Source organism: Sphaerothrix gracilis Ecp01 (genome assembly GCF_030405905.1).
Classification (GTDB): Bacteria; Cyanobacteriota; Cyanobacteriia; order Phormidesmidales; family Phormidesmidaceae; genus Sphaerothrix; species Sphaerothrix gracilis.
Genome location: NZ_JASATW010000021.1, coordinates 1 through 57671, shown reverse-complemented (window position 1 = coordinate 57671; position 57671 = coordinate 1). Strand labels below are relative to the sequence as shown.

Annotated in this window: 45 protein-coding genes, 1 tRNA gene and 1 CRISPR repeat array (1 of these 47 running past the window's edge); of the genes, 26 read left to right on the top strand and 20 right to left on the bottom strand. The window is 52.9% G+C overall.

Annotated features, from left to right (window positions below):
* On the bottom strand, positions 1-1631 hold the 5' portion of the coding sequence (locus tag QJQ48_RS20475; protein WP_346293109.1) for an adenylate/guanylate cyclase domain-containing protein. Its footprint begins 571 nt before the window's first position; 1631 of the gene's 2202 nt are visible here — the first part of the coding sequence; the start codon lies at positions 1629-1631; its stop codon lies off the left edge, out of view.
* Positions 1632-1919: 288 nt separating this feature from the next.
* Here QJQ48_RS20475 and purD point away from each other — a divergent pair, with 288 nt between their 5' ends.
* Complete coding sequence (gene purD, locus QJQ48_RS20470; RefSeq protein WP_346293108.1) at positions 1920-3206, top strand: phosphoribosylamine--glycine ligase; 1287 nt, start codon at positions 1920-1922, stop codon at positions 3204-3206.
* 28 nt (positions 3207-3234) lie between these two features.
* Here the strand turns inward: purD and QJQ48_RS20465 are convergent, their stop codons facing one another.
* Positions 3235-3951 (bottom strand): hypothetical protein, encoded by a 717-nt coding sequence (locus tag QJQ48_RS20465; protein WP_346293107.1) that lies wholly within the window; start codon positions 3949-3951, stop codon positions 3235-3237.
* Positions 3952-3960: 9 nt separating this feature from the next.
* Positions 3961-4782 carry a carbohydrate ABC transporter permease gene (locus QJQ48_RS20460; protein ID WP_346293106.1) on the bottom strand — a complete coding sequence of 274 codons (822 nt, stop codon included), beginning with the start codon at positions 4780-4782 and terminating at the stop codon, positions 3961-3963.
* Positions 4783-5065: 283 nt separating this feature from the next.
* Between QJQ48_RS20460 and QJQ48_RS20455 the strand changes: the two genes are divergently transcribed.
* The 5 genes from QJQ48_RS20455 to folE all read left to right on the top strand — a co-directional run bounded on the left by QJQ48_RS20455 (position 5066) and on the right by folE (position 9974).
* On the top strand, positions 5066-5761 hold the full coding sequence (locus tag QJQ48_RS20455; RefSeq protein WP_346293105.1) for an aldehyde oxygenase (deformylating): 696 nt from the start codon (positions 5066-5068) through the stop codon (positions 5759-5761).
* A 204-nt stretch (positions 5762-5965) separates the two neighbouring features.
* A complete protein-coding gene (locus QJQ48_RS20450) occupies positions 5966-6991 on the top strand; it encodes a long-chain acyl-[acyl-carrier-protein] reductase (protein ID WP_346293104.1) in 1026 nt (341 codons plus the stop codon).
* A 125-nt stretch (positions 6992-7116) separates the two neighbouring features.
* Positions 7117-8118, top strand: coding sequence for an acetyl-CoA carboxylase carboxyl transferase subunit alpha (gene accA / locus QJQ48_RS20445; protein WP_346293103.1), 1002 nt, complete (start codon positions 7117-7119; stop codon positions 8116-8118).
* Positions 8119-8444: 326 nt separating this feature from the next.
* Positions 8445-9170 (top strand): SDR family oxidoreductase, encoded by a 726-nt coding sequence (locus QJQ48_RS20440; protein WP_346293102.1) that lies wholly within the window; start codon positions 8445-8447, stop codon positions 9168-9170.
* 66 nt (positions 9171-9236) lie between these two features.
* Entirely contained in the window at positions 9237-9974 is a 738-nt protein-coding gene (gene folE, locus QJQ48_RS20435) for a GTP cyclohydrolase I FolE (RefSeq protein ID WP_346293101.1), read from the top strand.
* 95 nt (positions 9975-10069) lie between these two features.
* Here the strand turns inward: folE and QJQ48_RS20430 are convergent, their stop codons facing one another.
* Complete coding sequence (locus QJQ48_RS20430; RefSeq protein WP_346293100.1) at positions 10070-10738, bottom strand: phosphoribosylanthranilate isomerase; 669 nt, start codon at positions 10736-10738, stop codon at positions 10070-10072.
* Positions 10739-10966: 228 nt separating this feature from the next.
* Here QJQ48_RS20430 and QJQ48_RS20425 point away from each other — a divergent pair, with 228 nt between their 5' ends.
* The gene (locus tag QJQ48_RS20425; RefSeq protein WP_346293099.1) at positions 10967-13078 is read left to right on the top strand and encodes a helix-hairpin-helix domain-containing protein; all 2112 of its coding nucleotides are present in this window, start codon (positions 10967-10969) and stop codon (positions 13076-13078) included.
* Between the two features lie 3 nt (positions 13079-13081).
* Positions 13082-13672 (top strand): 5-formyltetrahydrofolate cyclo-ligase, encoded by a 591-nt coding sequence (locus QJQ48_RS20420; protein ID WP_346293098.1) that lies wholly within the window; start codon positions 13082-13084, stop codon positions 13670-13672.
* On the opposite strand, the gene QJQ48_RS20415 is transcribed toward QJQ48_RS20420, so the two are convergent.
* Entirely contained in the window at positions 13669-13908 is a 240-nt protein-coding gene (locus QJQ48_RS20415) for a hypothetical protein (RefSeq protein WP_346293097.1), read from the bottom strand. The genes QJQ48_RS20420 and QJQ48_RS20415 overlap by 4 nt on opposite strands.
* Before the next feature lie 74 nt (positions 13909-13982).
* Entirely contained in the window at positions 13983-14324 is a 342-nt protein-coding gene (locus tag QJQ48_RS20410) for an NfeD family protein (protein WP_346293096.1), read from the bottom strand.
* Between the two features lie 277 nt (positions 14325-14601).
* On the opposite strand from QJQ48_RS20410, the gene QJQ48_RS20405 reads away from it, so the two are divergent.
* Positions 14602-18207, top strand: coding sequence for a helix-turn-helix domain-containing protein (locus QJQ48_RS20405; RefSeq protein WP_346293095.1), 3606 nt, complete (start codon positions 14602-14604; stop codon positions 18205-18207).
* Between the two features lie 273 nt (positions 18208-18480).
* On the top strand, positions 18481-19728 hold the full coding sequence (locus QJQ48_RS20400; RefSeq protein WP_346293094.1) for a hypothetical protein: 1248 nt from the start codon (positions 18481-18483) through the stop codon (positions 19726-19728).
* 129 nt (positions 19729-19857) lie between these two features.
* Here the strand turns inward: QJQ48_RS20400 and QJQ48_RS20395 are convergent, their stop codons facing one another.
* Positions 19858-20988, bottom strand: a complete 1131-nt coding sequence (locus QJQ48_RS20395) for a succinylglutamate desuccinylase/aspartoacylase family protein (protein ID WP_346293093.1) — start codon at positions 20986-20988, stop codon at positions 19858-19860.
* Between the two features lie 125 nt (positions 20989-21113).
* Here QJQ48_RS20395 and QJQ48_RS20390 point away from each other — a divergent pair, with 125 nt between their 5' ends.
* Positions 21114-22226, top strand: a complete 1113-nt coding sequence (locus QJQ48_RS20390; RefSeq protein WP_346293092.1) for an S-(hydroxymethyl)glutathione dehydrogenase/class III alcohol dehydrogenase — start codon at positions 21114-21116, stop codon at positions 22224-22226.
* Here QJQ48_RS20390 and QJQ48_RS20385 read toward each other — a convergent pair.
* Complete coding sequence (locus tag QJQ48_RS20385) at positions 22223-22966, bottom strand: metal ABC transporter ATP-binding protein (protein WP_346293091.1); 744 nt, start codon at positions 22964-22966, stop codon at positions 22223-22225. The genes QJQ48_RS20390 and QJQ48_RS20385 overlap by 4 nt on opposite strands.
* 230 nt (positions 22967-23196) lie before the next feature.
* On the bottom strand, positions 23197-23397 hold the full coding sequence (locus QJQ48_RS20380) for a hypothetical protein (protein ID WP_346293090.1): 201 nt from the start codon (positions 23395-23397) through the stop codon (positions 23197-23199).
* Positions 23398-23675: 278 nt separating this feature from the next.
* Between QJQ48_RS20380 and QJQ48_RS20375 the strand changes: the two genes are divergently transcribed.
* From QJQ48_RS20375 to QJQ48_RS20350, 6 genes are all read left to right on the top strand, one after another.
* Entirely contained in the window at positions 23676-24329 is a 654-nt protein-coding gene (locus QJQ48_RS20375; protein ID WP_346293089.1) for a Fe2+-dependent dioxygenase, read from the top strand.
* 98 nt (positions 24330-24427) lie between these two features.
* The gene (gene hpsL, locus QJQ48_RS20370) at positions 24428-26080 is read left to right on the top strand and encodes a hormogonium polysaccharide biosynthesis protein HpsL (protein ID WP_346293088.1); all 1653 of its coding nucleotides are present in this window, start codon (positions 24428-24430) and stop codon (positions 26078-26080) included.
* Positions 26081-26100: 20 nt separating this feature from the next.
* The gene (gene hpsN / locus QJQ48_RS20365; RefSeq protein ID WP_346293087.1) at positions 26101-27111 is read left to right on the top strand and encodes a hormogonium polysaccharide biosynthesis glycosyltransferase HpsN; all 1011 of its coding nucleotides are present in this window, start codon (positions 26101-26103) and stop codon (positions 27109-27111) included.
* Positions 27112-27143: 32 nt separating this feature from the next.
* A complete protein-coding gene (gene hpsO / locus QJQ48_RS20360; protein WP_346293086.1) occupies positions 27144-28316 on the top strand; it encodes a hormogonium polysaccharide biosynthesis glycosyltransferase HpsO in 1173 nt (390 codons plus the stop codon).
* Positions 28317-28424: 108 nt separating this feature from the next.
* Positions 28425-29618, top strand: coding sequence for a hormogonium polysaccharide biosynthesis glycosyltransferase HpsP (gene hpsP / locus QJQ48_RS20355; protein ID WP_346293085.1), 1194 nt, complete (start codon positions 28425-28427; stop codon positions 29616-29618).
* A 268-nt stretch (positions 29619-29886) separates the two neighbouring features.
* Positions 29887-32931 (top strand): CBS domain-containing protein, encoded by a 3045-nt coding sequence (locus tag QJQ48_RS20350; protein ID WP_346293084.1) that lies wholly within the window; start codon positions 29887-29889, stop codon positions 32929-32931.
* A 133-nt stretch (positions 32932-33064) separates the two neighbouring features.
* Here the strand turns inward: QJQ48_RS20350 and QJQ48_RS20345 are convergent, their stop codons facing one another.
* The 4 genes from QJQ48_RS20345 to QJQ48_RS20330 form a co-directional block, all read right to left on the bottom strand.
* A complete protein-coding gene (locus QJQ48_RS20345) occupies positions 33065-33529 on the bottom strand; it encodes a glutathione peroxidase (protein WP_346293083.1) in 465 nt (154 codons plus the stop codon).
* 101 nt (positions 33530-33630) lie between these two features.
* A complete protein-coding gene (locus QJQ48_RS20340; protein WP_346293082.1) occupies positions 33631-34770 on the bottom strand; it encodes an ABC transporter permease in 1140 nt (379 codons plus the stop codon).
* A 35-nt stretch (positions 34771-34805) separates the two neighbouring features.
* Positions 34806-35960 (bottom strand): AI-2E family transporter, encoded by a 1155-nt coding sequence (locus QJQ48_RS20335; RefSeq protein WP_346293081.1) that lies wholly within the window; start codon positions 35958-35960, stop codon positions 34806-34808.
* A 14-nt stretch (positions 35961-35974) separates the two neighbouring features.
* Entirely contained in the window at positions 35975-36823 is an 849-nt protein-coding gene (locus tag QJQ48_RS20330) for an Npun_R2479 family HD domain-containing metalloprotein (protein WP_346293080.1), read from the bottom strand.
* Positions 36824-36854: 31 nt separating this feature from the next.
* Between QJQ48_RS20330 and QJQ48_RS20325 the strand changes: the two genes are divergently transcribed.
* The 6 genes from QJQ48_RS20325 to QJQ48_RS20300 all read left to right on the top strand — a co-directional run bounded on the left by QJQ48_RS20325 (position 36855) and on the right by QJQ48_RS20300 (position 44970).
* Entirely contained in the window at positions 36855-36983 is a 129-nt protein-coding gene (locus QJQ48_RS20325; RefSeq protein ID WP_346293079.1) for a hypothetical protein, read from the top strand.
* A 117-nt stretch (positions 36984-37100) separates the two neighbouring features.
* Positions 37101-38387, top strand: coding sequence for an efflux RND transporter periplasmic adaptor subunit (locus tag QJQ48_RS20320; RefSeq protein WP_346293078.1), 1287 nt, complete (start codon positions 37101-37103; stop codon positions 38385-38387).
* Positions 38384-41587, top strand: a complete 3204-nt coding sequence (locus QJQ48_RS20315; RefSeq protein WP_346293077.1) for an efflux RND transporter permease subunit — start codon at positions 38384-38386, stop codon at positions 41585-41587. The genes QJQ48_RS20320 and QJQ48_RS20315 overlap by 4 nt, the downstream gene beginning before the upstream one ends.
* A gap of 68 nt (positions 41588-41655) precedes the next feature.
* Positions 41656-41727: transfer RNA gene (locus QJQ48_RS20310), tRNA-Gly, on the top strand.
* A gap of 339 nt (positions 41728-42066) precedes the next feature.
* Complete coding sequence (locus QJQ48_RS20305) at positions 42067-42543, top strand: hypothetical protein (protein ID WP_346293076.1); 477 nt, start codon at positions 42067-42069, stop codon at positions 42541-42543.
* Positions 42544-44970 carry a tetratricopeptide repeat protein gene (locus tag QJQ48_RS20300; protein ID WP_346293153.1) on the top strand — a complete coding sequence of 809 codons (2427 nt, stop codon included), beginning with the start codon at positions 42544-42546 and terminating at the stop codon, positions 44968-44970.
* A 340-nt stretch (positions 44971-45310) separates the two neighbouring features.
* Here the strand turns inward: QJQ48_RS20300 and QJQ48_RS20295 are convergent, their stop codons facing one another.
* The 5 genes from QJQ48_RS20295 to QJQ48_RS20275 are packed head-to-tail and all read right to left on the bottom strand — an operon-like array spanning position 45311 to position 51385.
* A complete protein-coding gene (locus QJQ48_RS20295) occupies positions 45311-47053 on the bottom strand; it encodes an RAMP superfamily CRISPR-associated protein (RefSeq protein ID WP_346293075.1) in 1743 nt (580 codons plus the stop codon).
* Positions 47054-47056: 3 nt separating this feature from the next.
* Positions 47057-47512, bottom strand: coding sequence for a hypothetical protein (locus QJQ48_RS20290; protein WP_346293074.1), 456 nt, complete (start codon positions 47510-47512; stop codon positions 47057-47059).
* A 37-nt stretch (positions 47513-47549) separates the two neighbouring features.
* Positions 47550-48386, bottom strand: coding sequence for an RAMP superfamily CRISPR-associated protein (locus tag QJQ48_RS20285; protein ID WP_346293073.1), 837 nt, complete (start codon positions 48384-48386; stop codon positions 47550-47552).
* Positions 48387-48437: 51 nt separating this feature from the next.
* Positions 48438-49544 carry a type III-B CRISPR module-associated Cmr3 family protein gene (locus tag QJQ48_RS20280; protein ID WP_346293072.1) on the bottom strand — a complete coding sequence of 369 codons (1107 nt, stop codon included), beginning with the start codon at positions 49542-49544 and terminating at the stop codon, positions 48438-48440.
* Positions 49520-51385: a Cas10/Cmr2 second palm domain-containing protein gene (locus tag QJQ48_RS20275; protein WP_346293071.1), complete on the bottom strand. Its 1866-nt coding sequence runs from the start codon at positions 51383-51385 to the stop codon at positions 49520-49522. Before QJQ48_RS20275 ends, QJQ48_RS20280 begins: the two co-directional genes overlap by 25 nt.
* Positions 51386-51608: 223 nt before the next feature.
* Between QJQ48_RS20275 and QJQ48_RS20270 the strand changes: the two genes are divergently transcribed.
* On the top strand, positions 51609-52466 hold the full coding sequence (locus QJQ48_RS20270) for a CRISPR-associated protein (protein WP_346293070.1): 858 nt from the start codon (positions 51609-51611) through the stop codon (positions 52464-52466).
* A gap of 53 nt (positions 52467-52519) precedes the next feature.
* Here the strand turns inward: QJQ48_RS20270 and QJQ48_RS28390 are convergent, their stop codons facing one another.
* Complete coding sequence (locus QJQ48_RS28390; protein ID WP_428843074.1) at positions 52520-52696, bottom strand: DUF559 domain-containing protein; 177 nt, start codon at positions 52694-52696, stop codon at positions 52520-52522.
* Positions 52697-52979: 283 nt separating this feature from the next.
* Here QJQ48_RS28390 and cas1 point away from each other — a divergent pair, with 283 nt between their 5' ends.
* Entirely contained in the window at positions 52980-53915 is a 936-nt protein-coding gene (gene cas1, locus QJQ48_RS20265; protein WP_346293069.1) for a CRISPR-associated endonuclease Cas1, read from the top strand.
* The gene (gene cas2 / locus QJQ48_RS20260) at positions 53915-54190 is read left to right on the top strand and encodes a CRISPR-associated endonuclease Cas2 (RefSeq protein WP_346293068.1); all 276 of its coding nucleotides are present in this window, start codon (positions 53915-53917) and stop codon (positions 54188-54190) included. Before cas1 ends, cas2 begins: the two co-directional genes overlap by 1 nt.
* A gap of 529 nt (positions 54191-54719) precedes the next feature.
* Here the strand turns inward: cas2 and QJQ48_RS20255 are convergent.
* A complete protein-coding gene (locus QJQ48_RS20255) occupies positions 54720-55781 on the bottom strand; it encodes an IS4 family transposase (protein WP_346293067.1) in 1062 nt (353 codons plus the stop codon).
* Between the two features lie 77 nt (positions 55782-55858).
* Positions 55859-57418: direct repeats of the CRISPR family, unit length 36 nt; unit sequence CTCAACCGAAGAGTCTAATTCGGAATAGTTGGAAAC.
* Positions 57419-57671: the final 253 nt, after the last annotated feature.

Below are 57671 nucleotides of genomic sequence, written 5' to 3'. Positions count from 1 at the left end.
TCCGCGATCGATCGCGGCAAAATATTGAGCAACAGTCGCTCTGATTTCTGCTGTTCTGCCTGCAAAGCCCAGTCGGTGCGCCGCCGCTCAGTGGTATCGCGGGCCACCCAAATTACTCGGTTGTCGGGCATGGGCGAAATGATGGCGGTATACCAGGCCGTATTTTCAAAGTCGTCTGGTGCGGCGTTACCCTGCCGCTGATCGCCTTGCTGCCAGTCACCCACCGGCAAATTGTATTCTAATCGGACGGGCTGCTTGGTATTGAGGGCGCGGTGAATGTTGCGCATAAACAAGTTGGCCTGATACGGCGGCAGCACTTCGTAGACAGTGCGCCCCACCCGCTCTTGATCAGGCCGGTAGAGCAGAGCCGAGTTGGTGGCTACCATGTTGAGGTAGCGCCCCTCCGAGTCAAAGACGGTGATCACATCTGTCATGGCGGCGAACAAAGCCCGCAGTTCCGCCTCCGAGTCCCGCAGAGCCTGCTCGATTCGATGCCGTTCTTGAATTTCCTCGGTAAGCTGCTGGTTGGACTGGGTCAAAGCGGCTGTACGCTGCAGGACACGGCGCTCTAACTCTTCATTGGCTCGCTGCAGGGCAATCTCAGCCTGCTTGCGGGCGGTAATATCCTGGACAGTGCCTTCGTAATAGACCACCTCATTGGTTTCATCTCTGACGGCCCGGGCGTTTTCCGAAATCCAGATGCGGGTGCCGTCCTTACGGTAAATCTCTGATTCAAAGCCAACAACAGCATCGTGCATCTGCATCATGCTGACGAACTCATCACGGCGACCCGGCTCTACATAGAGCTGATGCTGAATATTGGTAATATGGGCCATCATTTCTGCTGCCGAATCATAGCCGTAAATAGCGGCTAGAGACGGATTAGCGCCAATGTAGCGACCGTCAGACGTGCTTTGAAAGATACCTTCTACAATGTGCTCAAAAATATTGCGGTATCTGGCTTCTGCCTGACGCAGCCTCTCCTCGGCCTGATTGCGCTCTGTGATGTCAATGCCAACCGTAAAGGCGGCTTTGCCCTGATTGTACTTTTGAGCCACGATCAAAAAGCTGCGCTCTACGCCCCCTACAACGGCGTCAATTTCGCAGCCAGCTTCAACCTGCGGACTGGCAAAGAAGTCACGTACAAACCCAATAAATTCCTGGCTCGTATCCAAGAAGCCAATGTCTTGACCGACAAATGCCTCCGGCGGCATCCCAAAGTTTCTCGCTAGATGCTGATTCACGCCCAAATAGTGCAGATCAGCGCTAATCCAGGAAACAATTCCCGGCACCGCTTCTAAAATGGCCTGAAGCTGGTCTTTGGCACCCCGCAGCGCTTCTTCTGCCTGCTGCCGCTCCACCACTTCTTCGACGAGGGTATCATTGGACTCCCGCAGCGCTGCCGTTTGCTCGAGAAAACGCTGTTCAATCGTGTTTTTTTCTAGCCTGAGCTTGTGCAAGTAGCGATCGCGATCGCCAATTTCAACCTGTAGCTGCTGGACTTGCTGCCGCAGTGCTGCAATCTCTTGCTGCATAGCCTCCGGTGTCTGAGGCATCTCAGTTGTGAAAAAAGAGGGACAAGGCGGCGGGCTAGAGCTATCAAGATTGGAGGATGGCGATCGCTTCGGCATAACATCTGCGCCTAGCTAAGAGGCGGCTTCGCTGTAACGTGAGCTGTACTTGGCCTAATTGAAAACACAACTATTGATTACATCCATCACACCCTGCCAGTTCCTACCGTATTCCTTTTTTCTGACTTAGTCATCCGTTTGCCTGCGGCTTATTCGCCATTTTTCAGCCAAATTTTCTCAAATGCGCAAATTCTAGTCTCACAAAGACTCAAAAAAGTTTTGAGTATTGCCTTGGCTCCGCCATTAGCATGGGAAAATGAGACACGCATATCGGGATTGAGACCAGCAGTGAAAGCATTAATTATTGGTAGCGGTGGCCGCGAACACGCTCTAGCCTGGAAACTTTTGCAGTCTCCCCGGATAACAGAGGTGATTTGCATCCCTGGCAATGGGGGGACGGCTACCCTGGCAGGCTGTCGCAATCTATCTCTGAGCATCAGCGATTTTGAGGGCATTGCTCGCTTTTCGCTGGTGAACAACATGGCTTTTGTCGTCGTTGGGCCAGAACAACCTTTGGCAGAGGGGATTACCGACTATTTGCAAAACCAGGGCATCAAAACGTTTGGCCCGACTCAGGCAGGTGCGCGGATTGAGTCTAGCAAGTCTTGGGCTAAGGCCCTTTTGCAAAGCGCCCACATCCCCACCGCTGCCTCTCAGTCTTTTACTGAGGCAGCGGCAGCGATCGCTTATGTAGAACAGCAGGGAGCACCCATTGTAGTTAAAGCCGATGGCCTAGCCGCTGGCAAAGGCGTAACCGTTGCTCAAACGGTAGAGGCTGCTAAGGGGGCGATCGAGGAGTCTCTGTCTGGCCGCTTCGGCCTAGCGGGGGAGCGCGTCATAGTTGAAGCTTATCTTACGGGTCAGGAAGTTTCAGTGTTAGCGGTTACGGATGGGCAGACTATTCGGCCCTTAATGCCCGCGCAGGATCATAAAACAATCGGCGAAGGCGATACCGGCGCGAATACTGGCGGCATGGGGGCCTACGCGCCCACTCCGGTAGTCAAAGCAGCGCTTTTGGAACGCATTGAAGCCGAAATTTTGCAGCCGACCCTCAAAGCCCTCCAGCAGCAAAACATCAACTATTGTGGGGTCCTCTATGCCGGTCTTATGATTACCCCCGCCGGAGCGCCGCAGGTGATTGAGTTCAACTGTCGCTTTGGCGATCCGGAAACTCAGGTTGTCTTACCCCTGTTGGAGACGCCTCTAGAAGAAATCATCTTAGCCTGCATCGAGCAGCGCCTAGCGGATCTGCCTCCCTTTGAGTGGAAACCAGCGGCAGCCGCCTGCGTGATCATGGCGGCTGCCGGATATCCTGACACCTATCCCAAGGGTATGGCTATTGGCGGTCTAGAGGCGGCGGCTGAAACAGGCGCCCTGGTTTTTCACGCGGGTACCCGGTTAAAGCAGCAGCAGGTACGGGCCAATGGCGGGCGCGTACTGGGCGTGACGGCCCTGGGGGAGACATTTGAGCAGGCGATCGCCAATGCCTATCAAGCCGTAGACTGCATTGAGTTTGCCCAGAGCTATTACCGCCGCGACATCGGCCACCGGGTCAAGTCTTTACCCTCTCTCTAAGCGGCTAGGGCCGCGCTGCTCTTAAGTTTTAGTGAGTTTTGGCCGACTCTATGCCCTTCGCCGCCAAAATTGCCTGCATCTCCCGCATCAATGCTGCTTGCTCCTGCTGCAGACTCTCTAAGCGACTGAGAATTTCTAGTAAACGGGGCTGCAACTCCGGCGGCTGGCCTTTTTTCAAGCGCTGCAGCGCGTCTGCCCGCCTAAATAGCCGAAAAACGCCTAATAGTAGCCACTGCATCAGCCGCAGCGGCAAGCTCAAAATGCCGACCCAAACTTGGCGCACAAACTGCGCGATCGCCCCTAAAAAGCCCCAAAGCGATAGCAAGACTACAACGGCTAGCCCTAGGGCCAGCAGCGGATGGGTCACCATCCAGGCAATGACGGGATGCTGGCTCAGCCAGGTTTGCGTAGAAGCCGCGATCGCCCCTTGAAATCCGCCCGTGAAACCGCCTATGGGATCCGCCTGAGTCATTTCCTGCAGAGAAGTTTTGGTCTGCTCCGCCGTGGCCGTAAGAGAACGAGTTGCCTCTCCCCAACCCTCACCGGCAGCGCTAGCCGCCTCATTGACCGCCGCGGCAGCCTGATCGGTGACGGTTTCTACAACTTCGCCTGCCTGGTTAGAAAAGTTGCTGACAGCATCAGTTGCCCGTTCGGCTGTTTCAGCGGCGGACGACTTAAGCGTCGTTACCGACTGATTAAGGTGCTGCCAAGATTCAGCTAGGCTCGTTTGCCAGCGATCGAACATAACAGTCTCCTAGTTCTTGACCCCCGTTGCCGCAATGCCACGAATAAACTGCCGCTGACCCATTAAAAACAGCAAAACGACGGGCAACGTGGCAATGACGACCGCTGCCATCAGCAACGGCCAGTTATTCGTAAACTGCTCTTGAAAGGCGGCTAAGGCTAGCTGCACCGTCTGCAGTTCTGGCCGCGTAGTAAACACCAAAGGCTTAAACAAGTCGTTCCATTCACCAATAAAGGTAAACAAAAATAGGGTAACTAAAGCCGGACGGGCCAGCGGGATTAAAACCTGCCAGAGAATTTGCCAGCGACTGGCGCCATCTAAGGCAGCGGCTTCCTCCAGCGCTACGGGGATGGTTTGAAAGTACTGGCGCAGCAGAAAAATCCCAAAGCCGTTGGCGGCTGTCGGCAGAATCAAAGCGCCGTAAGTATTGATCAGGTGACCCCACTTTAAAACTAAAAAAATAGGGATGACTAAAAGCTGGAAGGGAATAACTAACGTCGCCAAAACAATCAGCAAAACGGCCTGACGACCGCGAAAACGCAGCCGCGCCAGCGCGTAACCTGCCAGCGCTGAGGTGAAAATTTGGAGGGCTGTGACGCTCAGAGCTACCAGGGTTGAGTTGAAGTAAGCCAGCAAAAATTGTCCCTGCTGCCAGGCTGTCCGGTAGCTGGCTAAAGACCAGGCTGCGGTGGCAGGCAGACCATTAGCTAAGCTGTTAGGGTCAGATAAAGAAGCCAGCAGCACCACGCCCAGCGGCCACAGCACTAAGCCAGCCCCGCTTAGTAACAAAACTAAATTTAGCCAGCGCCAGAGTGTAGCTTGAGAATTCACAGCCGTTGAGAACATGATTGTAGCCCAGCAGGTATTTGGCAGGCAGCCGTTCAAAGCTGCTGATAATCAGCATTTTAAGCGATCGCCCGCCGTTAGCCTCCCGTCCGAATTTTGTAGCTATGATGAATCTACCGTTAGCTGGTTGATATCACACGCTGAGCGCTATAGGGTGTAAAGTGTGAATTTAGGTGTAAGAAACCCTGGATCCTTATAGACAAGATCTCCAATTTCTTGTACTTAACACAGATCAATTTTATTTTGTAACGCAGGAATAGTTAAGGATATGCCGCAGCTTGAAGCCAGCCCCAGAATTGATTTTCATAGTGAAGCTTATAAAGATGCCTATAGCCGAATTAACGCCATCGTGATTGAAGGCGAATTAGAAGCCAATAGCAACTACAAACAGCTAGCTGAAAGCCTGCCTGAAAACCAGGCCGAACTGACCAAGTTGGCAAAGATGGAACTTCGCCACATGAAGGGTTTCCAAGCCTGTGGGAAAAACCTAGAAGTCTCACCCGACATGGACTTTGCCCGCGAGTTTTTCTCTAGCCTGCACGCCAATTTTCAACAGGCTTGGCAAGAGGGCCGCATCGTCACCTGCCTGCTGATTCAATCTCTAATTATCGAAACTTTTGCGATCGCGGCTTACAACATCTACATTCCGGTTGCTGACGAGTTCGCGCGCAAAATTACGGAAGGCGTTGTCAAAGACGAATACCAGCATCTTAACTTTGGCGAAGAATGGCTCAAGGCCAATTTTGCATCCGCTAAAGCAGAGCTAGAAGTCGCTAATCGGGAAAACCTGCCTCTCGTCTGGAAAATGCTCAATCAGGTCGCTAAAGATGCCGCCGTCCTAGGCATGGAAAAAGATGCGCTGGTCGAAGACTTCATGATTACCTACGGCGAAGCCTTAGCTAATATTGGCTTCAACAACCGCGAGGTAATGCGGCTTTCAGCCCAGGGACTAGCGGTTGTCTAGCTCTGGTGCAACTGGCTGTGCTTCATTGTTAACTGGCTTCTACACCCTGTTTTTAGCCTTGACTGTCAAAGTCATATTTGCTGCCGACACAGAGATAGCTTCGCGCTTTTCAAGGTTACAGGGCTAGAAGCCATTTTTTCTCAGTCAATCTGAGTTTTGTCCTTTTATAAGCCTGGTAAACAGGTCTGTAGTAGCCAATCTAGAATGTTCGGTTTAATTGGTCATCTTACGAGTTTAGAACACGCCCAGTCCGTTGCTAGAGACTTGGGCTATCCAGAATATGCTGATCAGGGACTTGATTTTTGGTGCAGTGCGCCCCCCCAAATCGTTGACACGATTAAAGTCAAAAGCGCCACGGGGCAAATCATCGAAGGGCGCTACGTAGAGTCCTGCTTTTTACCTGAAATGCTGGCGGCCCGACGCATCAAAGCCGCAACTCGCAAAATTATTAATGCTATGGCCCATGCCCAGAAGCATGGAGTTGATATTACGGCCTTGGGCGGGTTTTCCTCAATTATTTTTGAAAACTTTAATCTGAATCAAATTCAGCAGGTTCGCAATATCAAGCTAGATTTTCATCGCTTCACTACAGGCAATACCCACACGGCCTACATCATCTGCCGCCAAGTCGAGCAGGCTTCTAAAAAGCTAGGCATCGATCTGTCTCAGGCAACCGTGGCCGTTTGTGGTGCGACTGGAGATATTGGCAGCGCCGTCTGTCAGTGGCTCAACGGGCGCACAGACGTCCGCGACTTGCTGCTGATTGCCCGCAACCACGAAAGGCTGCAACAGCTTCAAGATCGTTTAGGTCGCGGCAAGGCAATGACTTTAGAGGAAGCGCTGCCCCAAGCTGACATTGTGGTTTGGGTGGCCAGTATGCCTAAAGGAGTTGAGGTAGATCCCACTACCCTGAAGCAGCCCTGTCTAATGGTGGACGGAGGATATCCTAAAAACTTAGGCACGCGCTTTAATCATCCGGGTATTCATGTCCTCAAGGGCGGTATTGTGGAACATTCCTTAGATATCGACTGGCGGATTATGAACATCGTCAATATGGACGTTCCTGCCCGTCAGCTATTTGCCTGCTTTGCTGAATCAATGCTGCTGGAATTTGAGAAGTGGTACACCAACTTCTCTTGGGGGCGGAATCAGATTACGCTAGAAAAGATGGATCAAATCGGTCAGTCTTCAGTCAAGCATGGGTTTAGACCTTTGTTAACTTTTGGTTAGATACCCAGTCCATTTCTGCCAGAAGCAACGACTATAGATACCGCCAGCCGCGCTGGCAGACTTGATTTGGGAAATTTTCACCGCTTTTCGAGCGGGTTATTTGCGTTGTCCCTGATTGCCAAGTTATGCCGACTACTGAACGCAGGCCAATTTTATTGGATTTTGAGAAGCCTCTAGTAGAGCTGGAGGCTCGCATTGAGCAGATTCGCCAGCTTGCAGAAGATAATGATGTCGATGTCTCAGCTCAAATTCACCAGCTTGAATCGCGGGCTGATCAGCTGCGTCAGGAAATTTTTACCAGTCTCTCTCCGGCCCAGCGGCTGCAGGTAGCGCGGCATCCGCGACGGCCCAGCACGCTGGACTACATTCAGGCCATCAGCGATGAGTGGGTTGAGCTACACGGCGATCGCCGCTCTGGCAAAGATGATCCGGCCTTGGTGACGGGGATTGCTCGGTTTCAGGGGCGTCCGGTGGTGATGCTTGGCCACCAGAAAGGGCGCGACACCAAAGATAACGTCACCCGTAATTTTGGCATGGCCTCGCCCGGCGGCTATCGCAAGGCCCTGCGGATGATGGAACATGCCGATCGCTTTGGTATGCCCATTTTCTGCTTCATCGATACGCCGGGTGCCTATCCGGGCTACGAAGCGGAAGAGATGGGACAGGGGGAAGCGATCGCCTATAACCTGCGAGAAATGTTCCGGCTCAACGTACCGATTATTTGCACTGTGATTGGGGAAGGCGGCTCTGGCGGTGCTTTGGGCATTGGCGTGGGCGATCGCCTGCTGATGTTTGAGCATTCCGTTTACACCGTTGCCAGTCCGGAAGCCTGCGCCGCTATTCTCTGGAAAGATGCCGGTCGCTCGGCTCAGGCAGCAGAAGCCCTCAAAATCACAGCCGTTGACTTGAAGAACCTGGGTATTTTAGACGAGCTGCTGCCGGAGCCTATCGGCGGTGCCCATGCCTCTCCCCTAGAAGCAGCTGAGAATCTAAAGAAAGCGCTGCTGAGAAATTTAGGTCATCTATTGGTGCTGACACCCCAAGAACGGCGCGACCTGCGCTATCAAAAGTTTCGTCAAATTGGCCTGTTTTCCGAAGAAGACTACGCAGGTACCACCAGCGAATAGCGCCCCCACCGCCGCTGGGAAGTGACAATATCCGTACCTAGAAAAATATGAGAATTTGCGGTTTTTCTCTTAACGTTTGTTAACATACAAAGGGCCTAATTCCGGGATAGCGCTTTTTTGCGGTTTCAGCCTACGCGCCGTACCCCCTAAGATGAGAGCAGGCTGCACGCTGGCAAAGCATGTCAGCAAGTTGCAGCGGCAGTTGAAAGCGCTATGTCCTAAGGTCAAAACTCGGCAGGTTGAGTCAGCTTTACCAATCATCAAATTCGGGTAGGGCTGATCTGTATGAAGCTTGTCATCAGACAGGCTATTCGCTGGAGCAAGCAATGAATTTTTCAGAAAAGCGTCGAGCCTTAATCACAGGAGCCAGCAGCGGTATTGGCAAAGCCACAGCGATCGCGTTTGCCAACCACGGTTTTGATTTAGCGCTGGTCAGTCGCTCCCAGTCAAAGCTGGCGGCGGTAGCTGAGCAGGCTAAAGCTAAGGGGGTAGAGGCCCGACCCTATGTGGTGGATCTCGCTGAAATCGATCAGGTAAAGCCGCAGTTAAAGTCGCTGCTAGCTGATTTTGGCCCGGTTGATGTTTTAATCAACAACGCTGGCATGGGTTATACCCGGTCTTTAGCTGAGACTTCTCTGGCGGACTGGCAGCAGGTAATTGATCTAAATCTGACCAGCGCTTTTCAGTGCGTTCAGGCAGTGCTGCCAGGAATGCGCGATCGCCAGCGAGGACTGATTATCAATGTGGCCTCTGTGGCGGCTGATCAGGCTTTTCCCGATTGGGGAGCCTACAGCGTCAGCAAAGCGGGCATTGTCGCTTTGTCTAAGGTGCTAGCGGTAGAAGAACGGGCTCACGGCATTCGGGTTGCCACTATTTCTCCCGGCGCGGTTAATACGGAGATTTGGGACACTGAAACGGTCAATGCTGACTTTAATCGCGATGCCATGCTGTCCCCTGAAACCGTTGCCGACGCCATCTTACAGACGGCCCTCTTGCCCGAATCTGCTGTGATTGACAAGCTAACGCTGATGCCCAGCGGCGGCGCTCTCTAGCGGGCCTCAGCAAATACCTTTGTGTTTTTGTTCCCTGGTTTTAGAAGTTTAAAATTTAACTGAACTATGACTATTACGTCTTCAAGTATTGGTAACGGCAGCAATTCATCTGCCACTACAAATGCCTCCGAGGAATCAGTGGTGGCCAGTTCCCCTGCCAAAAAGCCCCCTGCTCGCCCCGATCGCAACACCATCAACGGAGCCAGCCCCCAGCTCAAGCACACCGACGATACGGTCAAAGAAGATATGATGGCGGCTGTCCGCACTCTGTTGACCTCAGTGGGCGAAGATCCCGACCGGGAAGGACTGCTCAAAACGCCCAATCGCGTGGCTGAAGCTATGCGCTTTCTCACCAGCGGCTACAACCAGTCTTTGGAAGAGCTGGTTAACGGCGCTATCTTTGATGAAGGCCACAACGAAATGGTGCTGGTACGCGATATCAACGCCTTTAGTCTCTGCGAACATCATATGCTGCCTTTCATGGGCCGCGTTCACGTCGCCTATATTCCCAATGAGCGGGTAGTGGGGTTGAGCAAGCTGGCCCGCATTGTGGAAATGTACTCTCGCCGCCTACAGGTGCAGGAACGTCTCACCCGCCAGGTCGCAGAAGCCGTACAGGAAATTCTCGATCCGCAGGGGGTGGCCGTGGTGATGGAAGCCAGCCATATGTGCATGGTGATGCGCGGGGTGCAAAAGCCGGGTTCTTGGACAGTGACCAGCGCCATGCTAGGTGTTTTTCAGGAAGATCAAAAAACTCGCGAAGAGTTCTTGAGTCTGATTCGCCATCAGCCCTCTTTTTTCTAAAACGCCGTCTAATCTAGAGGGCAGGCTTGAGCAAGAGGGGACGCTGACGGCCCTAGAGCTAGCTCAAAACCTGCCCTTATGAGCGCAGCCCGTCGTCAAGCACGGCTGTATGGCCGCGAAGTCGAGCCGCCGTGGCGCTGTAGTTGGGCAAAGAGCTGCGCTACCTTCTCTAGATCTTTATCTCCCGGCGATCGCTCGACGCCGCTCGAAAGGTCAATGCCCGCTGGGGTCAGGTACTCTAAAGCGGTCAAAATATTCTCAGGATTCAGCCCGCCGGCTAAAAACCAGGGCCGGCTGGGCGTAAATGCCTGGAGCGATCGCCAGTCTAGGGTCTTGCCTGTGCCGCCGAGCTGATGGGGCTGATAGGCATCTAGCAGCAGGGTATCGATCGCGGCCCCATAAGCTTTTACCTGAGCCAAATCCGCAGCAGTGCGGATGCGGCAGGCTTTGATTAGTTCTAGGTGAGGAAACTGTCGCCGTAGCTGCTGGCAAAATTTGACTGACTCCTGACCGTGTAGCTGCAAAGCCGTGAGGGGGGCGATCGCCAAAGTGGCTTCTAGCTGCTCTAGAGTCGGATTGGCAAAAACGCCGATGCGATCGGGGGCGGCCGTTTGGGGCAGCGCCGCCATGATTGACTGAATTTGCTGGGGCGTCACGTAGCGCGGCGAAGCGGCAACGCAGATGAAGCCCAGCGCAGTAGCGCCTAAATGGGCGATCGCCTGAGCCTGATCGGGCCGAGTTATGCCACAAATTTTGACGCGCATAGATAATTTGAAAAAAGCAATAAGCTCCGTCCCCGCTGAGAGAGTTAGAGGCTGGTAACGGACTGAGGTTCTCTGCTCATCCTACAATCTCCCCAATCAATTTATACTATTGGCCGAGATAGGATATTGACTCGGTGGCCGCTGAATTTGCCATATTTTTCTAACTTTTGCCCACAAGCCGACAGAATTCGATTTAGCCGCTGGCTGATCGGGCTGGCAGTCTGGCTGATGGTTGGATTCTGCTGGGGACAGCCAGCGCTGGCGACCTCTGATTTTGCTTTAGAACATCCGCCCCTGACCCTGGAAATTTTGCAGGAGCGACTGGCCACGCCCAGCCGTCAGGAGGGCAAATCGGTGATTGATCTGCGTCGGTTTGCAATTGACGTGCGATCTGAAAATGAAGCTTTTCGCAGCCAGTTTTATCGTTTACTGCGCACCAAGCTGCAGGCGGGCAGCATTCCTTTGGGGCTTGATCTGAGTAACGCGCTGGTGCAGGGCGACTTTGACCTGTCGCAGCTAGGACTGCGAGCACCCCTCTACGGCGAAGCACTGTCCCCTTTGCTAACTGAAACTGAGCAGGCGCAGCTAGCCCGCGATCGGCGGCGGCTAAGTCAGCTTTCGCAACTTTCCCAGTCGCTGCTGATTCAGGCTCAGGCTCCTACCAAGCTTTTTTTGTTTCGGGGCCCCTTGAGACTGGTGCAAACTCAGTTTGAAGGGCGAGTCAACGGGGCCAACCTCTTTTTTCTCAACTCAGTAGAAGCCAGAGGCGCTGTTTTTGGTCAGGAAGCCAATTGGACAGAAGCCCGCTTCAGTCAGGCGGTTAGCTTTATTGGCGCTCTGTTTCAGCAAACTGCTCGATTTCGCAGCAGCTTGTTTTTTGAGCGAGTTCGGTTCAATCAGAGTCAGTTTTTAGGCCCTGTCAGCTTTCAGAGCAGTGAATTTCAAGCCGCCGCTAATTTTAATCAGGCCCTGTTTCAGGCAGAGAGCAACTTCAGCCGCATTCAGTGGCAGCAAAACGTGGATTTTGCTCAAGCTACCTGGCAGAAGGGCGCCAACTTTAGCCGCAGCCGCTTTTTGCGCGCTTTATTTCTAACCGAAATTCAGTTTGAAGCCGCGGCGCTGTTTCAGCAGGCTCAGTTTAGTCAGCCCGTGAATCTACGGGGGGCGGCTATTGCCAGTCAGCTCGACTTTGGGGATGCCCGGTTTTTACCAGGGGCCTACATCAATGTGGCCGGTCTGGAATTCAATAGCGATCAGGCCCAAATTCTAGGCAGTCCGGGACAAATTGGTCAGTTCATTTCTGTGCCCATACTGCCAGGGAATGAAACCCTGCTGCGCAATTTGGTGCGAAACTTTCGGCTGCTTGAACAAATTGCCGATGCCAATCAGGTTGAATACCTGACTGAAACCCTGCGGCTGCGCGAACTGCAAAAACGGATTACCGGCGTCAATCTCAATACGGCCAACGCCCAGCAGCTAAGGCAGGTGGGCTTTACGCCCGCCCAGCAGCAGGCCATTTTACAGGCGCGGAGCCAGCAGCCATTTTTGAGCCTGAGCGATCTGCTGAATCTAGAGCAAGTTGATTTAGCCGCCTACATCAAGGTTCGCGATCGCATCATGACGACAACGACTTTCTCCTGGCTCACTCGGTTACAGGCGGCTGGCCGCTGGCTGCTGCTATCTTTGCTATTGCTGCTGAGCCGCTACGGCACTAGCTCCGGGCTAACCTTGGGAATTGCGATTGTGGCGATCGCCTTCTTCAGTCTGATCTTCTGGCTGATCGATCGCTATCGCCGGCGCTATGCCAACGCTACTAGTCCACCTCGCCAGGAAATTGGCTGGATGCTGGGCAGCTTTGGGCTGCTGCTGCTATCTGGCCTCAGCCTGATTAGCCGTACGGCGGAGCAGTCGGGTTGGACACTATTGTGCCTAAGTTTGCTAACTGTGCCGCTGCCGCTGGTCTTGGTGCTGCTGCTGTATCAGCAGGGACGATATCACAACCTCATGGACAGCAGCTATTTTGTCGAAGATGGCGGTATGCGTCAGCTCAGACTGCTGATTGCGCGGCTGCCAGTCATTCCAAAATTTCCTTTTTTCCGCGATCGCTATACCCCCATTCTGCTCGATCGCCGCTGGAACTGGCTAAACTACTATGACTTCAGCCTTAACAACTGGCTGAAGTTCGGCTTCAATGACATTCGGCTGCGGGATGAGGCCGTACCGGGCCTAATTACGGCTTTAGTCTGGTATCAGTGGAGTCTGGGGGTTTTGTATATTGCCTTATTACTGTGGACGTTTTCTAGAACGATTCCAGGGCTAAACTTACTGCTTTATTTTTAGGCTATGGCGCTGACCAACTCGCAGTCGATTCAACAAAAAAAGGCGGCTTTGCGCCAGCGCTTGCTGAAAGCAAGACAGGCAATTCCGCCTCAGGTTTGGCGGCAAAAGAGCGATCGCATCTGCTATCACCTCAAAACCCTGCCCCTATTTGCCCAAGCCCGAACCATCCTGGCTTACTGCAGCTTCCGCCAAGAACCCGATCTCTCTCCCCTGCTCCAAATGCAGCGCTCTTGGGGACTACCCCGCTGCATCGATCAGTCGATTGTCTGGCATCGCTGGTATCCCCAGGGCTCTCTGCCGCTGCAAACAGGAGCCTACGGCATCTGGGAACCTCATCCGGATTCCCCGCTGGTAGACCCGGCTACGGTAGACCTGATTTTAGTCCCTGCCGTTGCCTGCGACATTAAGGGCTATCGTCTGGGCTATGGCGGCGGCTACTACGATCGCCTGCTGAGTCAGCCTGCCTGGATCGGCAAGCCAACTCTGGGCATTGTGTTTGAATATGCTCGCTTACCTAAAATTCCCAAAGCGCCCTGGGACAAGCGTTTAGACGGTATCTGTACGGAGAGCGGCCTGTATCTCACAGCCCATTAGTGCTGCTGAGTCAGCGCTTCAATAAAACCAGCGATCGCCATAATGCAAAGAATACAGGTTGCCAACTGCAGAAAGAAAGGCAGCGCATTAGTCATTAAAGTTGAGGCCAAAGCAGCCGCGCCGAAGGGCATTAAAAACAAGCAGGCCGCTAAAAATCCAAAGGTGGCGATCGCTAATAAGCGGAGGGCATCACAGGCAATCCGAAATAGAAAACTATAGCGATTTGGGCGTTTCATAAGGGCTGGTAAAATCCAATTAAAATCAATTTTTAAGGGCACCCAGTCGGTGCCCCAGAGCTAAAGCAGAAAGGTTAGAAAGCTTCTCTCAACTGAATACAGTCAGGTTCTACTAGCAGCGTCAGACCTTGACGACCCACGACGCGCACGGCGGTTTCAGAAGGCAAAAATATATTTTGCTCGCAGCGAGCTTTCCACCAAGACGCCTGATACTTCACCCGCCCAATTTGGCCTGGGCGAATTTCGTTTGCAATGACTGCTGCCCTGTCTTGATTGGGATAGAGCGGATGCAGTTCATCAAAGTCAGACTGATCAACTGTGGGGATTTGAGTCTTTTCTTCTAGGTCATTGGCTGAACTTGTCTGTGTGGTCAAAAGCCATCCGAAGAGGCCAAAGAGCCGATTAAACTCACCCATGATTCTCTCCTTTTTTATCAGAAACGGTAGGGGGTTATGCGCCTTGATTGGCTGGAGAATATGTTTATCATGCGTTAGCTTATTAAAAGTTCCAATACAGAAAGTTCGGCTCTCGTCTCGGAAAAATTCAGCCGTTTTCAGTTCCTAATTCAGGTCAGCAAAGTTCAGGCAGATATGGAACAAGTCCTGTTTCTTTATAAAAAGTTCTGGAAAGTTCTGGAAAATTCAGGTTACACTAAGGCACTTAAGATTTAAGACAGACACAAGTCGCGGGTGCATGGACTTTGAAGAGGTCTTCGGAACAGTTGATACGCTAATCTTTCGAGCAGAAAATCGTCGCCTCAGCGAAGCAGAGCGGGTTGTTCTGCTGGCTGCTTGGGAAAATAACACCTATGAGCAAGCAGCGGCAGAGGTGGGCTATAGTGCCAGCTATCTGAAGCGAGATATTGGCCCCAAGCTGTGGAAGCGGCTCTCTAGCGTTTTATCGGAGAGCGTCGGTAAAAAGAGCTTCAAGCTCCGCTTTCAGCAGTTTGCGGCCAGCCATCAGGTGCAGCCCTCACGCTCTGTCACCGCGACTATCCCGGTCGTTACTTCCGTTTTCCCTGCCGCTCAGGTCACGCGGCCCCGTCACTACTGGGGCAACCTCGATATCAGTACAGCCAACTTTGTTGGCCGAGAAGCTGCCTTAAATCAGCTAAAAGATAAGATAGAAAATGGGTCTGCTCGAGTAATTAACCTCTGGGGTGAGGCAGGCGTCGGGAAAACAGCAGTGGCTATCAAGCTGGCTGAAGAACTGCAAAGCAGCTTTGACTTCGTTTTTTACTACTCTTTAGAAGAGTTATCGACGACCGATTTATTCAGTCAGCTCATTACTTTTTTAGCCGATAAGCCAGCCTCTGATTTACCGCAAACTCCTGCTCAGCAAACTGACTGGATCCTACAGCATTTCAGCCAGTGGCGCTGCTTAGTCATCCTAGATGCAGCAGAATCGGTTTTCGCAGCGGGGCAGTTGCCGAGACAATATCGTGCTGGCGGCGAAGGCTATCGAGATTTGTTGAGAGCAGTTTCAGGGCGGCCGCACCGGAGCTGCCTTCTCTGGGTTGGGCAAGAAAAAGCCACGCACTCCGGGGCGGCTATCGTCTCCCATCCGCTCACAGGTCTGAGCCTAGAGGAAGTCAAGTTGCTGCTGCAGTCTTCCGTCTCAGAAGCAACGGTGAGCGATTGGCAAACGCTACACCGTCGATATGAAGGCAATCCTCGCTATCTCCTGGCAGCGGCGGCCAGCTTAGAAACCCTATTCCAAGGCCAGCTAGCCCAGTTCTTGCAGCAGCCGCTAGAGCTAGATATTGCGATTAGCCAGTCACTCAAGCTCATTTTTCAGCGGCTATCGCCCGCCGAGCAGCAGGTGATGTACTGGTTGGCGATCGCCCACGACCCTTTAACCCTAGAAGAATTACAAAAAAGCTCAGTCAACCCGGTGAGAGAGCACGTCATCCTCGCCCTAATCGAGCGATCGCTGTGTGTTTCTGATACCGATGCGGCAGGTAAGGCGATACTCAAGCAAAGCCCACTCCTGCAGCTCTATTGCCTACAGCATTTTCGTCAGCAAGTTCAGACTGAATTTGATCAGTCTGACCCCTGCCTGCTCAACAGCCACGCCCTGCTGCAGGCCAAAGCTAAAGAAGCGATTCAGCAGAAGCAGCGTCATCAAATCCTGCTGCCGTTAGCTGAGCATGTGCGCCGGGCTTACCCCGATAAGCAGGCAATGGTTGCCAAGATTCAGCTGCTGCTCGATGCAGTTCGCACTTTACCACTGCGGCATGGCTATGGCGCGGGTAATTTAGTCAATCTTTGCCAGCAGCTCAACTTACCTGTCTCCGCTTTTACCTGGTCGCAGCTATCGCTGCGGCAGGCTGATTTTCAAAGAGCTAACCTGCATGGCCTAGATTTGTCGCACACAGCGCTAGCCGAAACGGTTTTTGCCAAACCTCTGGGTAAAAGTCCGGTGGCCGCTTTTCATCCCACCGAACCGTTGCTGGCAACCGGAGATGACGAAGGACGGCTAATTCTCTGGCAGCTTGACAGCGGTAAACCGCAGCAGATTTTATCCAACATGAGTGGGGCAGCGGTGCAAGACTTGGCCTTTAGTGCTGACGGCCTGTTTCTGGCGGAAGGAGCTGAAGACAATCTGCGCCTGTGGAATTTGCAACAGGAGCAGCCCTACATTTTTGAGCCGCATTTTCATGCTGTTTGCTGCTTAGCATTGAGTTTAGAAAACAATATGCTGGCCAGCGGCAGTGAAGATGGCTCTATCCGATTGTGGGATATTGGCTCAGCCGACTCTCTGGCGGTGCTCACAGAAACAGTAGAGCCGATTACGGCTTTAAGCTTTAGTCCTGATGGTCGCTGGCTGATGGGCTGCAGCGAAGCCCAAACGATTCACTGCTGGGACATTTACAATCAGACTGAAGACCAGTTTCGCAACGGCACCGACAGTCTACTCTGCACCGCCGCCTTTTTACCGGCTACGGCTTTAGACGCTGAGGCTAAAGCTGAAGCCTGGCTGCCGATCGCCGTAAGCTGGAGCGATCGCAACATTTTGCTCTGGCGGATCCATGAGAATCGTCCCTGGTGTCGCTTACCAGAGCGACTAGAAACGCCGCCGGCGGCGATCGCCCTCAGTGCAGATGGCAGATACTTGGCCTATAGCCAGCAGTCCCGACAGGTAACGCTCTGGTGCCTGGCTAACGAGACTCGGCTGCCGTCACCGACCCGGTTTGAGCAGCCAATTTCCTTTTTACGCTTTAGCCCAGACAGCCGCTTCTTGGCAATTGGTAGCGACTATCAGGTACAGCTTTGGGACTTAGAAAAGGCGCAGGTATGGCAAACCTGGCAGGGCAGCCGTCATCCGGTCAGCAGCTTCGCCGGTGACTTCAACCAAAATCTTTTAGTCAGTGGGCACCGGGACGCCTCGGTGCGAGTTTGGCAGGTCAATCTCTACTCTAATCACAGCCGCTGCCAGCAGGTCTTCAAGCATCAAAACTGGGTGCGAACTTTAGCCATTAGTCCCGATGGAGCTTGGCTGGCCAGCGGCAGTGATGACTGCTACGTACACCTGCGATCGACCGCTGTTGCTGACAGTATGCGCCTGCTCTCTGGTCATACCGACCCGGTGCGATCGCTCGCCTTTGACCCCACCAGTGAAATCCTCGCTAGCGCCGGACAAGATGGCACAATTCGCCTCTGGCAGGTCGAAACCGGCGCTCTAATTACCCAGCTTCTAGGGCATACCGCCACCGTCTATGCCCTGGCTTTTAGCGCTGATGGTCGCTGGCTAGCCAGCGGCGACGACCAGAGCATTCGACTCTGGGAAATTGCTACAGGGCGGTTTCAGTCAATCGAGCAGGCTCATAGTCGGCGGATTCATCGGCTGCAGCTAGATGCTGAGGGCGCCCAGCTTCTGAGCGGCAGCTTTGATGAGCAGGTTAAGCTCTGGCAGTTGCCAACTGCGACCTGCCTCCAGACCTGGCAGCAACCGCAGCACAAGGTAGGCGAAGTTTTGTTTTGCGCAGGCAATCTGCCCCGGGTGGTGAGTAGCTGCGATCGCACTCTCGCCTTTTGGTCTTTAGACCATGACCAGCCTCACTATACCCGTCAGGCCCACGAAATGCCTATTCAGCAGACCGCTCTCAGCGCCAACGGGCAGCATTTGCTCAGCCTCAGCACTGACGCCGAAATCGGCATCTGGGAAATCACTTCTGGCATTCGCTGGCGAGCCTTACATATCGATCGCCCCTATGAGCGCCTGAACATCCGTGATGCTGTTGGTCTAGAAGCTTTGGAAAAGCAAGTTTTGCAGCTTTTAGGAGCAGTTGAGCTGTAGCTAGCATCCAAGTCGTCAATTGCTAACCAGATAGCACAAAACTTTTTGTTTCAAGTTGGAGATTGCCCCTAGAATGAGGGACAAGCGTTCTTTTTTGTATCCAGTTTCTGCATCTGCTCAATGCATCTACTCGGTTTTGGATATCTAACTGTATAGCTTCCCAGCTATCTGAAATAGATCCTTTTGTACACTTCTACCTTAGTCACATCGGATCTGCTCCGACCAGTCTCTTAGAGACTTCGTAGGCACCCCGTTCACCTGACTGATACGGCCATGAACTCCTTTGACTCATTCGACGGCTGGGTCGAAAACGCTAGCCTTTCAGAAAACTTTCTCTATCAGCATCTACGCCTTTGTCGTAGTCAAGAATCTGCCGACGCTGTCATTAATCGCTTTTCCAAGCTGTTTATTGAAGCGCTACACTACCCCGACTCAGAAGTTTGGCAGGTTCTAACTCGGCTAACGAATGAAGCGGAATCAGAGCGCCAGTTTAAGTACACGCTCAACCGCTGCTGCTATACCTTGATCAACTACTGGTATAGCCAGCCTCGCTGTCATAAAGCAATTCCTCGCCTGATTGAGCTGTTTGAAGAATTGCCGACTGATGACCCTGGCTTAGAAAGCAGCCGCCGCATTCGAGAACTGGTGTCTCGGTTTACTCAAACCGAGCAGTACGAATCTCTCAGACGTCTGCGACAGGTCTTTGTCGACTTAGCTCCCGAACTCGCCAAGGGTACCCAGCAGCAGCAGCCCGTCGGCACTCTACTACGGCACTATCCTTTTCTCTATGATCACAGTCTGCTGACGCGAGATAGCGACCATGAGCAAAAACGCAATATTCAAAACCTGAAGCAGCGGGCAGAGCAGACGCTAGGCGTCAATCTCGCTCGCTATAACAGCTATCGCCTAGGGCACTCTCGCAAAGCGATCGCCAATCCCACCCGCCTCAGCGAACCACAGCTCCATCAGGCGCTAGACCACTACACTGGCAAGTGCTATGAAGCCAAGTCTTATAAAGAGCTAGCCAGCTGGTTTACGACTTACAGCCGCTCGGTTAAAACTTTCCGCGACTTTAAAGAGGAGTTTGTCAACGACTATCTCATTGCTCCGATTACGGCTGAAGTCCCCAAGTATCGGAACAATCAGTTTAGCCGCACGCTGCGAGAATGGACCCGCTCGGCCCTAACCGATTTCGACGAACAGAAACTCAATAACTTTACGCTAGTCGAGCTGATTCGCAAGCTTCTCATCTTTTTGCTGCTGCATACCCGTCGCCGCCCGATCTTTGGCACCTTTAGACGTTTGCTCGAAGATATTGGCTACACTCTGACCACAGGGCTGTTCCTCCGAATTGTCTTGCTGTCTGCGGCGGCTCGCCCCGCTTTAGAACGCTGCTTTTCAGTCATGTTCAATTCTCACGAAAACCATCGGCGAGGCGATGTGCCCTGGTTAGTGGAGTCATTTGAACATGCCAATATCGCCTTAGTGACCAACTTTGGTGGCTTTGGATTTAGTACATAAGTCAATTTCTTGGCTTTTAGTACTTGGCTTTTAGTATCAGAGGCATCAGGGCGAGTAGATTGCTGGCCCTGCAGCTTGATCTTTTCAAGCAGCAACCCCCTAGCCGACCTAAATCTCTTGGGCAGCGACTCAATCTAGCTCAATTGTCGAGAGCACGTATTCCCCCTGGCTCAAAGCGCGGTTGGTTGAAATGTCGTAGACCAGTCCGGCTGACTGCGCTTGAGTATCCATTACGACGGGCAGTGCTTGCAGCTTGTTGAAGCAGAGGAGCTGATACAGCAGTTCTCCAGCCTGTACCTCAGTCCCCGGACGCACTCGGTTTTCAATCACACCGCCGGTAGTGGCATAGTACTTGGTTACCTGGCTCCGATGGGCTAGGGCCATGCAGGTTTCGCTGACATGGCTGACCTGTACTTCTGGCAAAAGTCCCTTACGCACCAAATAGTTTTGAATTCCCTTCAAGCCCCGCTCGACCGACTGGGGATTAAGCTGCATCCCAGTCCCTAGCTCCAGCGTCCAAGCCTCAATATCGCAGCGCAGCGATCGCCCTAGCTGCTCAAACACATTTTCTAGCGCCAGCCAAGGTTTGATAAAAGCTTCGTCAAAGGCATCCCCATCATACTCGTCTAGCAAAATGCCAAAGTCGAGGCCAAAGTAGCAGGCACTCTGATCGCGATCGCGAAAATAGTAAACATAGTCGAGGCCCTCATTGGTAGAACTGTGCAGATCAATAATATAGTCAGCTTGAAGGGCGAGAGCCTGTAGTCGGGTGCGGTATAGCTCATGGACAGGCACGCCCGCCGGAGAACTAATAGCAGCCAGCTCTTGGGCAAAAGCATTATGGATTTGCTGCCGATAAGCCGTCACGATTGTCTCAACTGGGCTTTCCCAGTGCGATCGGACAAACGCCTCAATATCGACCCCCGTTTTCTCATAGTCCCAGAAGATACGGTTATAGTCGCGCCCGTCATAGGGGTTGTAGCGGCCTGAGGCAAAATTGTGCGCCCGCTGATTGACGCCCATCGGATTGCACACAGGCACCAGGCAAATTTCACCGTGTAGGGCCGTATCCTCTAGCTGGCTCAGCCACTGAATCAGCTCATGAATCACCGCATTGCCCGCCAGCTCTGCCCCGTGCAGATTGGCCTGAATGTAAACCTGCTTGCCAGGGCGATCGCCAATGAAGCGGTAGGTTTGCAGCATCAGGCGATCGCCAGAAGCGAGCTGCATCAGGGGGAGGGCGGTAATTTTAGGCTGCATAGGAGTTGAGAGAGGTGAGAGTGAGGAAGATAAAATCGACTGCAGGCAGAGAAGAAGATAGAGGCGGTTAGGAAGAATTCGCTTCTTGCGTATACTTGAACCAGCCAAGCTTATGGAGATTAAACATGGAAGTCAAGGCGGCGGTGGCATTTGAGGCGGAACAGCCGCTCAGGATTGAGACGGTTCAGCTGGAAGGGCCTCAGGCTGGAGAAGTGCTCGTTGAAATTAAAGCCACTGGCATTTGCCACACGGATGCCTATACCCTGTCAGGGAAGGATCCAGAAGGACTGTTCCCAGCCGTTTTGGGGCATGAGGGTGCGGGCATCGTAGTTGAAGTAGGGCCGGAAGTCAAAAGTCTGAAACCAGGGGATCACGTCATTCCCCTATACACGCCAGAATGCCGTCAGTGCGAGTACTGCCTCAGTTTTAAAACCAATCTCTGTCAGGCCATTCGAGCGACTCAGGGCAGAGGACTGATGCCCGATGGCACCAGCCGCTTTTCCCAAAATGGTAAGCAGATCTATCACTACATGGGCACTTCGACTTTCGCCAACTATACGGTTGTGCCTGAGATTGCCCTGGCTAAGATTCGCCCAGACGCGCCCTTTGACAAGGTGTGCTATATCGGCTGCGGTGTGACAACGGGCATTGGCGCAGTCATCAACACGGCCAAAGTGGAGCCGGGAGCCAACGTGATCGTGTTTGGCCTAGGCGGCATTGGCCTCAACGTGATTCAGGGCTGCCGCCTGGTAGGCGCTAACCTGATTGTCGGAGTCGATATCAATCCGGCCCGCCGCCAGATGGCCGAGAAATTTGGCATGACTCATTTTGTTAATCCCAAAGAAGTGGAAGGCGATTTAGTTCCTTACTTGGTTGACTTAACTAAAGGCGGCGCTGATTACACATTTGAGTGCATTGGCAACGTCAACGTCATGCGACAGGCGCTCGAAAGCTGCCACAAAGGCTGGGGGGAGAGCATCATTATCGGCGTAGCTGAGGCTGGCGCCGAGATCAGTACCCGCCCGTTTCAGCTAGTGACGGGGCGGGTCTGGCGCGGCACAGCTTTTGGCGGTGCCAGAGGCCGCACAGATGTGCCCAAAATTGTGGACTGGTACATGGAGGGCAAAATCAATATCGACGATCTGATCACCCATACTCTGCCGCTTGAGCGCATCAATGAAGGCTTTGACCTGATGCACCGAGGCGAATCAATTCGCAGCGTTGTGCTGTTTGACTAACAGGCAAAGGAAAGCGGCAGCTTGCCTGTCAGCATCGGCTGCAGATTTTCTCCATAGGCCCGCTGAATGTTTTCTAAGGTCATGACTGCTTGAGGAGTGTCGTTGGCTAAAAGCTGACGGTTAAGCAGGATGAGACGGTCGTAGCGGTTGAGGGCATTGCCCCACTCGTGGCTGCACACCAACAGCGTTTTACCCTGGGCTTTGAGTTCGGTGAAGATTTGCAGCATGATGGCCTCTGTCTGCTTATCAATGCCCGTGAATGGCTCATCTAGCAAGAACAGATCGGCCTGCTGGGCCAAGGCCCGTGCTAGAAAAACCCGCTGCTGCTGCCCCCCTGAAAGTTGACCAATGGGGCGGGCAGCCAGGTCTAGCATCTCAACTCTGGCTAAAGCAGCTTCAACCCGCTGTTTGGCCTGTCGGCTTGGCGATCGCAGCCAGCCTGCACTCACAGCTTCGGCCATTAGCGCCACGTTCCAGGCAGTGATGGGGTAATGCCAGTCAATCTGCGATCGCTGGGGCACATAGGCTACCCGCTGCCGCTGTCGGCGTAGGGGAACGCCCCCCAATAGCACCTGGCCTCGATAGCGAATGAGCCCCAAAATGGCTTTGATCAGGGTACTTTTGCCTGCGCCGTTGGGGCCAATCAGCCCCGCCAGTTCACCCGGCCGCAGCGTCATAGAAACGCTCTCTAGGGCTGGGACGCCTCGGTAAACAACAGATAGCTCCTGAACCGCTAGCATTTTGCCTAAAAAATGATAATCATTCTCGCACTCTAGGGAAGAGTATAACAAAGATTTTTGGTCTAGCCCTGATGAGTTCGTATTACTTCAGAATTATGCCTGCCTCGGCTTAAGGTTGCCCGGTTGCAGCTTTGATTTAAGCAGCCAATAGAGCAAAAGCCCCACAGCTTTCAACAAACTGCAGGGCTTCAGCGTTATTTCACCAGATGAATGGCGTTTAGCAACGGTCTTTAGCCTTCGCCGCCCTCGCCACCTTCGCCGCCTTCTGCCGGAACTTCTTCTGCTGGAACTTCTTCGCCTTCTGCCGGGGTTACTTCTTCAGTCGCTTCCCCTTCAGTCGGCTCAACTTCCTCGGTTTCAGCCGGCCCGCAAGCCGCCAGAGTCGTCGTTAAGCCAAGAGCCAAAAATAATCCAATGGGCTTTAATTTCATGGTTTTATCTCCTCAACCAGTTTCAATCAGCAATCGTTAACCTGAAAGGAACCATCACTGTTTTGTCAATCATCAACTATACGGCAATTTTTCCTATTTGCCTATTTATAAGTTAAACTTAACCCCTTTCTCAGCCAGATCTTAGAAATGTTTGCCTATCAACCGTCAAGTCCAACTGAACAGAGAGCGGCGCGATCGCAGCGTGGCTGTTTATGCGGCAGCGAATGGCTCCGACGGCTAAGCTTTAAATTGTTTTTGAGCTTTACTTCCCAGCTAGCATGATTTTTAGGATTCCGGATATTCTCAGCGCTGACGAACTACAGCAGATTCAGGCCCAGCTCGTCGAAGCAGAATTTGTAGACGGTAAGCTGACCGCCGGATGGTACGCCAAACAGGTGAAGCATAATCAGCAGGTGCGCTCAGAGCAGGCCAAAGACTTAAAAGAGCAGACTCGGGCAGCGCTGAATCGCCATCCCCTCTTTCAGGCAGCGGTGCGCCCCAAACGAATTCACACCCTGCTTTTTAGCCGCTATGAAGTTGGTATGTCCTATGGTCGCCATGCTGACAATGCCCTGATGGGCCAATGGCGATCGGACGTTTCTTTTACGCTGTTTTTAAGTCCGCCAGCGGCCTATGAAGGTGGAGAACTGGCGATCGAAGGGGCCGATGATGAGCAGTCATATAAGCTGCCTGCCGGTAGCGCCCTTTTTTACCCAGCCTCAACCCTGCACCGCGTAGACCCGGTAACACAGGGAACGCGGCTGGTGGCAGTGGGCTGGGTGCAGAGCCTGGTGCGCGATCCGGCCAAGCGAGAGCTGCTGTTTGACTTAGATACGGTGCGGCGATCGCTGTTTGCTCGTGAGGGGAAAAGTGATGAGTTCGACCTGCTTTCTAAAAGCGTTGCCAATCTGCTGCGCCGCTGGGTTGAGTAGCTGCGATCGCGGCGTCAAAGCTGTCAGTTCGCCAATTCGGTTTTCCCTGGGTATGCTGGAAGCGATCTGTTTATATTTCCAGTCACAATCGGCAGCGTATGGCGATTTCTTCTGCATCTGGGCGCAAACGCAAAAAAGCCAAGTCGTCTCCCCCCGCTGAAGCCTCTACGCTCAGTGCCAAAGAGCTGCGGGCGCAGCAGCGACAGGCTAAGAAAGCTCGCGATGCGCTGATTGCCTATACGGTTGCGGCCTTTGCCGCCTGTGCTTTTGTCGGGCTGATTATTAGCCTGATTGTGGATCCCGTACTCGGTATAGGGGCTGGCTTTGGCCTGCTGTGCCTCAGCCTTTCCTTCCGCTATCCGCGGCTGGCCGTCTATGCTTTTGTCGCCTACATCCCCTTTTCGGGAACGGTGACGTACTCTTTAGGCGGCAGCTCGATTCTACAGCTCGCCAAGGATGCTTTTTATATTCCGGCGGCGATCGCGGTGCTGCAGTTCTGTCGGCGCAAAGGCGTACCTTTTCTTATTCCCAAGTCTCTCAGCGTAGCGCTGACGCTGTTACTCGTACTGACAACCATGACGCTGCTGTTCGTTAACGTGCCCCAGCAGTTCAGCGGCGGCGATCAGGCCATTCTAATCGGCATCTTGGGGCTGAAGACCCTAATTGGCTATTTATTTGTCATTCCCTGCATTTACTATCTGCTGCGCAACCGGGAAGATCTCTACTTCATCTTGCGATTGCAGGTCGTCTTGATCTTGGTGGCCTGTTCCTTGGGCCTAGTGCAGTATTTCATGCTCAAAACCGGCATCTGTGTGGGGACCCAGGGGTCAGGAGCTGATTTATTTAAGGCTTCTTTGGAAGCTCGCTGCTTTGTAGGCGGATCCCTACTCTATACCCCCTCCCAGGGACAAATTCGCTTGCCGGGCACCTTCGTAGCTCCCTGGCAGTGGGGCTGGTTTCTGATTTCGGCAGCGTTCTTCAGCTTTGGGACGGCCTTTAGCGATCGCTCACCCCTCTGGCGCACCGTTGGCCTAGTCTCAATGGTGGCCGTCTTCATCATGGCGGTTTTATCAGGTCAGCGGATCGCGCTGATGCTGGTTCCTACCACCGTGGTGATTCTGGCGTTTTTAACCGGACAGGTCGCCAACTTGAAACGCTTCGTGCCGGTTGGTATTGTCCTAGCCTTCATCCTGGTTTTTTTGGCAGTCCGGAACCCTGAAGTCCTGCAGGCACGAATAGAAAGCTTCCAGAGCCGTTGGAATGCCTCTCCGCCTCATCTGTTCATTCAGCAGCAGTTTGAGTGGGCAATGAAAGAACAAGAGGGCATTCTAGGCAGGGGAGTCGGGCGCGCCACCAATGCTGCCCGGATTTTTGGTGATGTAGAACTCATTGAAACCTATCATCCTAAAGTTTTCTTTGAGATTGGCTGGCTGGGCCTGTTTGCCCTGCTAGCGCTCTACACGGTCCTGACGGTTGCCACCTTTAGAGCCTATCGCTCAACGAAGGATAAAAACCTCAGGGGCTATGCCGCTTCTATGTGGGTCTTCGTCCTATTCATCAGCTATTTCCCCTACTACTATCCGCTAGATGTAGACCCGGTGAACGTTTACTACTGGCTAGCCGCGGGGATTGCTCTGAAAATTCCTGAAATTGACCAGCGCGAGCGACTGCAAGAGAGTCTCAAGGATCCAAATCGCAGCGGCAAAGCAGCCAAAAAACTCAAGTCCAAAAAGATGGCGGACTTTACTTAACCTGGCAAGGAGATTGCATTGTGACCAGCCCCCTGATTTCGGTAATTGTGCCTACTTACGGGCGAGAAGCGGTTCTCTGCTCCACGCTTAACAACGTACTCCAGCAGCAGTATGTGGCCTATGAAGTGATCGTAGTTGACCAGACGCGTCACCACGAACCGGAGACAGAGGCGCTGCTAACAGAACTAGCAGCAGCGGGCAAGATTCAGCTTTATCAGGTTAAATGGGCTAGCTTACCGGCAGCGCGTAACTATGCCCTAGAGCGGGCTGCAGGAGAGGTCATTCTGTTTATTGACGATGATGTAGAACTGCCACCGGGTTATCTACAGGCCCACGCCCAGGTTTACGCCGCTCGACCTGACGTGGGCGCGGTAGCGGGCCGAGTTTTTGATCGGATGAAGCTAGCGGATGCCCGCCCCGATTTACAAATCGAAGACCTGCCGCCTCAGGCGATGGATCCAGGGATTGCCTGGTACTACATTGATCTAGTCCATACGGTTAAACCGCAGCAGGTTCTGACGGCGCGGGGCTGCAACATGTCGTTTCGGCGAGTGCTATTTGAGCGCCATCAGCTCCGCTTTGATGAGCGTTTTCGCGGCAGTGCCGTACGGGAGGAGTCTGACTTCTGCCTGCGCATTCGCAGAACCGGCTATAAAATTTGGTATGCTCCAGACGCCCATCTGGTTCACTTAGGCGAAGAAACGGGCGGCTGTCATGACATCAGTACGCGATCGCTAGCCTACCAGCTCACTTTTTATCACAACCACTTCTTAATGGCGCTGAAAAACCTAACGCCGCTGCAGGTGCTTCACCTAGCTGCTAGGCTGTTTGACTGCCACGTTTTAGGCAATCCTCCCTGCAATAAGAGCGGTTCACCGATCAAAGTTATCAGCCGCCTTGGGTTTTACAGCTTAGGATTTCTAGATGCTGTGGGCACGCTACTAAAGACCCGCCACCGAGAGCGTGTCTATACTCAGCCCCATCCCATGCCCACAGAGCAACCGCCTCAAGCTCCCAAAGAGCTGGTTTGACCCTGTGATGCCGCTAGTCTATGCGTGAATCTATGAGAATTCTGGTTGCTAGCCACACCTATATTGTCGATCTCAACTGCGAAAAGTTGAGGGCGCTGGCGGCGCTCTCTCCCACGGTAGAAGTTACCGTAATCGTGCCGCGTCGCTGGCGACCGGGCGGCGTCCAAAATCGCCTGATTGAACCCCAGCCTCAGCAAGAAGGGCGCTTTCGCATTGTGCCTGTCTCTAACTTCAGCGAAAACAATCAAGGTTTACTCTGCTTTGGCCTAGAGCTAATCACGCTGCTGCGGCAGTTTAAACCGCAGATTATTCAGGTAGAGCAAGGATCTAAGGCGATCGCCTACGCCCAGATGATCAGCTTAAACAGGCTGCTGGGTCTCCAAGCCAAAAATGTCTTTTTTACCTGGTGGAATCTGCCCTATGAGCTGAAGTTTCCGGTATCGCTGCTGGAACGCTACACCCTGCGGCAGACCGACGGCGTGATCGTAGGCAATCAGGACGGGGCGGATATTCTGCGGCAGCGCGGCTACGATGGTCCGATGCAGGTGATGCCGCAGCTCGGCGTAGATCAGCAGCTATTTCAGCCCCAGCCGCAGCCAGAATTAGCTCAGTCCCTGGGGATTGACCCAGAGGAGTTTGTAATTGGCTTTGTCGGGCGCTTTGTCACCGAAAAGGGCTTACTGACTCTGCTACAGGCGGTCACAATGCTGGGCGATCGCCCCTGGAAGCTGCTGCTGCTGGGACGGGGACCGCTGCAGGAAACGCTGCAGGAAAAGGCAGAACAGGCGGGTATTGGCGATCGCCTAATTTGGCTTGAGAGTGTTCCCCATGACGCAGTGCCTCACTACATCAACCTGATGCAGACGTTAGTGCTGCCCTCTGAAACCACCTACCAGTTTAAAACCCTGACAGCCGCAGGCTGGAAAGAGCAGTTTGGTCACGTCCTGATCGAGGCGATGGCCTGCCGGGTACCTGTCATTGGCTCAGATTCTGGCGAAATTCCCCACGTGATTGGTGAGGCGGGGCTTATTTTCCCTGAAGGGAAAGCAGCAGCCTTGGCAGACTGCCTGCAAAAGCTGATAGACCAGCCGCAGGTGCGAACAGATCTAGCCCAGCGCGGCCACGAACGCGCCCTCACCCACTACACTAACCGCGCTTTGGCCCAACAGCAGCTCGCCTTCTATCAGTCCCTAGGCGCATCCTGAATGCCGCCGCACTTCCGCTCCCCGGAGTTGCCGGACTGTGCGCCCGTAACGGCCTCCCACAATCACTGACAAACCTATTCACAAATCACAAACTAGAGAGAAAACGCGATGAAACAGCCCTTACGGGTTCTGCAGATTGTGCCGTCTATCTCGCTGGTCTATGGCGGGCCGAGTCAGATGGTGCGGGGCCTCTCTGCCGCCCTGGCAGCGGCTGGCGTGGAAGTCACGGTTCTGACAACTGATGCCAACGGTGACGTGGACGAGCCGCCTCTAGAGGTTCCCCTTAATCGGCCAGTCGATGAAGCGGGCTATCAGGTCTGGTATTTTCGCTGCTCTCCATTCCGCCGCTACAAATTTTCGCTGGGGCTGTTGCAGTGGTTAGCCCGACACGCCCAAGAGTATGACATCGCCCATATTCACGCGCTGTTTTCTCCCATCAGCAGCGCAGCGGCCACCGTCGCCCGCTGGCAGGGACTGCCCTACATTTTGCGCCCCCTCGGCACTCTCGATCCGGCTGATTTGCGCAAAAAGCGACAGCTCAAACAGATCTATGCAGCCGCCATTGAAAAAGCTAACCTGGCGGGCGCTACGGCGCTGCACTTTACCAGCCTGCAAGAGGCCGCTGTTTCAGAACGATTTGGCACCGTAACCGCCAACCTGATCTTGCCTTTGGGGGTCAATCCGCCTGCCCCCTCCCCCATCAGCCGGGCTGAAATCTGCGATCGCTACGGCATTTCGGCCACAACGCCAGTTTTGCTCTACATGTCGCGCATTGATCCCAAAAAGGGACTGGATTTACTCCTACCGGCGCTAGAAACTCTAGCGCAGACAGGCAGTAAATTTCACTTTGTGCTCAGCGGCGCTAATCCCCAAGATCGAGGCTATGAGCAGCAGATCCAGCAGCAAATCCAGGCATCTGTGCTGGCAGAGCGCACGACCCTCACTGGCTTTGTTTCCGGCAAAGAAAAAGAGGCTCTGCTGGCAGCGGCTGACTGCTTTGTGCTGCCGTCCTACTACGAGAACTTTGGCATTGCCGTGGCCGAAGCCATGATTGCCGGTAAGCCCGTCGTGATTTCTGATCAGGTACATATTTGGTCAGACATTGCTCAAAGCGAGTCAGGCTGGGTAGTGCCCTGTGAACTCGCTGCTTTAACGGAGGCTCTGCAACAGGCGCTCCAGGATCCGGCTCAGCGTCAGCAAAAAGGCCAAAATGCCCGTCAGTATGCTCAGGAAAACTATAGCTGGCCCGCGATCGCCCAGCAGATGATCGCCGCCTATCAGCAGCTTTTAAGCATTCCATAGCTCTGGCTCAGCTTTTGTGAAACTGGCTTATTTCAGGGACAATTTGATACGTAAAGTAATTTTATTTAACAGAAACGTCAAAAGAGATAAAACTCATTTAACATTCTTTTTAGGATTGTAAACAGTTAGTGGGTCGGGGCTGTTGATCCGCACCTGCTTGTAGAGGATCTCTGTATCTCTAAAAGCGACAACTCTATAGCCTTTCACCGTGTGCTGAGGCAGTCGCTTTGAGACAGGCGGCGGCTTTTGCTGATATTTGGCTTTCGCTATGGCCCTCTTTGATTCGTCGGCTGACCTACCTGTGCTGGCCGATGTCGTTAACTATCATCCTTTAACGGTTGCTCCTGAGACACCGCTGCCTCACGTCTTGCCGCTGATTTACCGGGCTGACTTACTCTGCTTGCTAACCTGTGGCATCACAGCGCCCTTGCCGCCGTCATCTACCCAGCCTGAGCAACCGGAGGAGTCTGAAAACAACTGCGTTGTTGTCGTTGAGCAAGCCGCTGTCGTGGGCATCTTAACGTCGCAGGATTTAGTCCATTTAGGGGCGATGCAGGTTGACCTAGAACGACTGCAAGTAGGCCAGGTCATGACGCGATCGCCTATCACCTTAATTCTTACGGCAGAGCAGACTCTATTTCAGGCGCTGCTGCTGCTCAAGCAGTACCGGATTCATCACCTGCCGGTGTTAAACCAGGCGGGTCGGCTGATCGGTATGGTCACGGCGGCTAGCATTCATCAGGCTTTGCAGGGCAACTATTTTTTACGGTGTCGCCAGGTGGCTGATGCTATGACCACCCGCCTGATTCAGGTGGCCCCAGCCGCGTCATTGCTGAGGGTGGCTCAGCAGATGGATCGTCATCAAGTAAGCTGCGTCGTCATTACGCCAAAATCTCAAATCGCTGACAAGCAACAGCCGCTGGGATTGATCACGGCGGGAGATGTAGTCCAGTGCTTGCGTCTGGGCTGCAGCCTGACTAAAACCCAGGCGCAAACCCTCATGAGCAGCCCGCCCTTTTGGATTACACCTGCCACTTCGCTGTGGTCAGCGCATCAACAAATGCAGCAGCGGCACATCCATCAGCTTTTGGTCTGTGATGAGAAAGGCTATTGGCTGGGCATGGTAACCCAGACTGATGTTCTACAGTCTATGAATCCCGATCAGCTGCTGAATATTATTCAGGATTTGCAGCAGACAGTAGAAGCGCAAACTGCAGCGCTGCAAACCATGAGAGCCGATTTACAGGGGCAGCTAGCTCAGCCACGGGGGCTTAGAGAGCGGCTGCAACCATCCAAAACTTCTTTGGCAAAAGATATGACCGAGCGTCAACAGGCTGAGCAGGCTCTACGTCAGAGTGAGGAGCGCTGGCAGCTCATGCTACAGGGTAATCAGGAGGATATTCGGGACAATGAAGAACGCTATCGTCAGCTCGCGGAGAAACTGCAGCTAATTACGACCAATGCCCCTGTCTACATCTATGAGCTAGATCGCGATGGCTGCATTACCTTTGCCAACCATATCTATCCAGGTTTGACCCTTGATCAAGTATTGGGGACGCGGCTGAGCGACTGGTTTTCTCAGCCCCAGCAGCAGATGATTGAGCAAACGCTGGCGCGGGTGTTTGAGAGGCAGCAGACTGAGGCGATCGCCTATGAGGTTCCTGATCCGCAAGGCCAGCTGCGGGCCTACGAAGCTCGAATTGCGCCGATTCTAGTCAACGGGGTCGCTGCCAGCGCTGTCCTCATTGCTAATGATATTACCGAGCGCAAACAGGCTGAGGCCAAGCTGAAGGAACAGGCCGCCCTGATTGATATTGCTACAGATGCCATCCTGGTGCGCAATCTCGATGACGAAGTGATCTTTTGGAGTCAGGGCGCTGAGCGAATCTATGGTTGGTCAGCGTCGGCAGCGCTGGGGAAAAAGCTCAGTCACCTGCTTAACCAGAAACTCTCACCTGAGCTACACACGGCTTGGAAAACTGTGTTAGCCAGAGGAGAGTGGCAGGGAGAATTACAAAAATGCACTCAGTCCGGCACCATGTTGACAATTGAGAGTCGCTGGACGCTGGTGCGAGATCAGCAAGGCCAACCTCAGTCAATCCTGTCGGTGGATACAGACATCACCGAAAGACGGCAGTTAGAGGGACAGTTTTTTAGAGCACAGCGGTTAGAAAGCTTGGGGACACTGGCGGGCGGCATTGCTCATGATCTCAACAACCTGATGACGCCAATTTTAGGAATTTCCCATCTGCTCTCTATCTTGCTGAAAGGCACAGATCAGAAGACTCAGGAACTCTTAGACATTCAACTGGCCAGCGTGCGGCGAGGAACAGCTTTAGTAAAGCAGATTCTGGCCTTTGCCCGGGGGGCCGAGGGCAAGCGTACGGTGCTGCAGCTACGGCACGTGCTCAACGAGGTGAGAACCTTTACGGCCAAGACGTTTCCTAAATCCATTTCGATTGAGGCTGATTTAGCCAAAGACCTCTGGACAATTCAGGGCGATGCCACCCATCTGCATCAGGTATTGATGAATCTCTGCGTCAACGCGAGAGATGCGATGCCTGAAGGCGGCAGTCTGACGCTGCTGGCAGAAAATCTTTGGTTTGACGAAGCTCAGGCCCAGCAGCTGCTAGATGCCCAACCGGGGCCTTACGTTGTGGTGACGGTAGCCGATACAGGTATGGGAATAGCTCCAGAGATAGTCGATCGCATTTTTGATCCGTTCTTCACCACCAAGGCTGCTGGCACGGGGACTGGGCTGGGCTTATCAACCACGGTGGGCATTGTTAAAAGCCACAACGGGTTTATTACCGTTTCTAGCCAGGTGGGTCAGGGGACTGAGTTCAAAGTCTATCTGCCGGCGATCGCCACCCAGCCGACGCCAACGCCGATGGCATCGGCGCACCTGCCAAAGGGCAATGGCGAAAAAGTTTTGGTCGTTGATGATGAAACAGCCATTTGCCGCGTCACTCAATCAATGCTGGAAACCCATAACTACCGGGTTCTAACCGCCACAACAGGTCAAGAGGCGATCGCTCTGTATCAGCAGCAGCAGGCTGAAATCAGCGCTGTTTTAGTTGACCTGATGATGCCAGTGCTAGACGGAGTCTCTACAATCCGGACTTTGCAAACAATTGATCCACAGGTCAAAATTATTGCGCTTAGCGGCTTAGAAGCGAACCTGGTCAAACTGAAGACAGCAGGCCCCTCGGTACAGGCTGTGCTGCATAAACCCTACAGCCTTGACGATTTGCTACCGGCACTGCACCAAGTCCTCAACAGTACTGCTGCCGCCAACACCTCCAGTCCGTAGGCAGACTCAATGACTGGTAGAGCGCATTAGCGGCAGCGCAATTTGTCAAAGGTGTTTGGTACTAGCCCTGATGCCAATAGCGAGCAATCGATAAGAACCTGGTTAAGATATTTGCACTTACCTGCCCAGCAGTTTAGCCCAGAGCCTGATCAATAGCCTGACGCAAATTGGCATCATCGGGAGCCACCTGCGGCTCAAAACGAGCCACGACTTCCCCAGATCGCCCCACCAAAAACTTGCCAAAATTCCAGGCAATGTCAGGGCCATCCCCAACTAAAAACTGATACAGCGGGCTGCGATCGGGGCCGTTGACGTTTTGTTTTTCCAACAGCGGAAAGTCAACATCATACTTAGTTTGGGTGAAACTTTTGATTTCCTCAGGGCTACCGGGTTCCTGGCTGCCAAACTGATTGCAGGGCACACCGACAATTTCAAAACCGCGATCGCTAAACTCGTCTTTGAGTTCAACTAGACCCTTGTATTGAGGCGTCAAACCACATTTGCTGGCGACGTTGACAAAGAGAACAACCTTGTTGTCTATGACATCTGGTGAGAGCGGCTTGCCCTCTAGGGTGGTGAGATGGCCGGGTAAAGACATAATTAGCTTAATTTAGAACAACAGCTTTCATTATCCATGAAGGCGGTCAGCACACAGCCGTCTTTTTGCCCGTTGAATAACGACATGACTGACACGAGGACTCATGGCTTGAGGCTGCGCGGATCGAGAGCATCTCGTAGGCCATCTCCTAAGAGATTAAAGGATAAAACTGTGAGCACGATCAGAGCGGCAGGTGGCCATACCATCCAGGGCTGTAGCAGCAGGATGGAAGCGTTCGTTGCAGAAGAAAGCATGTTGCCCCAGGAGGGATCAGGCTCCTGAATACCCAGGCCAATCAGACTCAGAACAGCTTCGGCAATGATGAAGCTAGGAACGGCCAGGGTGGCTGAGATAATCACATAGGTGGAAGTCTGAGGCAGAATGTGGCGGGTCACAATGTGGAGCGATCGCCCCCCCATTGCCTGCGATGCCTGCACAAACTCTTGCTCTTTAATCGACAGTACCTGACCGCGAATGACCCGCGCCAGCCCGGCCCAGCTCACAAATGAAGTAATCAAAATAATCAGTAAAAACCGCTGGGCGCTGGTCAAGGAGGGGGGCAAAACAGCAGCTAAGGCCACCAGTAAGTAAATGCTGGGGATTGTCATCAGCACTTCTACCAGGCGCATCAGCACTGCGTCTAACGGCCCGCCAAAGTAGCCGGAGATACCGCCGACTAAAAGCCCTAGCGGAAAAGATATCGCAATCCCCACGAGGCCGATTGTCAAGCTAATTCGACCACCGTGAATCAGGCGGCTGAGCTGGTCGCGGGCCTGCTCGTCCGTACCGAGCACATTGATGCGGGCGGGACCAATGGCGCCAAACAGATGGCGATCGCTGCCAATGCCGGGCAGCAGCGTCACATCTTCAAACTGGGGCTGACTGAGGGAAAAGCGGGTAGGCAGCGGTAGCTGCAGACGCAGCAAACGATATTCATCACCGCTGACAAACAGGCGCAGGGGGCAGGGCTGACTAAAGTCTACGGTAATCTCGCGATCGCCCGTTTCTAGCTGCACCGGGCCTTGCTCAGTCGGATAGACGTGGGGGCCAAGCCACCGCCCGGTTTCCTGATTGCGCCAGTAGACCTCCGTGGGCGGCAGCAATGAACCGCTGGCCTGAGTTGAGTAGGGGCTGTAGGGCGCAAAGAAATCTGCGCCTATGACCACGAGGTAAAACAGCAGGAGAACGAAGGCTCCAAAGCGAGCCAGTTTATTGCGTTTAAGCTTTTGCCACCAGGCCATGAAGGTTGACTCGGTTAAAGGGTGCTTTCAGTGTACTAAACAGAGGTGGTGTCTTCTTCCGCCAGCGCCTGAGCGATCGCAGGCTGCAGGGTGGGCTGATTGACATTGGGATCTTGGGCCTGCTGGGCCAGGGGATTACAAAAAAACTGGCCGGTTTGGGGAGGGAGACTAGGATCCAGCAAAATCTCGGCTAGGCTGCGCCCAAAGCCCGTCAGCGGAATCGCCAAAATTACTCCTAGTAAACCACCGACTCTAGCACCCAGCAGCAGCGCTGAAAAAATAATTACAGGACTTAAGCCGGTCAAGTTCCCCATAATTCGAGGAGCTACAAGATTGTCTTTGATCTGCTGCAGGGCGATCGCCACGGCTACGACCTGCAGTCCTTTCCACAAGTTCAGCGAAACCACAATCAGGGTGACGATGGTAATGCCAATTGTGGCCCCCACAAACGGCAGAATTTCCAGCGTGCCGATAAAGACGGCAAACAATAAGAAAAAGGGCACTCGCAACAGCCAAAAGCCAAAGGCTAGACCAATGGCCATAAATAGCCCTAGCAAAAGCTGGCCTGAGACAAATCGCTGCAGGTTGCTGCGCAGAGACTGAGTCAAGCGGCGGCGTACCTCCGGGGCCAGAAACGTCGTCAGTCCTCGCCACACCCGCTCCCCGTCCAGCAGCATGTAGAAAGACAGCACCAAAATCAAAATCAGGTCTAAAAAGCCATTGAAGGTGCCCAGCACAATATTGATACCGCCAGAGGCGATCGCCTGAGCCGGGCGTTTAAGCTGCGACAGAATTTGCTGCTCAACCAGCGGCACATCGAAAGGCAGTCCCCGCAGTTCACTCCAAACCTGAAACTCGTGGAGCTGCTGCCGGGCCGAGTCCAGCAGGTTAGGAAAATTATTGCTCAGCAGGCGGCCCTGCTCTATGATAGGCGGCAAAATAGTTAGACCCGCCAGCGCTACCGTGATTCCGGCCAGCCCGTAAACCAAAGCCGCCGCAATGCCTCTAGAGCAAAACTTTTCTAACTTCTCAACCGGATAGTTAAGCAAGAAGGCAATCAGTCCGGCAGCTACTAGAATACTCAAAATTTCGCTGACAAAGCTGAGGGCATCTAGCGTTAGAGAACCTGTCACCACCAGAAGCAGCCAAGTCAGCAGCAGCCGCTGTAGCGGCGAAAAAAATCGCTCCATCACTCTCGCAAAGACTACGGAGAAGTCACCATAGCTTCATTCTCAACTACAAAAACGTTTGAGTACAGATTAGCAATAATCTGCTTGCCTTCCTGGGTCAAAGAGAGATAGCGCAAGCCATCCTGAATGTAGGGATGCACAACGTTCCAATAAAACTTGGGATAGTTGCGCCGTAGGTCGCCCGGATCGCGGTATTTCAAATACTTGTTCTGCCCGGTTTCCTCAAACTCGTAGAAGAGGGCGCTGATTTTTCTCAGGTAGCGCGGATCGCTGAGCTGCCCAATCAGGTCGGCGGCTCGCAGCAGTCCCGGATAGTTTTCCGTATCCTGGTGATCCTCTTCCTTGGGCACCGGAAAACGGGTCAGCTCAATGTTGTACTTGATGATTTCAGCGTCGATGATGCTGTTGTTACCGAAGCGCTCCTCGACAAACAGCTTGCCCCGATCCACGTGATAGGGGGTCAAAGAAGCATCTGACGACCCTGGCTCTAGCTGCACTACCTCACCGTCTTTGCCCGTGGCGTAAATGCCTTCGCGATCGCGGTCGTCGCGGCAAACGCCTTTGACGTAGCCAATATCGTGACAAACCAGAGAAATAATGAAGTGCAGCCAGTTTTCGCAGGTGACACCCCCCTCGCGAATATGCTTACCTCGCAGAATTTCCTGTCCGACTAGGGCCACTAAAATTGTGTGCTCAACGTTGTGGTAGAGGGCATCGCTATTGGCAATATTCTCCAGAGCCATACTGCCCGCCCAGGCAATAATGTCCTCATAGTTGGGCTTGAGGCCGCCATAGGTGCGATGGTACCCCGTTCTTAGCTTCTCAACAAAGTCGGCAATTAGGATTTCAGTCGCGTTAAACATGCTCGGACGCTCGTTATTCGGGTGTGGGAGGATGGCTACTGATTTTGACCAGCAAAACAATGAACCTGTCTATCTATTTGAGCAAGAAGAAACCTTTTTGGGTGTGATTGCGGTCAATCTTTTTAGAAAAAGTGAGCAGAAAAAGTCATACTCGCCCTAGTTAGATTCAGACATAGCCCTTCATCTGGGTCAAGCCTTTGAACAGGTCAAGCTGATATGCGTCATAATGGAATTCAACATTTGTTAACATTTCGTTGCCAGTTTTCTCAGGATTGCTGTGACCTACCCAAGCTACTCCGAGGCCGATGAAGTTGCGACCGAATCGTCTTTGTCGCGCGCCGCGCCGCGCGGCTGGTTCAGTGGTGGACGTGGCCTGTTAATCGGCCTCGGTCTTGGTTTGGCGATCGCTTTTCTGGGCAATCGCTTTCTCCTTGGGCGGACTCAGACAGACTCTGTCACTCCACCCCCCACTGCAGGTCAGAGCGTTGCCGTAGAAACAGCTCAAACTGCTGCAATTCGACGCACTCTAGAGACGACAGGTACGGTTGAAGCTTACGACCTGCTGCAGGTAACGCCCCAGGTTAGTGGTCTGCAAATCCAGCAGGTTTTAGTCCGCGAGGGCGATCGCGTTAACGCAGGTCAGCCCCTAGCCGTTTTGGACGATGCCACTCTACAGGCCCAAATCCGCCAGGCAGCCGCTCAAATTACCGCAGCCAAAGCTCAGGTCACCCAGCAGCAAGCCGCCCTGGCGCAGGCGCAGGCTAACCAAGCCGAGGCTCAGCAAAAACTACAGCGCTATGAAAGCCTGGCTGAACGGGGTGCCATCAGTCAGGAGGAACTGGAGACAAGAGCGACCCAAGCCATTACCACTTCAGAGTCTGTGCAGGTGGCTAGGGCTAACATTGACAGCGCCGAGGCCAATGTCCGCAGCCAGCAGGCTGATCTAGAGCGCCTCCAAACCCAATTAGCTCAAACCGTTGTTCGCAGCCCTGCGGCTGGCACCATTGCCGAAAGATCCGCCACCGTGGGGGATGTCTCCTCGACGGGCAGCCCCCTGTTTACGCTCATTCAGGCCGATCAGCTAGAGTTAGCGGCTGAAGTGCCTCAGACGCAACTGGCTCAAATTTCTCTCGGTGCTCCCGTCACGATTACCTCTGATAGCGACGAGCGGATTCAGATCACTGGCAGCGTCCGCGAAATCAATCCCCTCGTTGATCCCGAAAGCCGCACCGCCATTGTCAACATCAGCCTGCCCGCCAGCGACCTGCTGCGTCCCGGCATGTTTCTCAACGCCGCCATTGTTACTGACACGGCCCAGGGTTTGACTGTCCCTGCCGCCGCCGTCCTGCCGCAAACCGACGGCCAGTATCGGGTTTTCGTGGTTCAAACTGACGGTACAGCTACGGCCAAGACGGTTGAGATTGGCGATCGCCTCCCTGCTACTGACAATCAGCCTGCCCGCATCGAAATTTTAGACGGCTTGGAAAGCGGCGATCGCGTCGTCACCAGCGGTGCTGGATATTTGCAAGACGGTGATTTAGTTGAGGTAGTACCAGCACTATGAATCTCTCCGGCTGGTCTATCCGCAATCCTATTCCCACGATTGTCCTTTTTCTGGTGCTGACAATCGCTGGTTTAGTCAGCTTTGGTCAACTGGGGGTTGACGCTAACCCCAACATTGACATTCCAGCGGTGCGAGTGACGGTGACGCAGCGAGGCGCGGGGCCAGAGGAACTGGAAACCCAGGTCACTAAGAAGGTAGAAGACGCCGTCGCCGGACTGGGCAATATTGAGGACATCAATTCCACCGTTAACGATGGCAGTTCGACAACGGTGGTGAGCTTTGTGCTGGGCACTGATATTGATCGCGCCACTAACGATGTCCGCGACGCGATCGCCCGCATTCGTCAAGACCTGCCCCAGGATGCGCAAGAGCCGAACGTGCGGCGACTGGAGTTTGAAGGCGGGCCAATTCTTAGCTATACGGTAAGTTCCTCCCAGCGATCGGTGGAGGAGCTGAGCGAACTGGTGGATCGGCAGATCAGCCGCGCTTTACTGGCGGTGCCGGGGGTGGCTCAGGTAGAGCGCAGCGGCGGCGTAGATCGAGAAATTCGCGTCGATCTCAATCCCAGCCGTCTCAATGCTTTAGGCATTACCGCTACCCAGGTTAACGATCAGATTCGCGGCTTCAATATTGATCTGCCCGGTGGTCGCACAGATATTGCCGGACAGGAGCAGGGGGTGCGGACTCTGGGCAGTGCGGCCACGGTGGAGGCGATCGCGGAGTTTCCGGTTGTCCTGCCCGATGGCAACACAGTGCCACTAGAGAGCTTAGGTCGCGTTGAGGATGACTTTGCCGAGGTGCGGCAGTCGGCCTTTTTGAACAATCAGCCAACGGTGACGTTTTCGGTCTTTCGCAGCAGCGGCAGCGTTTTGGTATCGGTGGAAGAGGCGGTTACGGAAGCGATCGCTGAGCTAGACGAAACCCTGCCAGAGGACATTGGCTTTCAGCTCATCTTCACCCGCGCTACGGATATTCGCGATTCCTATCGGGCCTCTATTGATGCGCTGATACTGGGCTGTGTACTAGCGGTGGTAGTGGTCGGTATTTTTCTCAAAGACTGGCGAGCAACGCTGATTACCGCCTTGGCCCTGCCGCTCTCGATCATCCCCACGTTTTTGGTCATTCAGGCCCTAGGCTACACGCTCAACAGTATGTCGCTGCTGGCGCTGACGCTGGCCGTGGGCAACCTGGTTGACGACGCCATCGTCGAGATTGAAAACGTTGAGCGTCATATCCGCATGGGCAAGCGCCCCTATCGGGCGGCCCTAGACTCAACGGCTGAGGTCGGACTGGCGGTGATCACTACGACGGCCACTATCGTCGCCGTTTTTATTCCCGTCGCCTTTATGGGCGGAATTCCGGGACAGTTCTTTCAGCCCTTTGGGGTGACGGTGGCCGTCGCAACGATGTTTTCCACGCTGGTAGCGCGGCTGATGACGCCGATGATGGCGGCCTATCTGCTCAAGCCCAAACCGGTTCAGTCAGGCGTGGCACTTACTGATAAACATAATGAGGCCAATGGTCATAACAGCAATGGCAACGGTCACAGCAATGGCAACGGCAATGGCCACTCCGCTGTAGCCCTGCCGCCCCAAAAACCCGGACTCTATCCCTATCGTCGCCTGCTGGGGGCGGCGCTGCGTCACCGGCTGGTGACGTTAGCCTTGGCCCTACTCTTTTTTATTGGCAGCTTGATGCTGGTGCCGCTGCTGCCGACTAACCTGTTTACGGCTGGCGATACTGACCTGGTGACGGTCGCGGTGGAGCTGCCACCGGGGGCGACCCTGGCCGACACCCAAGCCGTGACCCGCCGCCTGTCCGAGCAGCTAGCGGATCAGCCAGCTGTTGAGAGCGTGCTGTCTCGCGAGGGCGGTAGCTACGGGGTGGAAGGGGCCGAGCTGTTTGTGCGACTCGATCCCGATCGCACCATTACCCAAGACGAATTTCGCCAGCAGGCGCGCCAATTTTTCCAAGAGATTCCGGGAGCGCGTATCAGCTTCCGCAGTCAGGGAGCCTCTGGGGACGGCAAAGACCTGACTATTGTACTGAAGAGTGAAGATCCAGCTTTGTTGGAACAGGCGGCGCGATCGCTCACCCAAGAGATGCGCCAAGTTCCCGGTCTGGTCGATGTCAACTCCAGCGCCAGCTTAGTACAGCCGGAAATCCTCGTCATGCCTAATCCGCAGCAGGCAGCCGATCTAGGCGTATCGGTACAGGCGATCGCCCGCACTGCCTCCCTCGCCACCCTGGGCGATACAGATTCTAACCTGGCAGACTTCGATCTGGGCGATCGCCAAATTCCCATCCGTGTTCGCCTCGCCCCTGAATTTCGCTCAGATTTGACAACCCTAGAAAATCTCAAAGTCCCCAGTCAGTCCGGTCAGCTTGTGCCGCTGTCAGCCGTAGCTGAGATTAAATTTGGCAGTGGCCCGGCGGAAATCAGCCGCTTCGATCGCGCCCGTCAGGTGAGCATCGGCGGCAATCTGCAAGGGGTGACGCTGGGAGAAGCGATCGCTCAGGTCAATCAGCTACCGACGCTGCAAAATCTGCCGCCAGCAGTGACCCAGGAGCCATCTGGGGATGCTGAGATTATGCGAGATGTATTCAGCCGCTTCGGCTTAGCCCTGGGAACAGCAGTGCTGATGATTTTTGCAGTGCTGATTTTGCTTTATAACAGCTTCCTCTATCCCTTTGCGGTGATGATGGCCCTACCGCTGTCCATTGGCGGTGCTTTTCTGGGACTGCTAATTGCTCAGAAACCGCTGGGACTGTTTGCGCTGATTGGTATCGTGCTGCTGATGGGCCTAGTCACGAAGAATTCAATTTTGCTGGTGGACTATGCGCTGATGGCGCGGCAACAAGGTAAGTCGAGACGGCAGGCGGTGATGGAGGCGGGCCTGACTCGGCTACGTCCCATTTTGATGACCTCAATCTCGACGGTGGCAGGCATGGTGCCGATTGCCCTAGAGCTAGGGGCCGGGGGAGAAACGCGCAGTCCGATGGCGATCGCGGTGATTGGCGGCTTCACGCTCTCAACCCTGCTGACGCTGGTGGTGGTGCCAGTGTTCTTTACCTACATCGACAGCTTGCAAAATCGCATTAGTCGATTCTTAAGCCGGATTACGGATATTGACGGCAAAGGCACTGCCGCTCAAATGTCTAAAGAACCCTCAGAAACTCGCTATCCGGTGGGTAAGTAGCTCTATAATAGTTAGAGCTTGGCGGAAATAGGGATGATATTGCAATATCGCTCTTTCTGCCCTGCTATGCGGATGTAGTTCAGTGGTAGAACGTCAGCTTCCCAAGCTGAATGTCGTGGGTTCGAGTCCCATCATCCGCTTACCTCAAGGCAAAAAGCTATTGCCCACGCAGAATCGATAAAGACTAGACGCCGAAGCAAGGCATCGCTCTTTACTACCCTGTCGAGCCGCAAATCCCCTCCTCGGAATGAAACTCGAATCTGCAACGTTACCGGCGGACGGGTTTCGACTCCGCTCAACCCTCGGTTTTATGCCCAGCCAGCCCCCTAGCTGATTGAGCGAAGTCGAAATCAGCGGTAGGTTTAACGGTCAGCTAAGCTCATTTACTAACTTAATAGTGGGAAAATTCTTCACTTTGCGGACAGTGACCTAATAGAAGGGGTAAAAAGGAGTAGCGATCGCATTAAATCAGAACTCTCATGCTAGAACCTCTCTCTTTGGCAGCGGCGACGGTAATTGCTCAGATTGTGCTGGATAAGTTCTATGAGGGGGCGGGCAAAAAGCTCGAAGCAACAGCGACTCAGCTGGGCGAGGCGGCGGTGACCAAGGTGAATGAAAAGGTGCAGCAGCTGGGCCAGCTAGTGTGGCAGCGCTGCTTTAAGGGCAAGCCGGGAGTAAATCAGCGCCTAGAGTCGGCAGCGAAGGGATCTAAAGCCGACCTAGAAGTTTTGCAGGGCTATCTAGAAACTGAACTGGCTAAGACCCCTGAACCCAACGATCCGTTTGCTGCACAGGTAAAGGAACTGGCCGGTGAGCTGCATCAGGTGATTGTGAAGATGGAAGATGTGAATGCTCAAAACGTGCAGCAGAATTTCGACCGTCAGAACACTCAGGTGAATGCACCTCACACAAATGTCTATAACGTAGGCGATGGGTCAACGGTTCATTTTTCTTAGCTGCAGTCGGCGGGAGAGGCACCGCCAAAGCCAAGCATCCCAGACTATGGACTAGAGAACCTGATTGTCACCCAGTTTGTTGGGCGGCAAGCTGAGCTAGACACGCTGCACGCAAAGCTGCAGCGCTCCGAGCAGGTGGCAATTGCTGCTGTAGCAGGCATGGGTGGCATTGGCAAAACGGCACTGGCTCAGGAATATGTGCGGCGATATAAAGTCAATTACCCTGGGGGGCGCTGGTACTTCAAGGTGCGTGAACAAGAGCTGTCGTCACAGATTTTAGAAGCGGCTGCTTACAGAGGTTGGCAAGTACCTGACAATCTATCGGCAGTAAAACGGGTGCAATGGTGCTACGAGCAGTGGGTGAGTGAATATCCAGGTCAACGACGCCTGTTGCTGATTGATGATGTGGTTGATTATGAAGCGATTCAGCCTTTCCTACCCGAAGCATCAGCTTGTCAGGTTCTAATCACCACTCGCAAACGGCTTGGAACTCCGGTCAATCGGTTAGATTTGGATACGCTGCTGCCTCTGGATGCCTTTAAGCTGTTGTGGCAGCAGAGTCAAGCCGAAAAGCAACTTTGGTCAGAGCAGCTTGTAGCAGAATCAATCTGTGAATGGTTGGGCTATTTACCTCTGGGGATTGAGCTAGTAGGGCGCTATTTAGCAGAGGTTACTATTCCCCTATCAGACTTGTTAGTAAGATTACAGGCCAGTCGCTTATCAACACCAGCTTTACGGGATGTTCCTGGGGAGATGGCTTACAAACAGGATGTTGTCGCCGCCTTTGAGCTGAGCTGGCGAGAGCTACTACCTGAAACCAAGTGGCTGGCAGGTTTGTTGAGTATATTTGCGCTGGCTCCTATTTCGCCGCAGCTGATTGATTCAGCCAATAACCCACCCCAGCCCACTCTCTCTCAACCGCATTGGATGCAGCGGCTTTGGCGGCGCTTCTGGCCCAAGCCTGCAACTGAAAAACTCAGCTTTCCACTGCTATCGACGAATCATTTAGAAGCGGCTGCACGAAGTTTGGTGAAGCTAAATTTAGTACGCCGAGACGAAGAGGGAGCCTATCAGCTACATCAGCTAGTACGCGAATTTATCCGCGAAAAGCTAGAGACTGAGCTAGCCGCACAAAAGACGGCGCTGCAAACCAGGGTGGCTAATGGACTCACCGCCATTGCCAAGCAGATACCCCCAACTATTACTGTAAGCATTCAAGCCCAGGTCAAGGACGCCATCCCGCACATGGCCCTCGTTGCTCAATTTCTGACTCACCTGATTACCGACACCGATGCCGTTTGGCCCTACATAGGTTTAGCCCGGTTTTATCGGGGGCAAAGCCTCTGGCCTGAAGCTAAAAATGCCTATCAAGCCTGTCTCGCCATGACCGAACAGCGCTTCGGAGCCGAGCATCCTGACACTGCCACAAGCTTGAATAATTTAGCCGGTCTCTATGCATCGATGGGCCGCTACCCAGAGGCCGAGCCGCTCTATCAGCGATCGCTCGAAATCAGAGAAGCCCAGCTCGGAGCCGAGCATCCTCACACTGCCACAAGCTTGAATAATTTAGCCGGTCTCTATGAATCGATGGGCCGCTACCCAGAGGCCGGGCCGCTCTATCGGCGATCGCTCGAAATCAGCGAAGCCCAGCTCGGAGCCGAGCATCCTCACACTGCCACAAGCTTGAATAATTTAGCCGGTCTCTATGAATCGATGGGCCGCTACCCAGAGGTCGAGCCGCTCTATCAGCGATCGCTCGAAATCAGAGAAGCCCAGCTCGGAGCCGAGCATCCTCACACTGCCTTAAGCTTGAATAATTTAGCCACTCTCTATTATGCAATGGGCCGCTACCCAGAGGCCGAGCCGCTCTATCGGCGATCGCTCGAAATCAGAGAAGCCCAGCTCGGAGCCGAGCATCCTCACACTGCCACAAGCTTGAATAATTTAGCCGCTCTCTATTATGCAATGAGCCGCTACCCAGAGGCCGAGCCGCTCTTGCAGCGATCGCTCGAAATCAGAGAAGCCCAGCTCGGAGCCGAGCATCCTGACACTGCCTTAAGCTTGAATAATTTAGCCGCTCTCTATTATGCAATGGGCCGCTACCCAGAGGCCGAGCCGCTCTTGCAGCGATCGCTCGAAATCAGAGAAGCCCAGCTCGGAGCCGAGCATCCTGACACTGCCTCAAGCTTGAGTAATTTAGCCGATCTCTATGAATCGATGGGCCGCTACCCAGAGGCCGAGCCGCTCTATGCTCAGGCGGTTAGTGTTTGGCTGCAAGTGCTGGGGCAAGATCATCCTAATACGCGAACGGGCATTAACAATTTTGCCGGTTGCTTGCAGCAGGCAATTGCCGCTGGACAAGTCGGGCAGCTCTCAGACCATCGGCTGACGCAGGGGCTACTACAGATAATCCAGCAGGGGCAGTAGAGAGGGAAGGTAGAGGGCAGAAGTTAGAGGGCAGAGGGCGGAAGGGAAGGGGGGCTGGCTGCTAGTTTTGGGGGTCTGTGTCTGAACTAGCGCTTTGCTGGCAATATCCGCTGGGTTCGCTCTGCTGATTCACCGGCGCTACTGGGCAGTGTTCTTGTGATCTCGTCCGCCTTTGGTGTCATCTTTTAATCATCAACGCAGTGGTTTGCCGTTATTCAGCGACAGTTGCGGCGACGCTCCAGGGGCCGCTAGGTTAAAATTGCGATTAAAACTGCTGGACATAGCGATCGCGCGCTTACATCACAAGTTTATGGCCACAGCTTATGGAACACAGTAAGTTTCATGAGCTATTGGGAAGACTTCCCCACTGTTTCTTAAAGCCTGAGCTTTCTAATGCTTCAATGAAGAAAGGAAGCTGATCTTCTTCATCGCGTAGCCAAGGATTGTGCTCACTGTAGGACCCAAAAAAGATTGTCACAATCTCAAGATAGTTTTCTTTCGTCAGCGGCAACATACGGTGCCATACAGAACTAAACCGAAGTTTTGCATCCTTCGGATCGGGTGTTCTCCCCCCTACGGCTGGTGTAGTCTTGAAGACATCATTATGGAACAAGCTAATAGCTTCAGACTCTGAAGTTTCTTTAGTGAAAACAGCTAATCGCCTTGGATGCCAAGCTTCCCGCCAGTTAATGGCTTTGGCATCGTTGATACCCAGATAACTTTTACACTGACTGTGTAAATTTTGAAGAAATGACTGCAGTGATTGACCGTCGTGAATATCACCCGCAGGCGTATCCAAAACATCTCCACTCCATTGACAGCCGATCGCTCTAGTGGTGTAGGTAGGTAGAAAACCAGTATGCCAAGCGTCAGGGCCTTTGTGCCAAACGCGCCGCCAGGATTTACCGAAGCCTCCCATTGCGTAGGCAAAGGCCGCCAGACCTTTAATAAATTCAAGATCTTGTGCTGGCGCATCAAGGTGTAAAACTCCGTTCACCTGAGAGATAGGCGTTTTTTCCCGTCCCTGAGTTGCTAGGTTCAACGCTTTTAGTTCCCAATAAAGCTCAACTTTGCCAGGATTTTTCGTGGAGCCAAACAGCTCATCTACCTTGCCTTTAACAATACTTGGATCTTTGCATACACCTGCGAGCAGCCGACTAGCATGCCCCCGTAGCGTTGCCTTGAAGAGATTGGGACGAAACTCTGGCTCACCATTGCGTAAGAGGGAGCTTACGCCTACTCCGTGCAAATAAAGATTGAAGGCATATTGATTCTTGGGAATTACCCACAAACCATAGCCTGTACTCGTTTTACCGCCCAAACCCTGGCGCAGTGCCCGCTTGAATAAGCCTTCAATGTGCTGCCAAGTTTCAAGAACAAGGGGTTGAGTGCTGCTGAGTTCAAACAACAGAGTTGGTTCATGGAAACTGATCAAAGCGATCGCTTTAGCAGACCCCTTACCTTGAACTTGTCTAGGCTGCTGCGGATGAACCACATCCACCATCCGATAGCGGATCTTAGGTTGTGATTCACTTCTCTGATCAGAAGTAACGACTTCTGTTCCAGCCCAGTCACCTATGGGATAGGCACCGTGAAAACGAAGCAGAGCCGTCTTCTCTTGGCTACCACAGTAGAGTTCAACTTCCTCTTGCTCCTGTTCAGTTGTGATTTGAGAATAGAGCAAACGCCTAAAAATTCCCTTGAGGCTGCTGCCGGGTATGAAGGGCATACCATCTTTACCAATAACAGGCCGCAGGATACTATCCTGGCCACAGTCAGTAAAGACACGCCAAGGAAACTTAAGCTTGAATCGATAAATCGTGCCATCCAAACCAACCGGCCGTTCCTCGTGCTGATAGAGCGGCTGTCCAGTCTGCGTACGAGGATTAACCCATTCCTCTGTCCAGCGTTCAAGGTCTTTATTGTCATTGGCATATTGCAAGCTACAGCGGCCTTGAACCTGAGCCCGATACATCATCGGCACCTGTTCTGGATGAGTTTCTATCTGTTGTGAAGGAGCAGGAACATCAGTCTTTTTACCTTTCTTGGCCTCTGCTTCCCGAAATGCTTGGGCAAAAACCATCGTCTACCCCTCACTTGTTTGCTTTTTATATCGTTGAGTCCACCAGACCAGTGAGTCACACAGTTGACTTAAGACCATCAGCGCAACTTTTTGCTGCTCCAGTGGCATCTGCCAGATTTCAGCCGCAATTCGCTTAATGTCGTTGGTGTTATCGAAGGCTACAGTACCTTCTGCATCTGGCAGTTCAATGCCGCTAGGCTTAAGAATATCAGCCAAAGTACACCAAACCGCTTTCCAGTACAGCCCTTTGTTGCGGCTTTCATTTCCCCTCTCCCGTTCGTAGCGGAGATGCTCACCCCAGAAGCGCTCTAGGCCGTAGGCAACGGCCATTCTCATCTTGTGAGATTCATTGAGAACATTTTTCTTATCTCTTTGGTCTAAAACTAGACTCTGGGCCGCATGATCTAGATGATAAGGTTGCCAGCCAACAGAGTTTTCTGGCGTATCGAGTTGAGTCATTTTTAGTTTTTTCTCTGAATGGACGAAGCGATAGGGACTAGGTAAGTTTGCTATTGCTTTCCTGCAAGGTCACTTGAGCACGGCCAAAACCAACAGATTCGAGGCCACCAAAATAGAGTTCTCTACCCTTGTCAAAGCCAGCTACCCTAAAAAAGGTTTGCAATTGAACGGACTCTCGCTGAAAAGTCTTACGGGATGCCAATGGAAAAGTCATAATTGTGCCTTCTGGCAGCGCCTCTACGTCGAAGAAAGCGCCCTTCTTGGCTCGCTTTTGTTTCGTCTCTAACGAAACTCGGCTTTGGCGATAGAGCGCCATGTCGTGAATCATCGACATATCGGTGTCATCGACAACCAGTAACAAATAAGTATCATGGTCAGATACGAAGTTCGGAATGTAGTGCTTCAAATTTTCGTCTTTATCACCCAACTGTAGAAAACCTAAATTGAAGAAAAGCTTCTCGCCAGATTTCTTGCCATAGTAGCTGTAAGGTTTGAAGGTCGGTGTTTCTAGCTTTCCTGTAGCTAGTTTGTGATAGCGCTTAAGCAGAGCCGGACAAGATACCCTGACAACCGGCTGATTAGGACAGTAGACTGGCATCCAGAGGATTGAAGCATATTCAAACTTGATGATGCCTTCAGTGGTGCTATTGGGTTCTCCCGTTTTAGCTTCAGCTCCATACCAACGTTCAAAGTCTTCTTCCTGCTGTCGCATATCAGCCCTGAATCGACCGCGAATCGAACTGCCCGGAATAATGCCCGTCTGCGTAAACTGATCGCGAAAGATGAGATTCAAGTTGCCGGTTTCTTCACCGGCGCTCGCGCCCACATGAAGCGGGGCCAACGTTTCGATGATGCCGTAGGCTTTGTGATACATAAGTTTGAGCTAATTCAAAGAGGGTTAGTCAGCTATCTACAGGAAACTCGATTAGGCGATCGCCTGAGCGTGCTTTTGGTTAGGCGCAAGCTGTACCTTATCGGCAGGTAAAGGCAAGGCTAAACCACAGCCCCAGCGATTCATATAAGGACCTTCTTGAGGAAACCACTCATCCGGCCAGTCTGACCAACTGCAATTAAGCGCTTCCTCAAAGACGTAAACGCTACCGGCTGGCACCGCATATCGACCGCGTGAAAGACGAGCGGGTTTACTAGCATCCTTGCGACCTAGACGATATCGAAAAGGCGTCGGGCGTGCAGTCAGCACGGTACCTAGCTTGTCACGCCAAGCCTGGGGAAAACGGTAGGAAAGCCGGTTCGAGCCCCATACGGCTGGAACAATTAGAGCGCAGATTTGCTGAATGGGTTCTGCTAGCAGCGCCTTCATGGGATTGGCCAGAGGTAGGCAGTTGACTTCCACTAGATGGCTTTCGCCGCCAAAGCGATACCAGCCTGGCTCTAATGCTTGATTGGCCAGATACACCAAGCAAGTCCCCGGTTCCATCTGTACCCCGTTCTCCAGGAAGAGGCTGCCCGTGGCGGCCTCTTCATCAGGCTCAACAACGCGCCGCTGGTCAGTTGCCAATCGCGGATGTAGGTGAGGCACGTACGTCCAGGGAGGATTGGTCACCACGGCCTGGGGCAATCGCCACTGGTCGATAGCAATCCAGCTTTGGCTCTCGAACTTTCCGGTTGGGCTTTCGCCGTTAGCCTCTAGCCAAACGTAGGTATCACCGTCCTCATCATGGTGGGAATAGCAGATCAACTGATGCTTGAGCTTTCCCGCTTCGCTCAGGTAGTTACGCGGCGTAGGCACGTAAAAAATTTGCTGATCTTCGCCGTGTACCTGATCGGTTTTGGCCCAGAAAGGACCTGCTAACTGTAAGGGTGCTAGAACCTCATGGAGCTTGCTAGCTGATGCAGCAGCCATTTGCTCACTAGCAGCGTGGGCAAACAGGCCCGAGAGCGTAGCTGCACTGGGCGGAAAGTGCGTCCCCGATCGCCCGACCAAGTTTTCTGGCGAGAGGAATCGACCAGCACTGCCGTAAAGCAGGCCCAAGGGTTCTACGGTGATTAGGTATTGGAATGGCTGCGACATAGATGAAAGCCCACTTTGGCAAGATTGATAATCCACTGATTGACCGCCTGATGTACCTGAGTTGTATCCAACTGCTGCTCAGCAGTGAGATAGCGATCGCGATCGCCGAGCAGTCCTCCTGTAATTTGGTGTGTGGTTGGATCCACCTGATTCCACAGGGCTGGGTGTTCTAAATCGAGGGCATCAGACGACATTAGCTCGTAGAAGCTTTGCCGATCGTCTACCTGCCAGGCGCTACAATTTTGCTCAGCCCTGGCAAAGGCAGCCGCCTCGGTGAAATACACTTGGAATAGGCGCAAAGCCACGATGGACTGGCTGCCGGCAAAGGCATGGCGGGCCTCAAGCGTAGCCACATCGTTATATAAATGAGTCCACTGGTCGGTGCCGTTTTGCGGTGTGCGATCGATATAGTCTTGAAGGACGGGTAAGAAACGCCAGGGGCAACCCCACTCTAAATGGTTACCACCATTGAAAAGCACCCGTAGCGCCAGGCGATCGCGGCCCTGATTTTTGGCAGATTTCTCGGCTAGGCGGCAATGCTGCAGCACGTCTCGTTGCGGGACGCGCGGCGCGGCCCAGACAAAACCGACACTGACGCTAATCGGTTGCTGATGCGATTGCCAAATTTCCGGCTTGAAGCGATAGAACCACTCAAGACACTCGCTAGCCCTCAGCTCTGGCTCGGGAGGATTGCGGTATAAAACTCCTAAAAAGTCATCGCCGCCAGCGTAGATGATGCGTCCGTTATAGATGCTGCGGCCTGAGCGTTCTCGGGCGCGGCGATCTGGGGCGGGGGGGAGATAGGTGTTCAGTCGCCAGCCCCACTGGCGCATCTGTTGACTAAAGGTATGCAAAATCTCTTCTTTCTCAGTCAGATTGTTGACCTGATTGCTTAAAGACTGGAGATATTTACCCGCGCGATCGCCATCACCTTGAAACCAGCCTGTCCAGCGGCTGCTTTCAGCGCGATCGGCATCCTCAGTGCCATCGGTATCTTCTGCGGCTGTTGTAGTTGATTTCCAGCGGTTGATCGCACTGAAGGATCTCGGTAGCTCTAGCTGGGATTGCACACCCGTAATCGCCTCGATGGTTACTAATCGCTTAATCAGTTCCGGAATACTGAGTTGCTCACGCGGCGTGATGATACTCTCGTTGAGCTCGGCGTCATCGTTTGCAGGGGGGACAATGGCCTGACTGAGCTGTCTGTAAAAAGCTTTGACTTCGTTTTCTTCGGCTTGCTTAGAGCGCTCATGAGATTTGTGAAATCCCAGTGTTGGCCAAGCGCGCGAGTCTAGCCCTGTTAAGGTTGAGCTTTCACCTACCCAATTAATTCCGGTCCAGGCACGAGCATATTTGACCTGGTTGAGCTTGGCCCTAGCGGCCTCGATGGAGTCACCCGTCGCCCAGAAAAATTCCCAGTTGTGGTTACTCCACTCTCGCCAAGCCCGCTCCCAGTAGTAGTTCCAAGCCTCTTCCGGATTGGCAGACTCAGTCTCTTTCCAGACCACGTTACTTTCAATCCAGCAGCGGCAGCTATTTACTAAAGTTTTCCAAGCTTTGTCTAAGGCAGCTTTGGCGTTTTCTTTTGGCAACCGGCCACGCACAATAATTTGGTTTGGCGTGCCACGAGCGACGTTAATCCGAGCCGGTGAAATAACCGGATCATCTGGCCACGGGGAGTGTTCGGGCTGCTCAAAGTAAGTCCGGGCTTCAGCGCAGATAGCATCGGCTAGATAGGACAGAATGATTGAGCTGCCATAGAGGTCTCGCAGTTTGCGCGACTTTTCGATGAAGCCCTGCACGGGGGCAAAGGTAATGGCGGTATAAACAGAAGCAGTCATACGCTCACCGAGATGGAGCAAAAATCTAAGGTGTTCATACCCTAACAGGGCATTGGAAGCAGGGTCTTCCAGGGACTAGGTTTAATGGAAATCGCCAGTTGAGGTAGAGCCTGACTGTCAAAATTCAGTCCAATATAGGAGCCGAGTTTCAGCTTGACAGCAGAATTTAAGTAATTCTTCGCCTCAGCAGCAAAAAACTTTACCCACCTGCAAAGCACTTGCCATGAACCGCAACCGCATTGTTGAAGCAATTTCAGACCCGACCAAGAATTTCATCGCTTTTTTCCTGGTGGGGACACTGGTATTCACTATTGTCTCGGATGGGGTCTCTACCCTTTTCTGGGAGCGGCTGAGTCCTTGGATGGTGGAGCGCTGGGGACTGAACCAGGCCGCGTTTGACCTCTGGCTGACGCTAACGCTGATGCTGGTGCTGCTAGGACTGACCTATTTCACTAACCTGACCCGCTGGTTGCGATCGCGCTTGCCTTTTTTGGCAATCAAGGAGATTCAGCAGGTCAATGTCAAACCGCTGGATCAAACTTACCCAGGGCTGATTGTAGTGATGAGCCCTAGCCACGCCTCTCCCGCTAAAGTCGCAATTGAGTTTCACTGGCAGCAAGGGGAGCCAAGACAGCTAAAGCACTGCTGGATTCTCTGTACCGAGAAGTCAATGCCCTACGCAGATCAGCTCGCCAGTGAATTAGCTTTGAAAGGGGTCACCCAAACCCTGAAGCTGCACTACGGCAACTATGCAATCGAGGATCCAGAGCGTCCGGGCGAAAGGCTAAGCTTACTGATACCCGATGAACTAGTGGATGACCCTAACTACATTCAGCGGTTGGTGAATGCCATCTATGCTGATGCGGCAGAATTTTCAGAGCCTTTGGCCGATGCTGAGGTGATTGCTGACTATACCGGCGGCACGAAGGGCATTACGGCGGGGATACTGCTGGCTTGCAGCCGTCCGGAGCGGCCTTTGCAGTACATCAGTCAGTTACATCAGCCCCCAAGAATCATTGCGGTGGATGTGTCCTACGAGATCAAGCCGATTAAGCAGAAGCGACGGCGGAGACAGCATTAGCCTTCTCTCTAAATCCCTCTTCCAGGTTCAGGCGAAGATTTCGAGGATAGCCGCTAAATGTTTGAAAGATCACGTACGCACTGGTCAATTGTTAACAAGGTTTCGGAGAGTTGTTCTTCGACTGCGTGGGTTGGAAAGCGGAGGACTACTAACCCCAGCGTTTCTAGCTGTGCCTGTCGTTGGCGATCGCGATCGCGCTGATGGTCATGGATTGGACCGTCGATTTCAATGATAAGTCGTGACTAGTAGATTTTTTCCCAACACCCCAAGTTTCAGAATTGCTCTTCCCCTTTCCGGTTTAATCGCTTCCCCTTCCTCCCAATCGGAGAGGAAGGGGCCAGGGGATGGAGGGATACCCGAGCAAGCCAACGGCCAGACTAATGCTTTTGTCCTTAGATTTTGGCAGGGCGGGTTGGGAGTCAGAGCGGCTAGGCCCTCTCCCTAAATCCCTCTCCCACAACTGGGAGAGGGACTTGGAGATAGGCAAAAACTTTGAAGTTCAGGAGTTTAATCGTGCTGTCCCTCAGAGATCGCTTCCTAGAACCGATCAACTTCGAGCTGGCCTGGGATAAAGTCGCGACGAATCAGGGCTGTGCTGGGGTTGATGGTGAGACCATTGCTGAGTTTGGTCGCCGTAAGGCAAGGGCGCTGCCAGCTTTGAGGCGGGCAGTAGCTGCTGGCACATATCGACCGATGCCGCTGCGACAGCTCTTCGTACCGAAGAAAACGGGAAGCTGGCGCGAGTTGGGGGTGCCCACTGTGAGAGACTGCATTGTCCAGCAGGCGCTGTTGCAGGTGCTCTATCCAGTGATAGAAGCTGAGTTTGAGCCGACCAGTTTTGCCTACCGTCCGGGGCGATCGCACTTAATGGCGGTGGAGCAAGGACTGACGCTGGAGCAGGTGCGGGGCTATGAGGGCATCGGCGCAACGCAGTATTTTCAGTCGTTCAAGCCGCTAATCACAAATCCAGGATTTGACTGGCTAGGGCGCAATTTTCATCCGCCGACGGATCCGGTGAATTCGCTGCTGAGTTTTGGCTATACGCTGTTGTTTAACAATGTGTTTAGCCTGCTGCTGGCGGAGGGGCTGAATCCGTACTTGGGCAATTTGCACGGGGCGGAGCGGCAGAAGGCGTATTTGGCGTTTGATCTGATGGAGGAGTTTAGATCGCCGATTGTGGATTCGCTAGTGATGCGGCTGATTAATCAAAAGTCAATTCGTCCGACAGATTTTAGCTGGCCTAAGCAAAATCAGGGTGTCTATTTGACGGGAGCGGCTAAGCGAATATTTCTGAAAAGATTTGAGCTGCGGATTACTGAGAAAGTGTCGCATCCGGATGTGAAGGAGTCTGTGACGTATCGCCGTGCGATTGAGCTACAGGTGCAGCGCTATAAGCGAGCTTTGTTAGGAAATCATTCTTATGAGGCGTTTCAACGAGTGAATAAGTAATGTTGGTCTTGGTCGTTTATGACATTCCGGATGATAAGCGGCGCAATAAGCTGGCTACTTTTTTAGAGGGCTATGGCAGGCGGGTTCAGTACTCAGTTTTTGAGTGCTTTATGAGTTTGTCGGAGATGAAACGGCTTTACAGTGCGCTTGAGCGCAGAGTTAAACCAGAGGAGGATAATGTCAGACTTTACTGGATTACTCAGGATTCGTTGGCAAAGGCTCTGTCTATTGGTAGTTTGCCTCCGGAGCAGCCACCGGAGTTTTATATTGTCTGAGGTTGCTGTCAGTTTGCTAAGGCTTCCACGCATGAGGGCGATCGGCTGCAAGGCTGATGTTCTGGTTTTTATGTGTGGAAGCTATGTATGACAGGGGATTTGGGGGCTACAGGAGGAGCGTATTCACGGCTCATTTGGTGTTAGAGTAGAGATGCGTGGATGGAGGGGGGTGAAGCCCTTGCAGGGCTTGGCTTTCAAACGGGCGCACTCAACCGAAGAGTCTAATTCGGAATAGTTGGAAACTAGAAACGCAAGAACCAGGTCAGATACCTGAGTATCAAGACTCAACCGAAGAGTCTAATTCGGAATAGTTGGAAACTATTGAGAGCAGTAAAAAAACTCTCTACCGTAAGAAATCGTGTCTCAACCGAAGAGTCTAATTCGGAATAGTTGGAAACTTTTTAGCCATCAGTCGCTGAAGCAGACGCTGTTGAAAGTTATCTCAACCGAAGAGTCTAATTCGGAATAGTTGGAAACTTGAGTACAGCGAGAGCGATTTGCTTCACCTCACTAATGATATGCCTCAACCCTAAGTACAGGACAAAAATTGGACAGCCTCAGAGAAATCTTCAACTCTCCAGTTGAGATTGAGAAGAATCGAGCGCAGATAGTCGAGTCCATAGCGGAACAAGCTTTTAGCCCGACGTCCATGAGACTTGATTGGAATCGGCTTTGCCTGATGCAACCACTGCCCGCTACTCAAGGCCCAACCCAGTGCTACCGTCAGCAGCGCCAGTAGCTTACTGACCCGCTGCGACTCCCGCAGATGGGTCGCTTCGAGGCAAAAGCCACGGCTTTTGAACATGCCGAAGAGGGTTTCGATGCTCCATCGCTTGGCATAGTCAGCAATCGCTCGCTTCGGTTTGAACTGCGTCACGACAATCAGCAGGTTGCCGTCTTCTAGGCGCATCGCTGCAACATAGAGCCAGTGCCCCCATAATCGGCGCTGTTTGCGTAAGACCTGCTGCTGAGACGGTTGTAGATGGGCAAAGAGAGTCTTGGCCGATAGAGAGCGACGTCCATCGAACAGGCAGTGGTTCTCCCGGATACGAATCCGGATGGGGGTTGGGGGGACGGCCTTGAGGTAGCTGAACCACTCTTGACCCACGAACTCGCGGTCTGCCGTCAGATAGTCGATTTCGATGTAGCCAAAGCGCTCTAGAAATCGGCTCAGCAGTTGCATTCGCTCAAGGGTATTGGAGTTGCCAGGTTTCTCCAACATGGTCCACACCAACGGAATGGCTACCCCTTGATGAACAACTCCCAACACAAGGATATTGAACACACAACTGCCAAAGTGCCACTCGGTGCGGTCCACTGAAAGGACCCAGGGTTCGGGTATCTTCAGCAAGCTCACCACCATTTGGATCAGAGCGCTTTCATCAAGTTCATAGTCCCGGAAAAAGCGTTGCAGGCGCTTGTAACTTGACTCGCTCTGAGCCCGACTGCAAAAGGCCACGGCCAAGTCGCTAAAATTGACCGTTCTCACTTGCAACAGGGCAATGAGAAACATTGCTAGGAATGTCAATCGAGCACCGTGCCAGTTGAGGTGACTTCGCAGGGTATCGCGCAGTAGAGTAACCTGTTCCATAAGGGTTTCGTTGGTCTTTCGCAATTCCATGAAACCCTTTTCTTACCTACTCTTCAAGGTTTTGTCCTGTACAGAGGCCTCAACCGAAGAGTCTAATTCGGAATAGTTGGAAACGTTCCAATCTATTGCATCGTATTCTTCTGTTTCCAGTTGAACAACTCAACCGAAGAGTCTAATTCGGAATAGTTGGAAACATCATGTCTTTTTTGAATCCCAACACTTCTCCATAGAAGACTCAACCGAAGAGTCTAATTCGGAATAGTTGGAAACGATTCCCATCACTTCTCCAAAGAAGACGGCATGGGATATACCTCAACCGAAGAGTCTAATTCGGAATAGTTGGAAACTTTATCACCGCACATTGCAAGCTGCTGGTGCCCCGAAAGCTGAGACTCAACCGAAGAGTCTAATTCGGAATAGTTGGAAACCCTTCAGGCGAGACTATATTGCCTAGCCTGTGATCCTGCTCCAAATCTCAACCGAAGAGTCTAATTCGGAATAGTTGGAAACGTTAACAACGAGACCTTTCTGTTGGACTTTCTTGTCTACACTCAACCGAAGAGTCTAATTCGGAATAGTTGGAAACTTTGCAAATCAGATGCACAGACACCGTCACCCAACACGAGCTCAACCGAAGAGTCTAATTCGGAATAGTTGGAAACAATCGTCTTGTTGAGATTGTGCGGTAGAGTTACGACTCAACCGAAGAGTCTAATTCGGAATAGTTGGAAACGTTCTCCGAAGTTAAACCCCATGTCGACAAAGTCGCCACTCAACCGAAGAGTCTAATTCGGAATAGTTGGAAACCATCGGCGGACGGGGAGCATCACCCAAAAGCTGCACGTTAAGCCTCAACCGAAGAGTCTAATTCGGAATAGTTGGAAACTCAGCGGGGTAATCTCTGGCGGCAGGTACGATTCTGGACTCAACCGAAGAGTCTAATTCGGAATAGTTGGAAACGTGAATCTCCTGCCAAGAGAGATGTACTCCTTTGTTCATGAATTCACTGAATCTGCTCAACCGAAGAGTCTAATTCGGAATAGTTGGAAACCCGTGAGGTCCAAAGAGTCCCATCGTCTGTTTCCTTTTACTAGGCTCAACCGAAGAGTCTAATTCGGAATAGTTGGAAACCTAATAGACCACGCATCGTAAGCACTGAACTCAATGGTGCCCTCAACCGAAGAGTCTAATTCGGAATAGTTGGAAACAATAATCTGTTGGATCATCGACGATTGAGCAGGCTGTATACGTCCCAACCGAAGGGACTAATTCGAAATAGCTGGAAACTAGATTCAGTAGTAGAGTGGGCATTGCCCACCCTACCCCACTACCCCACTGAGACTCGGAGGCTACATAATCAATTGCTCCTAACCGAAAGGTCAAATTCGGAATAGTTGGAAACAAGTCTGAAATGTAGCTCGCAGCATCTGAAGGAAGAACTTCTGTCGGCCTAACCGAAAGGTCAAATTCGGAATAGTTGGAAACCCGATGGACTCTGCGCTCACAGTTGCACCTGTGCAGTCGTCCCAACCGAAGGGCTTAATTCGGAATAGTTGGAAACGCATCATAGCAAGGTTGCTGAAACTCTGGAGCATCAATATCCCAACCGAAGAGCTTAATTCGGAATAGTTGGAAACAGATATGCATTTAAACAACCTGCAAAACCACCACCGATAACCAGAACACCCAACCGAAAGGTCTAATTCGGAATAATCAAAACAACAAAAGCGATCGCCTCAAACAAATACAAAAGCGCGATCGCTTTTATCTTTCTGCCCCCACATCAATCCGCTCAAGTAAGCAAGATTAAGCCATAGCGCCGATGCCAGAGAGCTACCGCTATGACCCATGCCCACCTATTAGAAACTTCAGAAATGTTCTTAGCCAACG

Coding starts and splice junctions, on each gene's coding strand:
- QJQ48_RS20465 (WP_346293107.1), bottom strand. CDS start 3,951: ATGTTCGATCGCTGGCAAACGAGCCTAGCTGAATCTTGGCAGCACCTT.
- QJQ48_RS20455 (WP_346293105.1), top strand. CDS start 5,066: ATGCCGCAGCTTGAAGCCAGCCCCAGAATTGATTTTCATAGTGAAGCT.
- QJQ48_RS20450 (WP_346293104.1), top strand. CDS start 5,966: ATGTTCGGTTTAATTGGTCATCTTACGAGTTTAGAACACGCCCAGTCC.
- accA (WP_346293103.1), top strand. CDS start 7,117: ATGCCGACTACTGAACGCAGGCCAATTTTATTGGATTTTGAGAAGCCT.
- QJQ48_RS20440 (WP_346293102.1), top strand. CDS start 8,445: ATGAATTTTTCAGAAAAGCGTCGAGCCTTAATCACAGGAGCCAGCAGC.
- folE (WP_346293101.1), top strand. CDS start 9,237: ATGACTATTACGTCTTCAAGTATTGGTAACGGCAGCAATTCATCTGCC.
- QJQ48_RS20430 (WP_346293100.1), bottom strand. CDS start 10,738: ATGCGCGTCAAAATTTGTGGCATAACTCGGCCCGATCAGGCTCAGGCG.
- QJQ48_RS20425 (WP_346293099.1), top strand. CDS start 10,967: ATGGTTGGATTCTGCTGGGGACAGCCAGCGCTGGCGACCTCTGATTTT.
- QJQ48_RS20420 (WP_346293098.1), top strand. CDS start 13,082: ATGGCGCTGACCAACTCGCAGTCGATTCAACAAAAAAAGGCGGCTTTG.
- QJQ48_RS20415 (WP_346293097.1), bottom strand. CDS start 13,908: ATGAAACGCCCAAATCGCTATAGTTTTCTATTTCGGATTGCCTGTGAT.
- QJQ48_RS20410 (WP_346293096.1), bottom strand. CDS start 14,324: ATGGGTGAGTTTAATCGGCTCTTTGGCCTCTTCGGATGGCTTTTGACC.
- QJQ48_RS20405 (WP_346293095.1), top strand. CDS start 14,602: ATGGACTTTGAAGAGGTCTTCGGAACAGTTGATACGCTAATCTTTCGA.
- QJQ48_RS20400 (WP_346293094.1), top strand. CDS start 18,481: ATGAACTCCTTTGACTCATTCGACGGCTGGGTCGAAAACGCTAGCCTT.
- QJQ48_RS20395 (WP_346293093.1), bottom strand. CDS start 20,988: ATGCAGCCTAAAATTACCGCCCTCCCCCTGATGCAGCTCGCTTCTGGC.
- QJQ48_RS20390 (WP_346293092.1), top strand. CDS start 21,114: ATGGAAGTCAAGGCGGCGGTGGCATTTGAGGCGGAACAGCCGCTCAGG.
- QJQ48_RS20385 (WP_346293091.1), bottom strand. CDS start 22,966: ATGCTAGCGGTTCAGGAGCTATCTGTTGTTTACCGAGGCGTCCCAGCC.
- QJQ48_RS20380 (WP_346293090.1), bottom strand. CDS start 23,397: ATGAAATTAAAGCCCATTGGATTATTTTTGGCTCTTGGCTTAACGACG.
- QJQ48_RS20375 (WP_346293089.1), top strand. CDS start 23,676: ATGATTTTTAGGATTCCGGATATTCTCAGCGCTGACGAACTACAGCAG.
- hpsL (WP_346293088.1), top strand. CDS start 24,428: ATGGCGATTTCTTCTGCATCTGGGCGCAAACGCAAAAAAGCCAAGTCG.
- hpsO (WP_346293086.1), top strand. CDS start 27,144: ATGAGAATTCTGGTTGCTAGCCACACCTATATTGTCGATCTCAACTGC.
- hpsP (WP_346293085.1), top strand. CDS start 28,425: ATGAAACAGCCCTTACGGGTTCTGCAGATTGTGCCGTCTATCTCGCTG.
- QJQ48_RS20350 (WP_346293084.1), top strand. CDS start 29,887: ATGGCCCTCTTTGATTCGTCGGCTGACCTACCTGTGCTGGCCGATGTC.
- QJQ48_RS20345 (WP_346293083.1), bottom strand. CDS start 33,529: ATGTCTTTACCCGGCCATCTCACCACCCTAGAGGGCAAGCCGCTCTCA.
- QJQ48_RS20340 (WP_346293082.1), bottom strand. CDS start 34,770: ATGGCCTGGTGGCAAAAGCTTAAACGCAATAAACTGGCTCGCTTTGGA.
- QJQ48_RS20335 (WP_346293081.1), bottom strand. CDS start 35,960: ATGGAGCGATTTTTTTCGCCGCTACAGCGGCTGCTGCTGACTTGGCTG.
- QJQ48_RS20330 (WP_346293080.1), bottom strand. CDS start 36,823: ATGTTTAACGCGACTGAAATCCTAATTGCCGACTTTGTTGAGAAGCTA.
- QJQ48_RS20325 (WP_346293079.1), top strand. CDS start 36,855: ATGGCTACTGATTTTGACCAGCAAAACAATGAACCTGTCTATCTATTT.
- QJQ48_RS20315 (WP_346293077.1), top strand. CDS start 38,384: ATGAATCTCTCCGGCTGGTCTATCCGCAATCCTATTCCCACGATTGTC.
- QJQ48_RS20305 (WP_346293076.1), top strand. CDS start 42,067: ATGCTAGAACCTCTCTCTTTGGCAGCGGCGACGGTAATTGCTCAGATT.
- QJQ48_RS20295 (WP_346293075.1), bottom strand. CDS start 47,053: ATGGTTTTTGCCCAAGCATTTCGGGAAGCAGAGGCCAAGAAAGGTAAA.
- QJQ48_RS20290 (WP_346293074.1), bottom strand. CDS start 47,512: ATGACTCAACTCGATACGCCAGAAAACTCTGTTGGCTGGCAACCTTAT.
- QJQ48_RS20285 (WP_346293073.1), bottom strand. CDS start 48,386: ATGTATCACAAAGCCTACGGCATCATCGAAACGTTGGCCCCGCTTCAT.
- QJQ48_RS20280 (WP_346293072.1), bottom strand. CDS start 49,544: ATGTCGCAGCCATTCCAATACCTAATCACCGTAGAACCCTTGGGCCTG.
- QJQ48_RS20275 (WP_346293071.1), bottom strand. CDS start 51,385: ATGACTGCTTCTGTTTATACCGCCATTACCTTTGCCCCCGTGCAGGGC.
- QJQ48_RS20270 (WP_346293070.1), top strand. CDS start 51,609: ATGAACCGCAACCGCATTGTTGAAGCAATTTCAGACCCGACCAAGAAT.
- cas2 (WP_346293068.1), top strand. CDS start 53,915: ATGTTGGTCTTGGTCGTTTATGACATTCCGGATGATAAGCGGCGCAAT.
- QJQ48_RS20255 (WP_346293067.1), bottom strand. CDS start 55,781: ATGGAACAGGTTACTCTACTGCGCGATACCCTGCGAAGTCACCTCAAC.